General features: G+C 64.4%; 38 protein-coding genes and 3 pseudogenes. 30 read left to right on the top strand and 11 right to left on the bottom strand.

What is annotated here, in order from left to right:
• From BFF94_RS35385 to urtE, 5 genes are all read left to right on the top strand, one after another.
• A partial coding sequence (locus BFF94_RS35385; RefSeq protein ID WP_219140398.1) for a transporter substrate-binding protein occupies positions 1-453 on the top strand: 453 nt, incomplete at its 5' end.
• 64 nt (positions 454-517) lie between these two features.
• Positions 518-2,131 (top strand): urea ABC transporter permease subunit UrtB, encoded by a 1,614-nt coding sequence (urtB, locus tag BFF94_RS35380; protein ID WP_128844073.1) that lies wholly within the window; start codon positions 518-520, stop codon positions 2,129-2,131.
• 3 nt (positions 2,132-2,134) lie between these two features.
• Positions 2,135-3,310: an urea ABC transporter permease subunit UrtC gene (gene urtC / locus BFF94_RS35375; protein WP_128844076.1), complete on the top strand. Its 1,176-nt coding sequence runs from the start codon at positions 2,135-2,137 to the stop codon at positions 3,308-3,310.
• Positions 3,310-4,155, top strand: a complete 846-nt coding sequence (gene urtD / locus BFF94_RS35370) for an urea ABC transporter ATP-binding protein UrtD (RefSeq protein ID WP_128844079.1) — start codon at positions 3,310-3,312, stop codon at positions 4,153-4,155. Before urtC ends, urtD begins: the two co-directional genes overlap by 1 nt.
• A 24-nt stretch (positions 4,156-4,179) precedes the next feature.
• The gene (gene urtE / locus BFF94_RS35365) at positions 4,180-4,872 is read left to right on the top strand and encodes an urea ABC transporter ATP-binding subunit UrtE (RefSeq protein ID WP_128844082.1); all 693 of its coding nucleotides are present in this window, start codon (positions 4,180-4,182) and stop codon (positions 4,870-4,872) included.
• Between the two features lie 78 nt (positions 4,873-4,950).
• Here urtE and BFF94_RS35360 read toward each other — a convergent pair whose 3' ends face one another.
• Positions 4,951-5,283 (bottom strand): DMT family transporter, encoded by a 333-nt coding sequence (locus BFF94_RS35360; RefSeq protein ID WP_128844084.1) that lies wholly within the window; start codon positions 5,281-5,283, stop codon positions 4,951-4,953.
• 34 nt (positions 5,284-5,317) lie between these two features.
• Positions 5,318-6,430, bottom strand: a complete 1,113-nt coding sequence (locus BFF94_RS35355; protein ID WP_128844087.1) for a type III PLP-dependent enzyme domain-containing protein — start codon at positions 6,428-6,430, stop codon at positions 5,318-5,320.
• 669 nt (positions 6,431-7,099) lie between these two features.
• Between BFF94_RS35355 and BFF94_RS35350 the strand changes: the two genes are divergently transcribed.
• The 17 genes and pseudogenes from BFF94_RS35350 to BFF94_RS35270 form a co-directional block, all read left to right on the top strand.
• Complete coding sequence (locus tag BFF94_RS35350) at positions 7,100-8,152, top strand: DUF6001 family protein (RefSeq protein ID WP_128844089.1); 1,053 nt, start codon at positions 7,100-7,102, stop codon at positions 8,150-8,152.
• 10 nt (positions 8,153-8,162) lie between these two features.
• A complete protein-coding gene (locus BFF94_RS35345) occupies positions 8,163-8,723 on the top strand; it encodes a DUF6031 family protein (RefSeq protein ID WP_128844092.1) in 561 nt (186 codons plus the stop codon).
• Positions 8,720-9,979, top strand: coding sequence for an aspartate aminotransferase family protein (locus tag BFF94_RS35340; RefSeq protein WP_128844095.1), 1,260 nt, complete (start codon positions 8,720-8,722; stop codon positions 9,977-9,979). Before BFF94_RS35345 ends, BFF94_RS35340 begins: the two co-directional genes overlap by 4 nt.
• An 11-nt stretch (positions 9,980-9,990) precedes the next feature.
• The gene (locus BFF94_RS35335) at positions 9,991-10,455 is read left to right on the top strand and encodes a type II toxin-antitoxin system RatA family toxin (RefSeq protein WP_128844097.1); all 465 of its coding nucleotides are present in this window, start codon (positions 9,991-9,993) and stop codon (positions 10,453-10,455) included.
• Between the two features lies 1 nt (position 10,456).
• Positions 10,457-11,554 carry an SDR family oxidoreductase gene (locus tag BFF94_RS35330; RefSeq protein WP_219140397.1) on the top strand — a complete coding sequence of 366 codons (1,098 nt, stop codon included), beginning with the start codon at positions 10,457-10,459 and terminating at the stop codon, positions 11,552-11,554.
• A gap of 38 nt (positions 11,555-11,592) precedes the next feature.
• Positions 11,593-12,591 (top strand): fatty acid desaturase family protein, encoded by a 999-nt coding sequence (locus BFF94_RS35325; protein WP_128844102.1) that lies wholly within the window; start codon positions 11,593-11,595, stop codon positions 12,589-12,591.
• A gap of 18 nt (positions 12,592-12,609) precedes the next feature.
• Positions 12,610-13,128 carry a dCTP deaminase gene (locus BFF94_RS35320; RefSeq protein ID WP_128844104.1) on the top strand — a complete coding sequence of 173 codons (519 nt, stop codon included), beginning with the start codon at positions 12,610-12,612 and terminating at the stop codon, positions 13,126-13,128.
• The gene (locus BFF94_RS35315; RefSeq protein ID WP_128844107.1) at positions 13,125-13,724 is read left to right on the top strand and encodes a dCTP deaminase; all 600 of its coding nucleotides are present in this window, start codon (positions 13,125-13,127) and stop codon (positions 13,722-13,724) included. The genes BFF94_RS35320 and BFF94_RS35315 overlap by 4 nt, the downstream gene beginning before the upstream one ends.
• A gap of 38 nt (positions 13,725-13,762) precedes the next feature.
• On the top strand, positions 13,763-15,625 hold the full coding sequence (locus BFF94_RS35310; protein ID WP_128844109.1) for a PEP/pyruvate-binding domain-containing protein: 1,863 nt from the start codon (positions 13,763-13,765) through the stop codon (positions 15,623-15,625).
• Positions 15,626-15,640: 15 nt separating this feature from the next.
• Positions 15,641-16,819, top strand: coding sequence for a hypothetical protein (locus tag BFF94_RS35305; protein ID WP_128844112.1), 1,179 nt, complete (start codon positions 15,641-15,643; stop codon positions 16,817-16,819).
• A gap of 19 nt (positions 16,820-16,838) precedes the next feature.
• Positions 16,839-17,945, top strand: coding sequence for a hypothetical protein (locus BFF94_RS35300; RefSeq protein ID WP_128844115.1), 1,107 nt, complete (start codon positions 16,839-16,841; stop codon positions 17,943-17,945).
• Positions 17,946-17,953: 8 nt separating this feature from the next.
• Positions 17,954-19,015: a hypothetical protein gene (locus tag BFF94_RS35295; RefSeq protein WP_128844118.1), complete on the top strand. Its 1,062-nt coding sequence runs from the start codon at positions 17,954-17,956 to the stop codon at positions 19,013-19,015.
• Between the two features lie 88 nt (positions 19,016-19,103).
• Positions 19,104-19,616, top strand: a complete 513-nt coding sequence (locus BFF94_RS35290; RefSeq protein ID WP_201260410.1) for a nucleoside/nucleotide kinase family protein — start codon at positions 19,104-19,106, stop codon at positions 19,614-19,616.
• Between the two features lie 20 nt (positions 19,617-19,636).
• A complete protein-coding gene (locus BFF94_RS35285; protein ID WP_201260411.1) occupies positions 19,637-21,262 on the top strand; it encodes a hypothetical protein in 1,626 nt (541 codons plus the stop codon).
• 49 nt (positions 21,263-21,311) lie between these two features.
• A complete protein-coding gene (locus BFF94_RS35280) occupies positions 21,312-22,094 on the top strand; it encodes a TIGR01458 family HAD-type hydrolase (protein ID WP_128844126.1) in 783 nt (260 codons plus the stop codon).
• Positions 22,095-22,125: 31 nt separating this feature from the next.
• Positions 22,126-22,923, top strand: a complete 798-nt coding sequence (locus BFF94_RS35275; protein ID WP_128844129.1) for a phosphodiesterase — start codon at positions 22,126-22,128, stop codon at positions 22,921-22,923.
• Between the two features lie 248 nt (positions 22,924-23,171).
• A pseudogene (locus tag BFF94_RS35270) lies at positions 23,172-24,416 on the top strand (DUF4158 domain-containing protein); the annotation flags it as partial.
• A gap of 74 nt (positions 24,417-24,490) precedes the next feature.
• Here BFF94_RS35270 and BFF94_RS38270 read toward each other — a convergent pair.
• The 7 genes and pseudogenes from BFF94_RS38270 to glnT all read right to left on the bottom strand — a co-directional run bounded on the left by BFF94_RS38270 (position 24,491) and on the right by glnT (position 30,828).
• Positions 24,491-24,583: an NIPSNAP family protein gene (locus BFF94_RS38270; RefSeq protein WP_281426436.1), complete on the bottom strand. Its 93-nt coding sequence runs from the start codon at positions 24,581-24,583 to the stop codon at positions 24,491-24,493.
• Positions 24,584-24,598: 15 nt separating this feature from the next.
• Positions 24,599-24,796, bottom strand: a pseudogene (locus tag BFF94_RS35260) (aldehyde dehydrogenase family protein); the annotation flags it as partial.
• Positions 24,797-24,867: 71 nt separating this feature from the next.
• Positions 24,868-26,268, bottom strand: coding sequence for an ammonium transporter (locus BFF94_RS35255; protein WP_372454368.1), 1,401 nt, complete (start codon positions 26,266-26,268; stop codon positions 24,868-24,870).
• Positions 26,269-26,454: 186 nt separating this feature from the next.
• Positions 26,455-27,816 (bottom strand): FMN-binding glutamate synthase family protein, encoded by a 1,362-nt coding sequence (locus BFF94_RS35250; RefSeq protein WP_128844132.1) that lies wholly within the window; start codon positions 27,814-27,816, stop codon positions 26,455-26,457.
• Between the two features lie 25 nt (positions 27,817-27,841).
• A complete protein-coding gene (locus tag BFF94_RS35245; RefSeq protein WP_128844135.1) occupies positions 27,842-28,531 on the bottom strand; it encodes a GltB/FmdC/FwdC-like GXGXG domain-containing protein in 690 nt (229 codons plus the stop codon).
• A complete protein-coding gene (locus tag BFF94_RS35240) occupies positions 28,519-29,427 on the bottom strand; it encodes a class II glutamine amidotransferase (RefSeq protein WP_128844138.1) in 909 nt (302 codons plus the stop codon). The genes BFF94_RS35245 and BFF94_RS35240 overlap by 13 nt, the downstream gene beginning before the upstream one ends.
• A gap of 12 nt (positions 29,428-29,439) precedes the next feature.
• Entirely contained in the window at positions 29,440-30,828 is a 1,389-nt protein-coding gene (glnT, locus tag BFF94_RS35235; RefSeq protein ID WP_219140396.1) for a type III glutamate--ammonia ligase, read from the bottom strand.
• A 249-nt stretch (positions 30,829-31,077) separates the two neighbouring features.
• Between glnT and BFF94_RS35230 the strand changes: the two genes are divergently transcribed.
• A complete protein-coding gene (locus BFF94_RS35230) occupies positions 31,078-31,680 on the top strand; it encodes a helix-turn-helix domain-containing protein (RefSeq protein ID WP_124502114.1) in 603 nt (200 codons plus the stop codon).
• Positions 31,681-31,892: 212 nt separating this feature from the next.
• Here BFF94_RS35230 and hutG read toward each other — a convergent pair whose 3' ends face one another.
• Entirely contained in the window at positions 31,893-32,702 is an 810-nt protein-coding gene (gene hutG / locus BFF94_RS35225; RefSeq protein ID WP_128844142.1) for an N-formylglutamate deformylase, read from the bottom strand.
• Positions 32,703-32,719: 17 nt separating this feature from the next.
• Entirely contained in the window at positions 32,720-33,685 is a 966-nt protein-coding gene (locus BFF94_RS35220; protein ID WP_128844163.1) for a LysR family transcriptional regulator, read from the bottom strand.
• 181 nt (positions 33,686-33,866) lie between these two features.
• Here BFF94_RS35220 and BFF94_RS35215 point away from each other — a divergent pair, with 181 nt between their 5' ends.
• From BFF94_RS35215 to BFF94_RS35185, 7 genes and pseudogenes are all read left to right on the top strand, one after another.
• Complete coding sequence (locus tag BFF94_RS35215) at positions 33,867-35,051, top strand: NAD(P)/FAD-dependent oxidoreductase (RefSeq protein WP_128844145.1); 1,185 nt, start codon at positions 33,867-33,869, stop codon at positions 35,049-35,051.
• A 27-nt stretch (positions 35,052-35,078) separates the two neighbouring features.
• The gene (locus BFF94_RS35210) at positions 35,079-35,858 is read left to right on the top strand and encodes an electron transfer flavoprotein subunit beta/FixA family protein (protein ID WP_128844147.1); all 780 of its coding nucleotides are present in this window, start codon (positions 35,079-35,081) and stop codon (positions 35,856-35,858) included.
• Positions 35,855-36,799, top strand: a complete 945-nt coding sequence (locus BFF94_RS35205) for an electron transfer flavoprotein subunit alpha/FixB family protein (protein WP_128844149.1) — start codon at positions 35,855-35,857, stop codon at positions 36,797-36,799. The genes BFF94_RS35210 and BFF94_RS35205 overlap by 4 nt, the downstream gene beginning before the upstream one ends.
• A complete protein-coding gene (locus BFF94_RS35200) occupies positions 36,796-37,461 on the top strand; it encodes a HutD/Ves family protein (RefSeq protein ID WP_128844151.1) in 666 nt (221 codons plus the stop codon). The genes BFF94_RS35205 and BFF94_RS35200 overlap by 4 nt, the downstream gene beginning before the upstream one ends.
• Positions 37,462-37,482: 21 nt before the next feature.
• The gene (locus BFF94_RS35195) at positions 37,483-39,156 is read left to right on the top strand and encodes an electron transfer flavoprotein-ubiquinone oxidoreductase (protein WP_219140395.1); all 1,674 of its coding nucleotides are present in this window, start codon (positions 37,483-37,485) and stop codon (positions 39,154-39,156) included.
• A gap of 212 nt (positions 39,157-39,368) precedes the next feature.
• Positions 39,369-40,280, top strand: a pseudogene (locus tag BFF94_RS35190) (APC family permease); the annotation flags it as partial.
• A gap of 81 nt (positions 40,281-40,361) precedes the next feature.
• Positions 40,362-41,503, top strand: a protein-coding gene (locus BFF94_RS35185) for an IS3 family transposase (protein WP_128849842.1) whose coding sequence is annotated in 2 segments (ribosomal slippage) — positions 40,362-40,614 and positions 40,614-41,503 — 1,143 coding nt in all. Because the reading frame shifts where the segments join, the coding sequence is not laid out codon by codon here.
• Positions 41,504-41,569: the final 66 nt, after the last annotated feature.

Here is a 41,569-nt window from a genome sequence, read left to right as displayed (position 1 = left end):
GCGTGGAATTACTTCATGTCGGTGAAGAACCCGACGAACACGAAATTCAAGGACCAGTTCGCCGCGTGGGTGAAGGCGAACAACCTGCCGGGCGGCGCGAAGCGCGTGACCAACGACCCGATGGAAGCGACCTACGTGGGCATCCATATGTGGAAGCAAGCGGTCGAGAAAGCGAAGAGCACCGACGTCGACAAGGTGCGCGTCGCGATGATCGGCCAGACCGTCGCCGCGCCGTCGGGCTTCACGCTCGCGATGGACGGCAACCATCACCTGCACAAGCCGGTGATGATCGGCGAGATCCGCGGTGACGGGCAGTTCAACGTCGTGTGGAAGACGAAGACCGCGGTGCGCGCGCAGCCTTGGAGCCCTTACATCCAGGGTAATGCGGGCAAGCCCGATGTGGTCAGCTCGATCGGCGACTTCCTGCGCCGCCGTCGCGCAGCGATGGCCTAAATCGATGTATCGAGGTCCGATGCACTCTTCGGACCTCGCCAACCGTGGAATTCCGGATCTATTCATGACTCTGCGCCCATTCATGCGAATGCTGCTAGCTTGCGCGGCATTGGCAATTGGCAGTCCCGCCGCGTTCGCCATTGATGCCGCCGATACGGTCGCGCTGGCCGGCGACGACTTCGACGCGAAACTTGCGGCGATCGATCACCTCGCCGCGGCCAGTGACAACTCCTCGGTCGCCCTACTGCATGCACTCGCCGACGGCACCACGCTCGCCACCGACGACGGAAAGCTGCTGCTGCAGGCCGACGACGGCAGCACCAAGGACTCCCTGTCGGGCGCCGCCATCAAGCCCGGCGACGCGCAGCCCGTCACGCTCAACAACCTCCTGCGCAGCAAGATCGCCAACGCACTGTCTGGCCTCGATCTGGCCTCGCCCGACCTCGCCACGCGCACGGCCGCCGTCGATGCGCTGCTGAAGAACCCCGATGCGTCGCTCAAGCCGCTGATTGACAAGGCGCGCGCGAAGGAAAGCGATGCGACGCTCAAGCGCCGGCTCGACGCGCTGTGGGCGATTGCCGCGCTGCACGATGCTGATCCGGCGAAGCGTCTCGAAGCGGTGCAGGTCGTCGCCGCGCGTCACGACCTCGACATGATCGAGCAGTTGCGTCCGCTCGTCGCAATGAACGCCGACGGCAGCTACGCAGAACCCGACGCGCGCGTGCGCGGCGCCGCGCAGCAAGGGCTCGATGCGCTGCACGCGTTGCAGCGCCGCGGCGAGATCGCGGGCACGCTGTTCGCGGGCCTTTCGCTCGGCAGTGTGCTGCTTCTTGCCGCGCTCGGCCTGGCCATCACCTACGGCCTAATCGGCGTGATCAACATGGCGCATGGCGAATTCCTAATGATCGGCGCGTACGCGACCTACGTCGTACAGACGCTCATGCAGCGTTTCGCGCCGGCCGCGTTCGACTGGTATCCGCTCATCGCGGTGCCCGCGTCGTTCGCGGCGGCGGCGCTCGTCGGCATCGTGCTCGAGCGGCTCGTGCTGCGGCATCTGTACGGTCGTCCGCTCGAGACGCTGCTTGCGACGTTCGGCGTCAGCCTGATCCTGATCCAGGCGACGCGGACGGTGTTCGGCGCGCAGAACGTGCAAGTTGTGAATCCGTCGTGGATGAGCGGCGGCGTGGCCGTGATGCAGAACCTGATTCTGCCGTATAACCGGCTCGTGATCCTCGCGTTCGCGCTCGCGGTGGTCGGCATCGCATGGGCCGTGCTGACGAAGACGCGGCTCGGCCTGTTCGTGCGCGCGGTCACGCAGAACCGGCGGATGGCCGCATGCGTCGGCGTGAAGACCGCGCGCGTCGACGCGTATGCGTTCGCGTTCGGCGCCGGCATCGCGGGCCTCGGCGGTTGCGCGCTGTCGCAGATCGGCAACGTCGGCCCCGACCTCGGCCAGAACTACATCATCGATTCCTTCATGGCGGTGGTGCTGGGCGGCGTCGGCCAGATCGCCGGCACGGTGGTGGGCGGCTTCGGCCTGGGCCTCGTAAGCAAGGCGATCGAACCGTTCTGGGGCGCCGTGCTCGCCAAGATCGCGGTGCTGGTGATGATCGTCCTCTTCATCCAGAAGCGTCCACAGGGCATGTTCGCCCTGAAGGGCCGCAGCGCGGAGGCCTGAACCATGACCTTGATCGCCTCCTCCCTCTCGATAGCGCCGGCCACGGTGCCCGTGCCCGCAGCCGGTACACCCGACTTCGCGCTGGGCCTGCCGCCGCGCGCCGCGTTGCTGTCGCGCAGGGCATGGTTCGCCCTGCTCGCGCTGTGCCTGGCGATCGGCATCGGCGTGCCGCTCACGGCGCTGGTAGTGCCCGAGTCAAGCGCCTTCCACCTGTCCGCTTATGCGATGACAATCGCCGGCAAGTTCATGTGCTACGCGATCGGCGGGCTCGCGCTCGACCTCGTATGGGGCTACTGCGGGATCCTGAGCCTTGGCCACGGCCTGTTTTTCGCGCTCGGAGGCTACGCGATCGGCATGTACCTGATGCGCGAGATCGGCCACGACGGCGTTTACGGCAGCAACCTGCCCGACTTCATGGTGTTCCTGAACTGGAAGTCGCTGCCCTGGTACTGGAGCGGGTCCGACCACTTGCCGGTCGCGATCGCGCTGGTGGTGCTGGTGCCGGCCGTGGTCGCCTGGGTGTTCGGCTTCTTCACCTTCCGCTCGCGCGTGAAGGGCGTCTACCTGTCGATCATCACCCAGGCCATGACCTTCGCGGTGATGCTGCTGTTCTATCGCAACGAGAGCGGCTTCGGCGGCAACAACGGCTTCACCGACTTCAAGCGCATCGCCGGCTACACCATCACCTCGCCCGGCATGCGCACCGTGCTGCTGCTGATGAGCTTCGCCACTCTAGTGCTGGCCTTCATCGCCGCGCGCGCCCTCGTCACCTCGAAGCTGGGCCGCGTCGTCACCGCCGTGCGCGACGGAGAAACGCGCCTGATGTTCCTCGGCTACAGCCCACTCGCCTACAAGCTGTTCATCTGGACCGTGTCGGCGGTGCTGTGCGGCATCGCCGGCGCGCTCTACGTCCCGCAGGTCGGCATCATCAACCCCAGCGAAATGTCACCGGGCAACTCGATCGAGATGGCGATCTGGGTGGCGGTGGGCGGGCGCGGCACGCTGATCGGGCCGATCGTCGGCGCGTTCGCAGTGAACGGCGCGAAGAGCTTCTTCACCGCCTACTTCGCCGAATACTGGCTGTTCTTCCTTGGCCTGATCTTCGTGCTGGTGCCGCTACTGATGCCGCGCGGCATCGTCGGCCTGGTCGAATCCTTAATGAAACGTGGAGCACGTTAATGAGCGTCACCAGTGCTACTGATCGTACCGATGACTTAACCGTCAGCGGCGTTGCTTCGATGGCACGCGTGGTCGAACCCGGCGTAATCGACACCTCGCACGGCACGATCCTCTATCTGGAGGACATCGAAGTAAGCTTTGACGGCTTTCGCGCGCTGCGCAAGCTCTCGTTGTCGATCGACGCGGACGAACTGCGCTGCGTGATCGGCCCGAACGGCGCCGGCAAGACCACCATGATGGACGTCATCACCGGCAAGACCCGGCCCGATGCGGGCAAGGTGTTCCTCGGCCAGACCCTCGACCTGTCGCGCATGAGCGAGCCCGAGATCGCGCGCACCGGCATCGGCCGCAAGTTCCAAAAGCCGACCGTGTTCGAGGCGCATCCGGTGTGGGAAAACCTCGAGCTGGCGATGAAGACCGACAAGGGCTGGCTGGCCTCGCTGCGCGCGCGGCTCAACCGCTCGGCGCAGCGCCGCATCGAGGAGACGCTCGAGCTGATCAATCTCGAAGGCAGCGCCTACCGGCTCGCCGGCGAGCTCTCGCACGGCCAGAAGCAGCGGCTCGAGATCGGCATGCTGCTGATGCAGCAGCCGGCCCTGCTGCTGCTAGACGAACCCGCCGCCGGGATGACCGATCACGAGACCATGGAACTCGCGCAGCTGCTGAACACGCTGCGCGGCACCTGCTCAATGATGGTGGTCGAGCACGACATGGAATTCGTCGCCGCGCTGGCCGGCGTGACCGGCTGCGTGACCGTGATGGCCGAAGGCGCCGTGCTCACGGAAGGCACGCTCGATCAGGTCAAGCGCGATGAGGCTGTGATCGAGTCCTACCTCGGACGTTGATGGACCCTGAAGGACGCATTTGCAATGCTTAATATTGATTCCCTGAACCAGTTCTATGGTGGCAGCCATATCCTGCGCAACATCAGCCTGAGCGCCGAGGAGGGCAGGCTGACCGTGCTGCTCGGCCGCAACGGCGTGGGCAAGACCACCCTGCTGCGCTGCCTGATGGGCGTGGTCGCCGCGAAGAACGGCCAGATCGCCTGGCGCGGCAAGCCGCTCAACGCGCTTGCGCCGCATGCGCGTGTTGCCGCCGGGCTCGCCTACGTGCCGCAAGGCCGCGATATCTTTCCGCGCCTGACTGTCGAGGAGAACCTACTGGTGGGCGCAGCGAGCCGCAAGGCGCCTTCGAAGGTGCCGGACCGCATCTACGAGCTGTTCCCGGTGCTGCGCGAAATGCGCACGCGGCGCGGCGGCGACCTGTCGGGCGGCCAGCAGCAGCAGCTCGCGATCGGCCGCGCGCTGATGAGCGAGCCGCAACTGCTGATCCTCGACGAGCCGACCGAGGGCATCCAGCCCTCGATCATCCAGGACATCGGCCGCACGCTCCGGCAGCTGGTCGACGAGACGAAGATGACGGTGCTGCTGGTCGAGCAGTATTACGATTTCGCCCGCTCGATCGCCGACCATTACTGGGTCATGAGCCGCGGCGAAATCGTCGCTGGCGGCGCCGCCAGCGAAATGGAGGCAAACGGCGTGCGCGGGCTGATCACTGTGTAATTTCCGATCCCCTGTCCGCTCGCATCGACAGATGCCACGAAGCATGCTGAAAGACGCGACGGACAGGTTGGGTACTGTTCAATGACCGCGCACGGTACCAAACAGATTCACGATCGAAATGCCAACGATGATCATAAAAATACCGCCTATTGACGCAAGGTTCGGCATTTGTTGATACCGGACTGCAGCAACGATCGTTATCAGCGTAATCCCCAGACCGGACCAGGCCGACGAGATCAACGACATGGGCAAACCCTGTTGCGCATTGGCAAGGCAAGTGATCGCCACGCCATAGCCCAATACAACAAGCACAAGCGGCCAAGGTTTGCTAAAACCCTCGCTTTCCTTGAGTGCGAGCGTGGCCGTGGCTTCGGCGACAATTCCTAGCACAAGGATGAAATACGCGGACATGGCAGAACTCCGTTCGTTTGGCGCAGGCAAATACTCAGCGGCCTACGTCGACGATCTCGTCGGCATAAAAGCCATTGAATCGCGCTCGCAGCGACACCGAATATGCGCCGACCGACTGAAACTCCAACCAGTCTCCTTCGTTGATATCGGCTGGCAGCTGATAGGGAAACGCGAGCCGGTCCATGCTGTCGCAAGTCGGACCGAACAGTTGGAACGACGCTTGTTCGCTGCCTCCATACGGTTCGCCATGGCGCCACGCACGCAACGGAAACTGCAACCATTGCTGCGCGGACAACAAGCCACCGAAGATGCCTGCGCCGCAGAACACATCTGAGCCGCGCCTGAGCAGCACACGCGCAAACAGCGACATGCCCCCGTAGACGAGCGACCGCCCGGCCTCGCAGATCAGATCGAGTTGCTGCAGGGCGGACGAAGCCTCGACCCGCGCGTTGATCGACGCGAGCAACGCTGTCGTATCGCCGCGACTATTCAGATAGACGCCGGGAAAACCACCACCGACATCCAGGCTGCGGATGCGAGCCCCCACGCCGTCGATGATGCGCTCGGCGTCCTGCAGCGCAGTCAGATAGGGAGCAGGCTCGACAGCCTGCGAGCCGACATGGAACGACAGCCCGACACCCCAGCGCGTCGACGCGCCGATCGTCTCGGCGAGCGCCGCCGCGTCGCCCACGGCCGCGCCGTACTTCCCCCGCAAGTCGAACACCGCTCCGGATTCGGAGGGAGCGTAGCGGACGTACATCATGATCTCGTCGTCGGACGACGGCAGCACGTCACGAACCTTGCGCAGTTCGGTCTCGCTGTCCACCACGAACGAGCGCACCCCGTGGTTTCGATAAGCGACATCGATCGCATGGCGCGACTTTGCCGGATTCATCAGATATTGCGTCGCGCCGGGCACCGTCTGCGCAACCTGCGTGACCTCCTCCAATGAAGCGACGTCGAAGTGCGTGATGCCGCCGCGCGCGAGCGCGTCGAGCACCTCCGGCAGCGGGTTCGCCTTGACCGCGTACAGGACTCTGCCGGCGAACCGCTCGCCGAAGTGCCGAGCGTTTTGGGTGATCCACTCCCGATCGATCGTATAGAAGGTATCGGGAGCATCCGTGCTGAAGTATTTGCCGAGATTCATCGCGCTTGTCCAATGAAGTGAAATTAAATTAGCAGCAAGCTTCATGCCATTTTGAATTTTCCAAATCAACATTAAATCAAGCTAGCATCTCGCTCTTGTGCACAAGATGAAATCCCAGAATGAGTGCAAAATCTTCTTGATTGCCAACAATGCGTGCAACCTCGCACATGCTTGGTGCCATGTTTCGGATCGATACCTCATCATGGAATTTTCAATTATCGCGCCGAAGCTTTGCGGTGAGCATCGCTTCCATCGCGCAGACGAGATCGGTTAATCAAACAGGAAGTTTTGCTAACCACATGAATTTTTAACGAATTTCAGTTGTGTCGGGTGCATCCCGCCGGCCGGATCGCGCTCCTGAATGGCACCCTCCGGACGGGAACACGCGGTGAATCGCCATTGTCTGGCACATCGTTTGCTTTGAATTATTTCGATCGCGACGGACAATGCCTTATACGATTCGTCGCCAGCGCGAACCTTGAGAGATCTAAAATGAGCAAAAACAATTTTCACCGCTGCCCCAACGCGACCCAACCGTTCTTCACCTCGCCTCACCATCCCCCGACTCCCGCATCGATTGAATAAGGCGAAGTTTCTTCGCATTCAGCCGTTCGGCCCGCGTTTCGCGTTCGGCCGCTGCTAATCTATTGACCCGACGATATTCAGGTTATGGACTATTCTGCTTTTCATTCCAGAAATGCCGAGGCATTTCTTGATTCGCGAAAGTTATCGTTCGCGTCACTAGAATCCGTCGCAAAACTCCAATACAGTGAGGTGAAATGCACGCTTGTCACCAGTTCGCCGGTGCATGGCGTCGCCAATGCTGCAAGCGATATCGACCTGATCTGCATTACCACCGATGACGACGATCGCGGCGCCATGGCCTCGCAGATCTATCACGACGGACAGCACCTCGAAACCGTGGCGTTCGCAGCGGATGACGTCGAAACCGCGATGCGCGCCCTTGCCGATTACTGCGCGGCAAGCCCGTTCGACACCTTGCAGGCCTATCGGCGCTGGGATGTCACGCAGGCCGTTTCGCGCAAGTATCTGGAGCGAATCGTGAGCGGCGTGGCAACCGACCGTGGCGTGCCCTACCTGGGCTGGCACACGGCGCTCGGCGGCATGTGGGCGGTTGCCGCCTTCGATGCCTTCCGCCAATCCGCTGGCTTTGCGCTGCTCGCACTGCGTTGCGGCGAGAGACGTGGCGGCGGTGCCTATGCCGCCAACGCGCTGCTCCACCTGATGAACGCCATGCTATCCCGGCGCGGCTGGACGGTATCGAACAAGAAGTGGACCCGGCTGCGCTGGCACCGCGCGGTTGGATCTCTGCTCGCCGGTGACGACCAGGCCTGTATTGACGCCATCGACGCGCTGTGGCGCAGCTCCGGCCCGGCGTGCGCGGCTGGGCTGGACGAGGCGGACGCGGCGCGGCTGGTCGCGCTGGTCGAGCTTGCCGATGCCGATTTCGGTTTCGACAAAGCCTACGCGGCGCTGAGCCCCACGGTGCGCCAGCCGGACCGGGCACCGTTCCTCCCGGGCAGCCACGTCGTGTTGAGACAGGACGGCCGGGCCGCCCTGCTGCCGGGCTTCGAGCCGCCCACATCGCTCACGGCACAGGCACGCGATCTCGCTACGGTTTCGCCCGAGCTGGCCCGGCATCTGCTGGTGGGAGCTCGCGCGGGCGTGATCGGTTTTTCACTGACGGACTCCCTTTCCTGAGTGGATCGACATGACTGCGACGACCCATACCTCCCTGCCGATCCACTGGTTTCCGAAGCTGGCCGCCGGCCAGGTCCGCAACGGCGCGGCCCTGGCCGAAACGCTAGCATCGGTTGCCTGGCTGTTGATGACCGAACTGCAGGCCTACCTTGAGGATCTTGAGGGCGCAGCGGACACGACCGACGTGGTGGACGTGCTGCGCATCAAGATCGCGGAGTTGCTGATCGACATGGACTACCGCCTGTCCGGCGCGATCCCGCCCGACGAGTTGCACGCGTTCGCGCTTTGCGCCGAGTACGGCCTGTCCGAGGTCGCGATGCTGCCCGGCGCCGAGGCCGTTTGTCGGCTCGGCGTCGGCGACGATGCGCATGGCGCGACGAGCGACCGCCACGCGGCGGCGCTGATCGCGAAGCTGGAGGCCGCACTGGAGGCGTTTCCGGGCGAACTGTTCAACCCGCTGTTGCCGGGCACCCAGGGGCAGGTGCTTCGCACCTTGCGCGCCTGGGACAAGCTGTGTCGGCTCACGAGCCAGGACGCGTCCTTCCTCGCACCGCTGATGAGGTCGCTATGAACGCGCACGCCGATTTCGCCCGCTCCGCCGATCTCAAGCGCAAGACCTCGTTCACCGAGCGCTACGGCGCACTGTTCGGCCGCGAACAGGGACTGATGCTGCGCATGGCCGGCCTGACCGCAGCCGAGCACTCGGCCGCCGGCGCCTGGATCACGGACGACACCGGGCGTCGCTGGCTCGATTTCGGCTCGTTCGGACTGCATCTGCTCGGCCACCGTCACCCGGCGGTAGTCGAAGCGCTCGGCACGCAACTCGGCCGGCTCGGCCTGTCTAGCCGCATTCTCGCGAACGAGCAGGCAATCCGCGCGGGAGAAGCTCTGGTCGCTGGCGTCGGCCGCCCTGGCAACGGCGTGCTATTCGCGAACAGCGGCTCCGAGGCGATCGAGGCCGCGCTGAAGCTGGTGCGAATGCAAACCGGCAGGCGCAAGATCCTGGCCTTCACCCACGCGTACCACGGCCGCACCGCCGGCGCGCTCGCGATCAGCTATGGCTACCGTGGCCACGACGCATTGATGCATCGCGAGGATGCCGTGTTCGTCGACGCAGGCGATCTCGACGCCGCGCGCGCCGCACTCGAGCAAGGCGATATCGCGGCCGCGATCTGCGAGCCGGTGCAGGGCGAAGGCGGCATCCGGCCAGTGGACGCCGGCTTTCTCGCCTCCCTAGCGGCGCTGTGCCGGCGGCACGATACCTTCGTGATCCACGACGAGATTCAGTCGGGCCTGGGCCGCACGGGGGCGCTGTGCTGTGGCTCGCCGACCGACATCGTGGTGTTCGGCAAGACGCTCGGCGGCGGCCTGTTTCCGGTGGCGGCCGCTGTCTACGACACGAGCCGATTCGGCGCACCGGCTCGCGACCCGGTGGTGCATGCCTCGTCGTATGCAGGCAGTGCGCTGGCTGGCGCGGTCGTTCAAGCCGTGCTTTCCGTCGTCACCGGCCATGAATTCCTGGCCCGGGTCGGGCAGCTCGGCGCGCTGGCGCTCGGCATCCTGCGCGAGCGGCTGGCCGATTGCCCGGCCGTCGTCGATATCCGCGGCCGCGGGTTGATGCTCGGCATCGAATTCGACTCCAGCCGCCCCGTCGCGCAGACGCTGATCGAGGCGGCTCACCGCGACGTGCTGATCGCGTTCTGCCTTGGCGCGACCAACGTGCTGCGCGTGTATCCGAGCGCGCTCACCCCCCTCGACGATCTCGTGGCCGGCCTGCATCGCTTCTGCGATGCCGTCCAGGCTGCCGTCCGCGTGACCCATTCCTGACGGAGCGACGCATGCCTCAAGTTATCAACAGCGTGTTTCTCGGCCGCTTCGAACGCGCCGACGTGTGGCCGATCCTTTCCGATTTCGCTCGTTATCCCGACTTCATGCCGGACGTACTCGAGGTTCAGGTCCCGCCCGACGCAACCGGCGAAATGCACAGCACCTGGCGCGTGTTGCTCAACGGCAGCGAACTGACCTGGACCGAGGCGGACCGCCTAGTCGAGAACGAACGGATCGAATTCCGGCAGACCGACGGCGATCTCGAGATCTGGTACGGCGAATGGGTGCTCGTCGAACGAGACGATGGCCTGCACGTGGACCTGAACGTCACCTTCGACATCGGCATCCCCTCGCTCGCCGACGTGCTGCATCCGATCGGCGAACGCGCGATCCGCGCGAACAGCCAGCAGATGCTGGCCGGCATTCGCGATCGCCTCCATGCCCGGTATGCGGCCGCCCTCGATGCGCAGCGCTGAGATGGATACGCTGATCGTGACGGGCGCGAGCGGCGCGCTCGGACAACGCTTCGTGGGCGACTGGCTGCGCGCCCGCCCGGACGGCCGGGCGATCGTGCTGGTACGGTCCGACGCCGCGGCACGTGCCTGCGAATCCGTCTGGCCGCCGGCATGGCGCGGTTCGGTGAGCTTCGTTCGGGGCGACCTGCTCGACCCGGCGTCGATGCGCGACGCCGCCGCCTCGCTGGCGCCGGTCGATCACGCGGTCGCGGTCCATCTCGCGGCGGATGTCTCGTGGCACAAGTCCTTCGAGGAAATGCACGAGATGAACGTCGAGGGCACCCTGCGCTTCGCCGAGTTCGTCGAACGTGTCGCGCGCGAACGCCACTTCGTCTACGTATCGACCGCGTTCACGCGCCCGCACGACTGGGTCTATCGCAACGGCTACGAGGAAAGCAAGGCGGCCGGCGAACGGGCGCTGCGCGAGCGATTCGGATCGACGATGCCGGTCTCGGTGTTCAGTTGCAGCCTCGTCGTCGGCGACAGCATCGACGGCGCCATCGGCCGCTTCCATGGCCTGTATCCGCTGATCCGCTTTATCGCCTCGCTGGCACCGCCCTTTCTCGTCGGCAATCGCGCCGGCCTGATGGACATCGTGCCGATCGACTGGGTGGCAGGTGAGCTTGTGCAACTGGCGCGGCGCGGCGCGGCAGGAGCGGCGCCGTCGAATGTCGTCGCGGCGGCGGGAGATGCGCGTCTGTCCTACGAGCGGATCGTCAGGCTCATCGAGTCGCGCATCAACATCGCGCGTCTGGCCGCCGGCCTGCCGGCGCTCGCGCCGGTGCCGATCCTACGCATGCGGCAATGGGCGTTCCTCAAGCGTTCGCTGTCGACCTGGCGCCCGGAGGGCATTTCGACGGGCGACTTCCGCTACTTCGAGCGGCTGCTGCAGATCTATGGCGTTTATGCGGAAAGCGAGACCGTGTGCGCGCCGGAAAACACAACCTGTATCGCGCCTGCAGGCGAGGTGTTCCTGCCGCTCGCCGTCGATTACTGGCTGGCTCACGCGTCCGACGCCCAGGCCGGCCTGAAGCGTCAGGTAGCTGCTGGCATGATCTGAGTGCCGCCGCACCGTCGTATCCAATGGGAGATCCCTCGATGAACCAGTCGTCCCCAGCGGCCTCGCCAGGCGATGCCGATCCGGCCCGCCACGCGCGGCGCGGCACGCTCGCAGACGCCAGCGTGCATCTCGCCGCCGATCTGAAGGTGCTCGCGCCGTTGCAATGCGTACGGCAGATCGCGTTGCAATGGGCCGTCACTGGCGGCGCCATCGCGCTCGCGGAGCTGGCCTGCTCCCTGCCGGTCACCGTGCTCGCGCTGGTCGTCATCGCCACCCGCCAGCACGCGCTGCTGGTGCTGATGCACGACGCGTCGCATTACCTGCTCAGTCGCAACAAACGCCGCAACGATCTGCTCGCCAGCCTGCTGCTGACGTTCCCGCTCACCATCAGCACCTCGCGGTATCGCGCGCATCATCTGGCCCACCACCGCCATCTCAACACGCCGGACGATCCGGACTATGCCGATGCGTTTGCTCCGCCGACCCGTGCGCACCTCTGGCGGGCGCTGTTGCGCGACGTGACAGGCCTGTCCACGCTCCAGTCGCTGCGCAGCATGGACAGCTTCGGCGTGTTCGGCCTGTTCGGCCGGCAGGACCGGACGAGCCGTATCGAGCGGCTCCGGTTCGTCGCGTTTGCGGTGGCGGTGGCAGGCATCGCGACGCTCGCCCACGTCTGGCTCGGCATCCTGCTCTACTGGCTCGCCCCGATGGTGTTCTTCCTGCCGCCAATCCTGCGCATTCGCAGCCTGTCGGAGCATGCGGGGCTGGCCGCCCGGCCGGCGGCGAGCGATGCGCGCAGCGTCGCGCCGGGGTCACTTGAGCGCATGCTGTTCGCCCCGTGCAACATCAACTGCCACTGGGAACACCATCTGTTCCCGCAGGTTCCGAGCTACCGGCTGCGTGTGCTGTCGGAACGGCTGGCGGCGCATTTTCCCGATTCCGCCGCCGCGCGCCGCACGCACGGCTACCTGTTGGGTCGGGCATCAATGCTGGTGGAGCTGTACCCGTCACCGCCCGTCGCCTGCCGTTTCCGCTGATACGGGGAGCGTCCCGCCATGATCCTGACCGGTCCTGAAATCCATCGCATGCTCGACACCGGAGGCCTGGTAATCGAGCCGTTCGATGAGCGGCATCTCGAAGTCAATTCGTATGGCTGTCATCTTGGTTCTACCCTGCTCGAATATTGCGATCCACAAATCGATCCGCATGATGCACTGCACGTCGTCGAGCACACGATTCCCGACGAGGGATTTGTGTTGCAGCCGAACCGCTTCTACCTGGGCTCCACGGCCGAGCGGATCGGCGGTGTCGATTTCGCCAGCGAGCTCTACGCGAATCTTTCGACTGCCTTGTGCGGCATGTTCATTCAAACCAGCGCACCTCTCGGCCATACCGGCGCGGTCATTTGCTGGACGCTCGAAATCGTCGTAACCCAGCCGGTTCGTGTCTATGCCGGCACCAAAGTCGCAAAGGTGTGCTTCTGGTCCAACCTGGGCCTTTCCACGCCCTACACGGGGCGCTATCGGGGCTCCGATAACGTCGTCGCATCGAAAATCATTCAGGATCGCAAATGATATTGACCGGTACCGAGATCGAACAGCGCGTGCAGGCAGGCGACATCGTCATCCACCCGTTCCTGCCGGACAACGTGAACCCCAACAGCTACAACTTCCGCTTGCACGAACGAATGAAGGTCTATGAGGACGGTGTGATCGACGTACGCGAGGAGGCACCTACCCGTGAGATCGTGATCGGCCCGCAGGGCTACGAGCTCGAGCCGCGCAAGCTTTACCTGGCTGCGACCGTCGAAACAATGGGCAGCACGCGTTTCGTGCCAACCTATGCTGCCCGCTCGTCGATCGCACGGCTTGGCATGTTCATTAACCTATCGGCCCCGCTCGGCGACATCGGCTTCGTCGGGCGCTGGACCATCCAGCTGTTCGCGCTGAACCGGATTCGTGTCTATGCGGGCATGAACATCGGGCAGATGATGTTCTGGCGCGTGCAGGGCGAGATCAAGCTGTACACGGGCAAGTACCAGGGGGCAACCGAGGCCTTCGCGTCGCGGATCTTCCTCGATTACCGGCAGGCATCGACCACCGACGCCGTGGCCTCGCCCCCGCTCGACGTCGACGATGCCGTGCATGCCGCGCCCGGCCTGCCGGCCTGAGCCGCGTCGATACCCCCTCACTCGATCCGCCAAGCCTCATGAAAAGCAAGTACGATACTCTGAACGCGCTGCAGCAGCACCTGCCCGTACCCAGGCTGACCGCGCTGTCCGACGCCGATTTCCGGATCCTCTGGCGGGACTACGGCGAGCGCGAGGCCGCCATCGCTGAGCTGCTGCGCACGGTGCACGTCACCGCGGCGGCCTTCCTCGACCAGCACATCGCGCGCATCGCCGCGCTCGCCGATCTCGAATGGAGCGAACGCGCCGGCAGCCACTTGCTGAAGCGCCTGGACGAGGTCGGTCTCGCGGAACATGCGCGGCTCGCGGTGCGCTCGTCGGCAAGCGTGGAAGACGGCGAGCGCCACAGTTTCGCGGGCATCTTCTCGACACGGCTCGACGTCCAGGGCCTCGAGCCGCTAAAGGCGGCGATCCTCGAGGTATGGCGCTCGGGCGTCTCGCGCGCGGCGATCGTGGAGCGCGTGCGCGCCGGCAATGCCGGTATGCGGATCGGTATGACTGTGATCCTTCAGCGCATGGTCGATGCCCGCTTCGCGGGCGTCGCATTCAGCGCCGATCCCGTGACCGGGAAACCGGAGACCTGGATCGAGTTGGTCGAATCGCTGGGCGATGCGATGGTGTCGGGCGTCGAGAAAGGCCACCAGGCCCGGCTCACGGAAGACGGCTGGCGCCACGCGGCCAGTCTCGAGGCGCACCGCCCGCTGTTGATGGAAGTCGCCGCGCTCGCGCATGCGGCAGCGGATGCGATTGGCGTGCCGGCAGACATCGAATGGGCCAGCGACGGCCACCGCTTATGGCTGCTGCAGGCGCGCCCGATCACAACCGTGGCCGGCACAAGCGGCGACGCGGGGCCGCGCTTCGAATGGGTGCCGCTCTATGCATCGGACGACGAGGCGCTGGTGGGTTTCAGGCCGATGCCGGCATTCGCCCAGTATTTCCGTTCCAAGCGCAAGCCGCTCGCGGATTTCGCCGCGCAACACGAAGTTCCGGCGGGCAGGGCGGTACTGGTAAGCGCGAATCGTGCCGGCTTCGCGACCGCGCACGAGCAACGCGACGCGTTGCTCGCGGAGTTCGGCACGCCCGAGATCGTGCTCGACTTCTCGGATGGTGTGCGCCAGCAAATCCTGCCGCACGATGCCCTGCTGGGCCGGCTGGACGAATTGCTCGGCGAACACGCCACGAGCTTCGTGGTGCGGGAATTCGTGGCGGGCGAGATCGGCCTGATCACCCAGGCTTGCGAAGACGGTTCGGTCGTCTGCGAATGGTCGGCCGACGGGCTGCTCGCAATCAACCGCGGCATCGCCGCCACCTCGACCACCACGCTTTCCGGCGGTGCGGCGCCGGGCGTCGACGACGCGCAACGCCTGTTCTTCATCACGCGGGAAGCGGTTGACACGTTCGGCCCGATCCAGCTCGAATGGGTTCGCGTGAACCGGCGGCTGCATCTGATCGATTTCTCGCCGCTGGCCACGCTTGCCGTCCTCGACGATGCCGACGAGGTGCGGATCATCTCCCCGGGGTTCGCCGACGGCCTACCGGTGGTGGTCGGCACGGACAGCCACCTGGAGGACATCAGCGTGTCGGCAACGGTGTCCATCAACGCGATCCCCAGCGCCGAATCGCTCGGCCCGGCGCTGGCCCGGCTCGAGGCAAACCTGCGTGAGCACGCAGGGCAGGCGATCATCGTATCGCCCCGCCCTTACGCCGCGCTGGCCGCGCTGATCCCTCATGCGCGGGGTTTCGTGTTCGAACAGGCATCGATGCTTTGCCATCTTTCGATCCTGCTGCGCGAGCACGGCGTTCCGGCGGTCGAATCTGCCCGGCTCTACCACCTTGGCTTGTCCGGCGCCCGCGTGACATTTGCCGCCGCGCAAGCCGCCTGAGCGGACCCAATCGCCATGACCACTCCATCCGATCTCTGCTTGCTGCTGTTCGACGCGAACGCGCGCATCTCGTCGGCCCCTGCGGCGCTCGCCGCGATGGCGGAACTCGCCGCCCCGCTGGCGCGGCGCGGCAACAACGGCCTGTTCATACCGAGCGGCACGCTGGAGCTCCTCAGCCTCACGACCCCGAACCGCCGCGAACTGGCGAACCACCCCGCTCCGTTCGATTTCCAGATATTCAACACGATCCAACGGCGCCGCACGCAGGCCACGCGAACGCGGCTTCGCGAGTTGGACCCCATGCTGGCCGTCGCGCTGCCATGCGTCGAGTTCGCGTTGATACGGCGCGGCGCGAACGCAAGCGTGTACCGCTACGTGCATGAAGGCGAAGCCGGTGCGCTGTTCCTGCACTTGCTCGACCTGGCGCCGTTCGACCACCTGACATGGGCGGATGCGAGCGCCGCCGCGCGCCGGGCATGCGAGGCCGCCGTGGGGGTACGCGCGCTGCTCAGCGACGATTGCTGGTATACGCGCTGGCACCCGGAGATGGAACTCGAGCGCAAGTTCACCTCGCGGCGGATCCCGAACATGTGGCGCCTGGCAACGGCGTTCCATGCGGCAGTCGCCGACGGCCGCGTCGATGGCCTGGTACTGGAAATCGATCGAGACTTCCAGACCATGGACTACGAATCGCACATCTTCGAGGTCGGGGGCGATCCGGCAGAATCGGGCTATATCTCGTTCATCCCGCAGGCCGACGGCCTCATGGCAGTCAAGCGCAAATGGTTCGTCGAAAACGCCGAACTGCGCCGCGAGGACTTCGTCACCAATCAGGCGATTCCGTTCGCGTCGATCGGCGATCACGCGCGCGCTATGACCCCGGCCACGGTACGGCGCCTGCAACCGTTCCGTCGCACTCGGATCGACGTGAATCTGGAATCGCTCGAGACCGGCAACGGTTTCGGCGTGTATTTCGACGTCTGCCTCAGTCTCGACGGACGAGCCGGCTTTGGCCAGATCGAGGTCGAATATTGCCGCAGCCGAACCTTCAAGCCCTTGCACGACATCGAGCGCGATTTCGAACACATTTCCGGCGTGGTCGAACAATTCCTGGCACAGCACGCGCCGGGCTTTCGTCACAACCTCTATTCGAAACTCGATTTCTCACGCGAATTGAGCGCGCTCGCCGCGTAATCGCCCAGGGAGCACCGATATGCCGTCCTTGACCGCCGCCCCAGTGATCCTGCTTGGCAGTTGGAAGTTTCGCCACGATACGCCGTTCGACGACGACGACCCTCCGCTGCTCGCGATCGATGCCAGCGGCATGACGCACGGCGCGGCGACCTCGGTTGCGGACCTGCGCGGCTTGCGGCGCGTGCTGGCCCGCTGGAGCGGTGACGGGGTCAGGAAAGAGCCCGAGGCGGGCCTCGATTGCAGCAACCTGCACGAGCAGCGTATCCCGCTCGCGATAGCCGGACTGTCGGACATGCAAGCCGAGATCACCCATCTACTCACGCGCCTCGACACGCATCGTGCCACGTTCGTGCGGCCACCCCATGCGATTGCCCAGGCAGACAGAGTCAGCGCGCTTCCCGACGCTTTGCTGAAGGCCTTTCGCGCCAACCGACTCGTCGTCAACAACTGGGAATGCCGCTATGCCTTCAGCGACACAGTCTTCGAGGAGCGCTTCGAGTTCGCGGACCTCGACTCCCCGCGCGCGCTGGGCGAGGCATGGTATTGCGCGCTGGATTCGGGCCGGGCCGCGCCGTTCATCGCGCAAACCGGCGACGAGTTCCGCCTGCTCGATCACGACGTCACTGCCTGCCGCGAGATTCCGGCCGGCGAGGTCTGGGTCGAGCACTGGAGTCGCAAGCGCAAGGGGGATTTCGAACTGTCGCTCGCCCAGGTCTTTCGCGCCGATCCCACCACCCGACAGGCCGCGAGACGTGTCGAGGCGCGCATCGAGGCGCCGTTCGTCGAGTCGGTGGCGAGCGTCGTGGACCGGCCGCTGCAGGCGATCGGCAGCTATCGCCGCGTCGCCTTCTCCACCGAATGCGAATCGACGCGCAGCGGACATATCTTCACCGTCGTGTTCGAGACCTGCGTTGCACACGACTCGCCCGACGCGAGCACCGCTCGCGGCAGCATTCGCTTCCAGAAAACGCGCGGCGACCCCGATCCAGTCGAGATCGCGGACGAGCTCGCGGAACTCTCCGCGATCGTGCATCGCTTCCTGCGTTCCCGTCGTCTCGTTGCCAAACCAGCCCGGCCGATGCTTGCATTCATGCAGGCCGCCGGCGCCGACCGATCCGTCCCGTGAGGCCATCCATGCGAACCGTGCTGTTGTCGAACGAACGCTATACGCTCGAACTCTCGCCATACAGCGCCGATACGGCCCTGGTGACGCGACTGACGCAATTCCTTGCGCCGTATTTCAGTCACCCGGCATCACCCGGCGGGGCAGCCTCAGAAATCGACCTTCGGCTCGCCCTGCATGAGCCAGCCGCCTTCAAGGCAGAATGGATTGCGCGGTGTACCACCCCCTCCACCATTCGCGAGACCACAGCACCGGGCTTCACGCTGCGCGTGCGCACCGCGCGCGAGACCGGCATCCTCTATGCTTGGGACCCGGAGCTGAGGGTCGGGTATCGGATCCAGCCAGCCCGTCGCAAGGTCGACTTCTACGGCGCATCCAATGCGTTCATCCACCTGATCGAACTTGTGCGCTACTACGGCCTGCTCGTCGAGCAGTCGAAAGGCGCCGCCATCATGCATGCATCCGCGGTAGCGACGCGCGTGGGCGGCGACATCATCGCCATCGGCGGCGTCAAGGGCGCCGGCAAGACCACGACCATGCTCGACCTGGTCGCCTCCGGCGACTATCTGTACTTCTCGGGCGACAAGCTCCTGCTGGACGTGGTGGACGGCCGCATCCGGGCGCGTGGCTGGCCGGACTATCCCCACGTCGGCGTCGGCACGCTGCGCTCGCATCCCGAGCTTGCCGAACAGCTGGGACTCGCCGGGATCGCCGCTGACCCGGCCTTCGCCGATACCGACAAGCGTCTCTGCCCGCCCGAGGCGATGCGTCGGGCGCTTGCGTCGAGCGGCACTGGGACCGGCTGGCTGACGTCGGTCTGCCTGCCGGACGTGAGCGCACCGGGATCGTTTCGTATTGACTCGCTCGCGCCGGACGAGATCGCGCTCGCGCTGCGCGCACCGGGCCTCTTCGAGTGGCCGCACCGCTTCATCACCTCGACCTGGCATGGCTTGCCGGCCGCTGCGGCAAGCGTCGACTTCACCGACTCGATACCGGATAACCTCGCCGAGGCCCTCGCCGGCATCGTGTGGCAGTCCCGTCTCGGCCTTCCACGACTCTCCGTCCTCAGCTAGCACCGGGAGACACACGATGCTTATTCAGTCAGGCCTTCGTATCGCCCTCGTCGCACCGAGCGGATCGGGAAAGAGCACGACGGCCGCCTTGCTCAGGCAGGCGTTCGAGGCGGCCGGCAGACGGGTCGAGATACTCAAGCTCGCCACGCCGCTGTATGCCCTGCAGCGCGCGTTCTACGACGCGGCATGCCATGACGTGCCCGACGACGCTCAGGACCAGCATTTGCTGGAGCACATCGCGACGGAGCTGCGTCGCATCGACCATCAGAGCCTCGTTAAGAACTTTGCACGACGCCTCGATCGCTGCGAGACCGACATCGTTATCAACGACGATCTGCGCGACGACGCAACCGACTGGCCCTATCTGCGACAGCAGGGGTTCGCGATCGTCAAGATCGCCACATCGCCGGCGCTGCGCGAGATGCGCCTGCATGGCCGCAACGATGTGTCGATTGTCGAGAACAGCCCGCTCGATCGGCAAATGAGCCGGATCCGGGCCGACTACGTCGTGCCCAACAACGGTACGCTCGAGGTGCTGCGCGCGCACGTCACCGCGCTTGCCGGCTACCTGCTCGATATCGCTGCGCGGGCCGCGGCATGAGATCCTCGCGCTCGCGGCTCGTGTGGCTGTTGATCGACGGCCTGTCCTGGCGCCTCGTCCAGATGCTGGCCGAGAAGCGTCCCGACTCGACCCTGACGCGCAAGCTGCTCGACAAGCGCGCGATACCGCTGCAGCCGCTCGCGCCCAACTGTCAGACACCGCCCTCGCTGTTCTCGATCTTCAGCGGTACGGACGTCGCTCAACACCGCCTAACCGGCTACCTGCTGCCAGCCCCCTCGCCCGACGATCCGCTCGCGGTCGCGGACGGATTCGCCGTATGGCCGCGCGACATTCCGATGGTCTGGGATCGCTGGGCCGCCGGGTCAACGTGCTTCCGCCTCTGCGCGGTACCGTTCGTGCAGCCGAGCCGGCTGGGCGCATCGCTGGTGGGCCGCACCGATGTCTACAGCGGTCTCGCGGTTGCGCCGGAAACTGTCCGCGATGGCGAGCGCCTGTCGATCCCCGCGCTCGACATTGACCTGCGTACCGAGGCCTGCGACGACGGCATCACGCTGCATGATCCGCGCTCGCCCGCGCCCCCTCGGCATGTGGCGATGAATCATAGCGTCGCGCTGCCCCTTGCCGGGCACGTACCCCATGGAAACGCCTTCCGGGCAGTCGCGCTGCACGCGATGCGGATAGACGGCGAACCGACCCTGATCAGTTTCGGCTACCGCGAGGTGAACGTGCATGGCGCGCCGGCCTCATCCTGCATGCCACCTGACGGCCCGATGCTGCAAACCGCGTTCGCCGCTTGCGATCCGGGCCGCCTCTACGGCAACGGCCGGCTCGGCCGGCGCCTCGATGAGGGTGGCACCGGCGCGGCCGAGCATGCGCTCGTTTCGCTGATGCGCATCGTGCATAACAGCTTCGCGTCCGACATCGTCGCCGCAGTGCGCGCCGCGGATGCCGATTGCGTGATCGGCTACGATCCCGCAATCGATCTGCTCTCGCACCACTTGCTCAAATACATCGCCCCGTGCCGGCCGGACCAGCCTGGGGCGCAGCTCGGCGAGGCCTTGTTCGACATCGCGCTCGGCTGGATCGACGAGTTGATCGACACCTGCCTCGCCGTCTCACCCGAGCCGGTGCGTTGTATCGCGCATTCGGATCACGGCATGGCGCCCATTCACCATGACCTGTTCCCAAACGCGTTCTTCGAGCGGATCGGCTTGCTGGCCTACGACAGCGCCGGCCGACCGGACCTCGCACGCTCCGCCGCGCTGTTCCACCCCGCCGAGAACGGCCTGGTTATGCTCCATGCGGGCCGCCTCGCAGCCCAGGGATTCATTCTCGGGACACTGATCGAGGCCTGGAGGGCCGCCTTGCCCGAATCGATGCGCCCCGGCTGGCACCATTTCGAAGGCCCGGCCACCACGCCCGGTAACCTGCGGGGCATTGAAGGCTGGCTGACGCGATGCTACTGGCAAGCGCCTGCCGGTACGCGCCTGCGCTTCGCTCGCGCGACACAGTTCGTGCAACCGAGCCGCAAGGGCGGCGACCACGCGGTCTGGTCGCGCGATCCCTGGTTGCAAGGCATCCTGATCGATGCCGGCGGCGATCCGATCGGCCTTCCCGACCGGCCCTCGCTGACCCTGCCCGAAATCGTTCCGTTCGTCTGCCGGGATGGCATGTTGTCCACCTGACAGATGCCGTCCCACCCCGTGTCATACCGATAATCAAGGAATACCGGCAATGATTGATACGCTCTTATGTGACATCGACGGCACACTGCTTCACCGCGGCGCGGCCCTACCCGGTGCGGCGGCCGCATTGCGGGCCGCACGCGATGCCGGACTCGGCATCCGCCTGCTGACCAACATCACGGCGAAAACGCCGCACGAACTCGCCACGCAACTGGGCACGGAGGGCATCGAGGTCGAGGCGGACGAAATCCAGACCGCCACAACGGCATGCATCAGCTTTCTCCTGGCGAACCCGGGCAAACGCTGCCATCTCATCGTGCCAGATGGTGTCCGTGCAGCCTTCGAGCCGGTCGAAATCGACGATGTTCATCCCGATTTCGTCGTGATTGGCGATATCGGCGACGGGTTCGATTACGCGACGCTCAACCGGGCGTTCCGCATGCTTCGTGGCGGCGCCCGGCTCGTCGCACTACAGAAGAATCTGTTCTGGCTCGACGCGGAGGGCGAGCGGCTCGACTGCGGTGCCTTCGTGATCGGGCTCGAGGCCGCCGCGGGCATCCGCGCCATCGTGACAGGCAAGCCGTCCCCGGTATTCTTCGAGGCCGCACTGCGCCAGCTCGGAGCCAGCGCTCAAGGCGCTGTCGTCATCGGCGATGACATCGCGACCGATATGGCAGGAGCCCGCGCCATCGGCGCGCACGCCTTGCACGTCAGGACCGGCAAGCATCGTCCGGAGTGGCTTGAGCAGCACCGGGAATCTATCGATAGCGTGCTCGACAGCATCGCGGACCTGCCGTCGTGGCTCGACCGAGTGCGCGTGCGCTCTGCCTGACTTCTCTCCCCATCCGTCGAGGAACCTGAAAATGACGATCATTGCGCAAATTTCCGATGTACATGTTCGGCCCGCTGGCGTGCTGTACCAGGACGTCGTGGATTCGAACGCGATGCTGGCTCGAGCGGTCGCGAGCCTCAATGCGCTCGCGCCGCGCCCTGATCTCGTGCTCGTTACGGGGGACTTGACCGACGAAGGCGCGCCGGAAGAATATGCGATGCTCAGGCGCCTGCTCGCGCCGCTGGAAATACCTTTCGCCGTCATGCCCGGCAATCACGACAAGCGCGACAACTTGAGAAGCGCCTTTCCTGATCATACGTATCTGCCGGCACAAGGCCCCCTGCATTTCACCATCGACGTCGGCGCGGTACGAATCGTCGCACTCGACACGTCAGTACCGGACTTGCATCATGGCGAGCTAGATCTCGACGCACTTGCTTGGCTCGACGCAGAACTTCATGCCTGTTGCGAACGACCGACAATCGTGGCCATGCATCATCCGCCGTTCGATACTGGAATTCCGTATCTCGACATCTACGGGCTTCGCGATATCGATCGGTTTGCTGCGACACTGACGGTTCACTCACATGTCGAGCGCGTTATCGCTGGGCATGTCCATCGTTCGATGCAGACTCGACTAGGGAACGTACCGGTCCTCACCTGCCCGAGTACCGTTACACAAATCGCCTTGCAAACCCAGGCCGATGCGCAACCCGCCTCGTATCTTGAACCTCCTGCACTCTTACTTCACTGCTGGACACAAGGAAAATCGTCGATTAGTCACCTGAGCTATATCGATCAATTTGAAGGCCCATACCCGTTCGCCTGAGCCCGTACCTCGATTTATGCCCCCCCAAGTCGCTGCGATGTAAGCGATCGATGCATTCTTGAATGCGATCGATGCGGCATAGATAGCTTCGGCGATCCTCAGACTGTTTTCGAATTACTCAAACGACTCCGGCGGAATCGACCGCAAACCGGCAGCGAAAACTTCGATCTGTGTGTCACGAACACTCCAGGAACTGCCGATCTTCTTGTGCCTGCTCGGTTCTCTGTTAAAGGACCGAGGCCAAATCAATGACCAAGATTCATGAATCCGCATACCCGGTACTCCCGGCGGAACTAGAGGAAACGGAATTGCGGACGGTCTACACGCTCAGCGCCGCGGAGATCCGGTTCGTCTTTGGTCAGTTCCGGCAGGCGCCGACGCGCGCGCTGATCCTCGCGCAACTGAAGCTGCTACAGCGTCTCGGGTACATGCCGGTGATCTCGGACGTGCCGCCGGCCATCATCGAACATGTGTGTGCCGTGCTCGGCGTTCGTCCGCTGCCGCGCGCGACCCTTGCGCGCTACGACCGCTCCGGCAGCAAATCCCGGCACCAGAAAATTCTCCGCGCGTTCGTCCGGATTTTTCCCGTCGACAGCGCAGTCCACGCATGGCTGACCGAACTAGCCGCCAATGCGGCCCGAACCAAGGCGGAATTACCCGACATCGTCAATGTGATGTTGGAAGAGTTGCTTCGGCGCCGCTACGAACTGCCGCCGCGTGCGATGCTCACTCGGATTGCTGGCCACGCCCGCAGTCAGCTCCATGAATCAGTTTATCGCGCCTTCGTCGACTCGCTCGACGACACATCGAAGGAGCGTGTCGACGCGCTGTTTCTGGCCCGGCGCGACCGAACGCGGTGGGACGAACTCAAGCGCGAGCCGAAGCGACCCGGGCCGCGTGAAATTGCGAGTTTTCTCGAGCACATTCAGGCCATGAACGCGTTGGCCAACGGCTTGCCGCCTGTGCCGAACATGCTCTCGGTTCCGAAGCGCATGCAGTTCGTCACTGAGGCACGTGCGCTCGACGTGAACGAAATGCGGGCGCTCACGCCCGCCAAGCGCTACACGCTCGCGCTGCTGTTCATGCTCGCGCAACGCCAGAAAGCACTCGACGACGTCGCCGAGATTTTCATCAAGACCGTGCGCAACCTCGAGCACACCGCCAAGCTTCGACCTCAGCAGTACCAGCTCGCGCATGCCGACCAGTTGCAGTCGCTCGTCAGCCAGTTTCGCGATATCCTGAACGTGCTGCAGGATGACGAAACGCCTGCGGCCATGCGCATCGCGCAGATGCGTGCCGCATTAAACAACGACCCCGATGCGGTGCTGATCCGGTGCAACGAGCATATCGCCCAAGGCGGCAATCACATCTTTCCGTTCCTGCTTGCGCCGTACAAAAACCTGCGGTCGTTGTTGTTCCACTGCGTCGAGCACCTGTCTCTGAAGTCCAGCTTACAGGACGATGCATTGCTTCGGGCGCTCGGGTGGATCCAGCCAATCTGACTCTCGTCTCAAACTCCATAGAACGGGGAACGAGATAACAACGTCGGGCCGGTGAAGCGTACTGCTCATGCGAGCGGCGAGAATGGCGCGGGTTTCATCGTCTTGTTTTCCATCTCATCCACCAGTGCCTGGATCTTCGGCGCGAACGCCTGCCACACCGGGTCGCCGGTCCGTCAGCGCATCACGAACGGATACGCGATCGGCTCGTCCGACGTGCGTATCCACACCGATTTCGGCCGCGTATAGTCGAGCGCCGTGTCGAAGCCGCCCTCGCTGCCGAGCCCGGGAAACCTGTAACCGCCGAACGACACGATCGGCGACACCGTGCGGTACGTGTTGACCCACACGATGCCCGCGCGCAGCGCGCGTGAGCCAGGGGGAGATGCAGCATGCCGGGTCGCGGCGCACTGCCGGAACGGAGCGCGTTGCCGCCACGCCGTGTTCAGGAATGGTAAGCCGTCTCTCCGTGCGAGCTCACGTCGAGCCCTTCGCGTTCGCCCTCGTGGTCGACGCGCAGGCCAATCGTCATATCGACCAGCTTGAACGCCACCACCGACACGACCGCCGACCAGACGAGCGACGTTCCGACGCCCCAGCACTGCGCGATCAGTTGATCGGCGATGTGATAGTCGGCTACCTTGTTCGCGACGTAGTCGTAGACGCCCGTGCCGCCGAGCGACGGCGCCGCGAACACACCGGTCAGCAGCGCGCCGGTGATCCCGCCGATGCAGTGCACGCCGAACACGTCGAGCGAATCGTCGACGCTGATCAAGCGCTTTAGTCCATTCACGCCCCAATAGCACGCGATTCCGGCGATCAAGCCCATAGCGATCGCCCCCATCGGGCCGACATAGCCGCACGCGGGCGTGATGACGACCAGCCCCGCGACGGCGCCGGACACCGCGCCGAGCATGGATGGCTTCTTCTTCGCCGCCCACTCGACGAAGGTCCACGAGACGGTGGCCGCGCACGTCGCCAGCAAGGTCGTGGCGAACGCGAGGGCTGCCGCGCCGCTAGCCTCGAGTGCGGAGCCGACGTTGAAGCCGAACCAGCCGACCCACAGCAGCGACCCGCCGATCATCGTCATCGTCAGGCTGTGTGGCGCCATCGTCTCGCGGCCGAATCCGACGCGCTTGCCGATCATGATTGCCCCGACGAGCGCGGCGATGCCCGCGTTGATATGCACGACGGTGCCGCCCGCAAAATCGATCGCTCCCTTCTGGAACAGGAAGCCCGCCGTCGCGGTAGCCTTGTCGCCTGCGGCCGCACTCGTATAAGCGTCGGGACCGGGCCAGTACCAAACCATGTGAGCGACGGGCAGATACGAGAACGTGAACCACAGAACCATGAACGCCAGCACCGCAGAGAACTTCGCGCGTTCGGCGATCCCGCCGACGATCAATGCGGGCGTGATCGCCGCGAAGGTCAGCTGGAACGACACATAGATGAACTCAGGGATCACTACGCCCTTGCTGAACGTCGCCGCGGTCGAATCCGGCGTGATGCCAACGAGAAACGCCTTCGAGAGTCCTCCGAAGAATGCATTGCCCTCCGTGAACGCGATGCTGTAACCGTATACCGCCCACAGTACTCCGAGCAGGCAGAACACCACGAGTGTCTGCATCAGGATCGACAGCATGTTCTTCGCTCGCACCATGCCACCGTAGAAAAGGCCAAGACCTGGCGCCGCCATCATCACGACGAGCAGCGTCGCGACGATCATCCACGCGGTGTCGCCCTTGTTCGGCACCGGCACTGCGGCTGCCACTTTGTCATCCGCGAACACGGGCAGTGCAAGCAGCCCAAGCCAAGCCCATAGAATCCAGCCAATCATCTTTTTCATGTGTCGTTTCCTCGAACAAAGACGTGCACCGCACCGCGACGCACGCGCGAACTGATGACGAACCAGCAATATCGGAATGAATGCGACACGCCGCGGGTTCACCGCGTGAGTCACATCGCCTGAACCGGTCGATGACGGAACGCCACGCCGACACGGCGCCGCGTCACGCGCACAGTCACGCCAGAATCACTCGCGCCCGCCCGGAATCCACGACGTGCCGGCAAGCGGCACCCGAGCCATTCCGGCCGCCTCGACTGTCAGCGCAACGAGATCTTCACGCTCGAGGTGGTGTACGTTCTGCTTGCCGCATGCGCGCGCGATGGTCGTCAGTTCCATGTTCAGCGTCTTCAGGTAGTTCCGCACGCGACGCGCGCCCTCTTCCGGTTCGAGACGCTTTTCCAGGACTGCGTCCTGCGTCGTCACGCCGACCGGGCACTTGCCGGTGTGGCAGTGGTGACAGAAACCCGGCGACGTATGGAGTGCCGCGTAATCGGCCACGGCCGAATGCAGCATGCCGTCCTGGAAGTAGGATTCGCTGTTGCAACCGAGTGCCATCAGGACCCCCTGGCCGATCGCGACGGCATCCGCGCCAAGTGCGAGTGCCTTCGCGACATCCGCCCCCGTGCGGATACCACCCGATACGATCAGTTGAACCTGCCCCTTCATGTTCAGGTCCTCGAGCGCATCGACGGCTTGACGAACCGCCGCCAGCGTCGGGATGCCGACGTTCTCGATGAAGCAGGTCTGGGTCGCTGCCGTGCCGCCCTGCATGCCATCGACCACGACGACATCCGCACCCGCATGCACCGCGAGCTTCACGTCGTTGAATGTGCGTGTTGCCCCGACTTTCACGTAGATCGGCTTTTCCCAGTCGGTGATCTCGCGCAGTTCCTGGATCTTGATCGCGAGATCGTCCGGGCCGGTCCAGTCCGGATGGCGGCTTGCCGAGCGCTGGTCGACGCCAGCCGGCAGCGTGCGCATCGAGGCCACACGTGGATTGACCTTCTGCCCGAGCAGCATGCCGCCACCGCCCGGTTTAGCGCCTTGCCCGATCACTACCTCGATCGCATCGGCACGACGCACGTCGTCTGGATTGAAACCGTAGCGCGACGGCAGGCACTGGTAGACGAGCGTCTTCGACGAACTGCGTTCTTCCTGCGTCATCCCGCCGTCACCGGTCGTCGTCGACGTACCGACCTCCGTGGCTGCACGGCCGAGCGCTTCCTTGACGTTCGCCGAGAGCGCGCCGAAGCTCATCCCCGCCACGGTGATCGGGATGTCGAGCACAACGGGCTTCTTTGCGAAGCGCGTGCCAAGCACGGTCTGCGACGTGCACTTCTCGCGATAACCTTCGAGCGGATAGCGCGACAGCGACGCGCCGAGGAACAGCAGATCGTCGAAATGCGGCACGCGACGCTTTGCGCCGAGACCACGGATCTCGTATAACCCGCGTTGTGCGGCCGCGTGGATGTAATCGATCGTCTTGCGGTCGTAGCCGTACGACTCTTCCTGCTGCAAGCGGGCGAAATGAATGGGTTTGACTTCCATGGCGTTTTCTCGATCGAGCGTGGATTCAATATTCCTGGTTCGCGTCGGCGTTCCAGTGGTAGAGCGTGCGGGCCGAAGCGATGCGCTTGAACGCGCGCGGATCGTGGTCGAGCCCGGCCGCGTCGAGCAGCGCCGCGACGGCGCTGACGTCGGCGTCGGCCATCGGCTCGAACTGCGCGTCCGCGCCGAGCGACTTCACGTCGCCCTTCACGTAGAGCACGGCTTCATACAACGAATCGCCGAGCGCATCGCCTGCGTCGCCGCAAATCACCATCCGGCCGGCCTGGGCCATGAATGCGGAGAAGCTGCCGACCGAACCGCCGACGACGATGTCGCCGCCCTTCAGCGAGATACCGCAACGCAACCCGGCATCGCCGTCGATCACAAGCAGCCCGCCGTGCGCGGATGCGCCCGCGCCGTTCGACGCGAAGCCCTTCACGTGCACTTTGCCGCTCATCATGTTTTCCGCGACACCCGTACCAGCACTGCCCTCGATGACGATCGTCGCGCGCTTGTTCATGCCGCCGGCGTAATAGCCGGCGTGGCCGTCAATCGTCACGGTCACGTCGGCATCGACGCCGACCGCGATGTTGTGCGCGCCGTTCGGCGACGCCAAAACGACTGCCTGGCCGTCTAGCACGTCCGCGCTGCCATGCAGGTACTGATTGACGTCCCGGACGGTTACGCTGCCCAGGTCGAATGTCATGCGTTCCATACGTACATCTCCTCGGGTGCGGGTTCGAATACCTTGGCGTTCTTGATGTCGGGCAGATGCGCAAGCGAGCGGAACTCCGACGCGATCGCGACGTAGTCGTCGTTCTCGGCGACGACGGCCGGCTTGCACGCGAACGGGTCGCGAATCAGCGCCAGCTCGGTCGGCGTACCCATCAGGAACGTGTAGAAGCCGTCGAGCTCCTCGAAGCCCTTCTGCAGCGCAACGGGAAGCGTGTCGCCCTCGCGCAGCCGCCATTCGAGGAAGCGGCACGCCGCCTCGGTATCGTTGTCGGTATCGAAGTGAATGCCCTTCGGCTCAAGTTTCCGGCGCACGCCGTAGGGGTTCGACAGCGAGCCGTTGTGGACCAGGCAGAAATCCTCGCCGGCCGTAAACGGATGTGCGCGATCCGGCGTCACGGCGGACTCCGTCGCCATCCGCGTATGGCCGACAAGGTGCGAACCCTTGAGGCCGCCGAACGCGTAACGCGCGGCGATATCTGCAGGCAACCCGATGTCCTTGTACAGGTCGATCGAGCGTCCGGCCGACAGCACGTATACGTGCGGGTAATGCTCGCTCAGCCAGTGCCGGATCGTATCGGCCTGCGCGTGGGCGGTCAGGACCGCGTGGTTCCCCTTTGCATCGACGCACGCCGCCGCGTCAACGGACACCTTCAGCCGGTCAAGCAGCACATCCCACGGGAAATGCTCACCTTCATCCGTAAAGCCCGAGTACAAGCTCAGCTTGCGCTGGTTTGGCTCGACCACGTCGCCGAACACCGCGAGACCGGCCGAGTCCGGGCCCCGTTCGGTCATGCCGATCAGCATCGGTACCATCAGCTCGCCGAGCCGGTCGCGCAATGCCGGCGTCTTGACAAGCAATCCTACGATTCCACACATGTTGTCTGCTCCTCAAAAAAATTCGACGTACTGCTTGATTTCCCAGTCCGATACGTGGCGCATGTATTCCAGCCACTCCATCCGCTTGAGCTTGAGGAATTCGTTGACCACCGGTCCGAGCGCATCGCAGATCGTCCGATCGGCTTCGAGCGCGTCGAGCGCCTCGCCGAGGTTCTGCGGCAGCACGCCGATGCCGTGTTCGCGGAGCTTCTGCGCAGGCCACTCATACAGGTTCTCGTTCGCTGGCGCGCCCGGCGACAGGTCACGGTCGATACCGTCGAGCCCGGCGGCGATCACGGCTGCCGTCGCGAGATACGGATTGCATGCACCGTCCGGCAGACGCAGCTCGATCCGGCCGCCTGGCATGCGCACCATCGTCGATCGATTGTTGTCGCCATAGCTGATGTAGGCCGGCGCCCATGTCGCGCCGGTCAGAGAGCGCCCGACGACGAGACGCTTGTACGAGTTGACCGTCGGATTGCAGAGCGCAGTCAGCGCAGGCGCGTGCGCGAGCAGGCCCGCCGTGAACTGGTAACCGAGTGCGGACAGACCCATGCCGAGCGCATCGCTGTCGTCGGCAAACAGGTTGCGCTTGCCGTCGCCGATCGACATGTGCATGTGCATGCCGTTGCCAGGGCGGTTTGCAAACGGCTTCGGCATGAACGAACAGATCATTCCGAGTTCGTTCGCGATTTCCGACGCGGCCATCTTGAAGAACACGTAGTGATCGCACGACGTCAGGCAATCGGTGTACGTGTAGTTGATCTCGAACTGGCCATTCGCATCCTCGTGATCGATCTGGTAAACGTCGATGCCGACCGCGCGCAGAGATTCGGTGAGCTTTTCCAGGAACACGCGGGTGCGGGACAGCCCCTTGTAGTCGTAGCAGGGCTTCGCCAGCGTATCGCTCGAGTCGCAGGGCTCGAGCGCACCCGACACCGAACGCTTCAACAGCGAAAATTCGGGCTCGAGGCCGGTAAAAAGCGTCCATCCGCGCTCGGTCACGCGGGCAACCTGCTTCTTCAGCGTCACCCGCGAATCGAACACCCAAGGTGCGCCATCCACATGACCGTCGCAAGCGATCCGTGCGAGTCCGGACTGCCACGGCACCGGCGTCAGCGTCGCAAGATCGCCGACCGCCATGTAGTCCGGCCCATTCGGCTCGATACCGACACCCGAGATCGCGAAGCCCGCAAAGCCCGCCCCCGCGGTCAGCACGCTGTTCAGATGCGCGACCGGCACCGACTTCGCCTTGGCCACGCCGTGAATGTCGACGAATTGCGCGAGCACGTACTTGACGCCGTGTTGCCCGAGGTATGTCTGCGCTTCGGCTACCGAATCGAAGCGGGGTACGCTTCCGAGCGCGTTGACCGGCAACTGGCTCGTATCGTTCAGGTTCATCGTCTCTCCTTGCAACTGCTTCGTTCACTGATTTGAGGAATCCGCCCGACTGACGAGCGACCCAACTGCGCGACATGAGCAAGCACCGCGTCCGGTACGCTGCAACCACGCCGTCAACATGCGGAGAGATTTATTGTTATGAAACAATAATTCCCCATATGAAACTCACGGTGCGCATGCCGGCGTTGCATGCCTTGCCGGCGCACACGCCGCAATCTGCTAACCTTGCCCCTTTTGCCGAGGTCGACGATGCATACCGCTGACGACAGCAAGACACCGCTCGAACGCTATCTCGGGTCGACCATTCGCGAGCTTCGCCAGCGCCATGGCCTGACCATCGCCCAGGTCGCCGAACAGGCCGGCATCAGCCGCGGCATGCTGTCGAAGATCGAAAACGCACAAACCTCGACCGGCCTCGACGTACTCCACCGGATTGCCCAGGCGCTCGGCGTCTCCATGGCCGTCCTGTTCCGTAACTTCGACGTCCCGCAAGGCGGCGCCCAGCTCGTGAAGAAGGGCGCCGGCATGGAAGTGGTCCGCAAAGGGACGAAAAGCGGCCACACCTACCATCTGCTCGCCTACGACCAGGGTCCTCGCAAAACTTTCGAGCCGTTCCTGATCACGATGGAGGACCAGGCGGAGCGCTTTCCCGTGTTCGAGCATCCCGGCACCGAATTCATCCACATGCTCAAAGGCGTGATCGAATACCGGCACGGTCAACAGACCTACATCCTGCATCCCGGCGACACCCTGACGTTCCGCGGCGACGTACCGCACGGCCCCGAACGCCTGATCAAGACCCCGATCCAGTTCCTGTCGATCTTCGTCTACGGACAACCTGCCGACGAATAAGCATCCCGTCACGAGAGATAACGCAAGCCTCGTGCCAGGTTTATCTATAGGAATCAAAGATTCCCATGGATAAACACTCCGGGCGACATGGCACCTGTATGTCATCCGGTGCGCGCCGGCCTCTTGCGTGTTCCGGGTGCGGTTCCACGCCACTTTCGGTGCAGCGTCGCACTGATACGGGAACCGCGGTTACGAAGATGTATCAGTGATCCTTATGCTGCGACTGTCGGCAGCGCCACCAACGCATCCAGTGCCGCGCCGATCATCCGGCGCACCGTGGGCTGCACGAGCGACGCGCGCGCGGGATCGTATGCAAACGGGAAAGCTTCGTTCATGTACGTCGACTGGCACATCTCCAGCTGGATCGCGTGCACGCCGTGCGACGGCCTGCCGAACGAGCGGGTAATGAAGCCGCCCTTGAAGCGGCCATTGGCAACCGACGTGAACGGGCTTGCCGCGGCCTCGCGTTCGACCGCAGCTTGTACGGACGGCGCGACAGTCCGTCCTTCCTGCGTGCCGAGGTTCAGGTCGGGTAGCTTGCCGTCGAACAACCGCGGCAGCGTGCTAGCGATCGAGTGCGCTTCCCAGAGGAGCACGTTCCCGTGGTGCTCGCGCAGTCTCGCCAACTCGGCAGCCAGTGCCGTGTGGTAGGGCTGCCAGTACGTGCCGACCCGGCGGCCCTTCTCCGCCGCGTCCGGTTCGGATCCTTCTCGATAGACCGGCTCGCCTCGAAACGTTTCGGTTGGACACAGGCCCGTCGTCGTCTGGCCGGGGTACAGGCTCTCGTCATCCGGCGGACGGTTGAGGTCGACCACGTAACGCGAGACCGTCGCGCCGAGCACCGTCGCGCCGAGCGTCGTCGCGAACGCATACAGGCGATCGAGGTGCCAGTCCGTGTCGGCAAGCGTCAGCGCGCGGTCGGTGTACACATCGCGCAACGGCGTAGGTATCGCCGTTCCGAGGTGGGGAATCGAAATCAGCAGCGGCGCATCGCCGCGTTGCAGCGTGTATAGGTCACTCATCGAGGACTCCGTACTAATCAAAGCAATGCATCTTCGGGCAACTGCGGCACGGCGCGCGCGAGCGCAGGCCGGATCGAATGATCGAGCACGGATCGCGTCAGCTCGACGATCTCCGTGACGAAGTCCTCCCACTCGCCCTGCCGATGCAGGAGAAAGAAATCGCGCCGGCCCAGCCGGCCGGACGGCAACGGCAGGACGGCAATGTCGCCGAGATAATGTCGCGCCTGCCACAGGCACAGCGGTGTCGAGATCGCGAAACCGAGCCGCGCGGCAACCAGGCTCAGCAGCGGATCCGTCGCATCGAATTCGAAGCGCCTCGGGCTGTCGATACCGAGGTGACGTGCGAACCGCTCCACCTGCTGACCGATCACGGACCGCGCCGTGTAACGGATCAGCGGCAGTTCGGCGGCCAGCGTCCGCCAGTCGGCCATCGGGCGACCGGCCACATGCGCGCGCGCGACGACCGCGACAAACGCTTCCGAGAACAACGGCACCTCGACGATGCGCGCATCGCTGACCGTGGTTTGCGTGCACACGGCGACGTCGATTTCCCGGTCATGCAATTGCTTGCTCAAGCCCGGCGTGATCCCGGACCACATCGAAATCTGCCTCGACGCGCCGGACACCGCGCGGATCAGTTCCGGACCGACCGTCGCCGCGAACGAATCGACGCAGCCGAGCCTCACCGGCAGGCGCCCCGCGTCCGACGCGTCGCCGACGCGCGCGCTGACCATTTGCGCATGCTCGAGCAGCGGGCCTGCCAGCTCGAGCAGGGCCCGGCCGGCGATATTGGGGCGCGGTGGGCGGCTCTCGCGATCGAACAGCACCGTCCCCTGCTCTCGCTCCAGTGCCGAAATAGCCTGGCTGATCGCGCTCTGGCTCACGCCGATGCGTCTGGACGCACCGGTCATCGAACCGGTCTCGCACACGGCGACGAATGCCTGCAGGGCACGCAGGTCGATTGGCGATGGGGTGCGTCGCATAAAGGCTCCAGATGCCGAGGAGGAGGACCATTCCGCCAATACGCGACGAATCGTGCGCCGGTTCGGTTCACCCGGGTGCTGAATGAGCACTTCCGGGCACGTTGCATAAGTTTGCCTAATACAAAATTCGACAGCATCACGGCTCCCTAGAATCGGCTCGTCGTCTACCCAGAGGGAAACCATGAGCCATTTCGACTTCATCGTGATCGGTGCCGGCGTGATCGGCACGTCGGTCGCGCATCATCTTGCATCGCTCGGCGCCCGTAACGTCCTCGTCATTGAACGCGGCATGATCGGCGCAGGCACCACGTCGCAATCGTCCGGCCTGCTGCGCACGCATTACTCGGTCCGCCAGAACGTCGAGCTGGCGCGCTCGTCGTGGTGGGCATTCAACAACTTCGCCGAATACGTCGGCGACGACGAGGCATCCAGCGGGCTCGTCAAATGCGGCTACATGATCTGCGCGCCGGATGGGGAGAAACTCGAGCCACTGCGCGCGTCGCTCGACGTGCAGCGGGCGATGGACATCGACGTCCAGCTGCTCGATCGGGACGAGGCACGCGCACGCCTGCCGATCGCGCAGTTCGACGACGCGGCGCTGATCGGCTTCGAACCGGAAGCCGGCTTCGCCGATGCTTACCTCGTCGCGACGAGTTTCGCGAAATCGGCACGCCGACGTGGCGTAAAAATTCTCGAGGGCACGACCGTCACGGGCGTCATCCGCGAAGGCCGCCGCATCGTCGGCGTCGACACGAGCGCGGGCCGCTTCACGTGCGGCACACTGATCAGCACGCAGAACATCTGGACGCCGGAACTGTCCGGCTGGATCGACGTACCGCTGCCCGTCACGCCTGAGCGGCATACCGTGCTGGCACTCGAATGCGACGCAAGGTATTCGTTCCAGATGCCCGCGTTCAAGGACCTCGGCTCGCCCGGCATGCTGTATTACCGCAGCTATGGCGGCAGCCAGATGCTGGTCTCCGAGGGCGTCGTTGGCGAAACGCTGAATGCGCCCGAAACCGAACAGGGCGACATCTCTCTCGATTACGTCGCCGAAGTCGGCGCGCAGGTCGCCGAACGTTTTCCCGCCTACGAGACGGCCGGGCTCGCATCGTCGTGGACCGGCGTCTACGACGTGACCCCCGACTGGAATCCCGTGCTCGGCAATGTCGGTGACATCGAGGGGCTCGTGGTCGGCTTCGGCTTCTCGGGCCACGGCTTCAAGCTGTCGCCCGGCATCGGCAAGCTGCTCGCGCAGCATGCGCTCGGACACCCGACCGACGTGTCGCTCGCCCCTTACGCGCTCGAACGCTTCGCGACCGGCGCATTGCTCACCGGCAAGTACGGCCTCGGCGCCGTGTCCTGATCCACACTCTTCCGACGAGACAATCCCATGCCCCTGAAGATACTGGTGCCCGTCAAGCGCGTCGTCGATCCGAACGTGCGCGTGCGGGTCGGCTCCGCCGGTTCGATCGAGACGACCGGCGTCAAGATGTCCATCAACCCGTTCGACGAATGCGCGCTCGAAATGGCGCTGCGCCTGCGCGAAGCCGGTCACGCCGCGCAGGTGAGCGTCGTCACGTGCGGCCTGCCCGCCTGCCAGGACGTGCTGCGCACCGGTCTGGCCATGGGCGCCGACGACGCGATCCTGATCGACACCGGCGACGCCGCCGCGTCGCTCGACTCGCTGGGCGTCGCACGGCTGCTGCACGCCTACATCGGCACGTCGCCGTACGACCTCGTGCTCTGCGGCAAGCAGGCGATCGACGACGACACCGGCGGCGTCGCGCCGATGCTGGCCGGCCTGCTCGGCTGGCCGCAGGGACTCGAAGCAACCGCGCTCGCGCCTGAAGACGACGGCTGGCGCGTCACTTGCGGCGACGACAGTGGCACCGCGACCTGGCTGCTGTCCGGACGCGCCGTCGTGAGCGCCGACCTGCGCCTCGCCGAACCGCGACGCGTGACGCTGCCCAGCAGCGTCAAGGCAAAGCAGAAACCGCTTGCCGTCGTTCATGCCGCTCAATTCGCGGTCGATCTCGCGCCGTCGTCACGTGCATTGCAACTCGACGAGCCGACCGTGCAGCGCGCAGGTCATCGCGTTGCCGATATCGACGCGATGATAGCCGCGCTCGCCGCACACAACGTCTTTGCCCATACAGGAGTCTCCACATGAGAACGCTCGTTGTCGCCGAAGCCGCGGCCGACCATGCGCTGCCGGACGCGGTCCGGCGCGTCGTGACCGCAGCAACGGCACGCCGGCATCCGGTCGACGTGCTGGTGTTCGATCCCGCGGCCGCCGCGGAAGCCGCGCTGATCGACGGCGTCGACCAGGTGCTCCGGCCCGATCTGCCGGACGCTGCCGGTGCCGTCACGCCGGAAAGTCTCGCCGCGTTGCTGGCCGGACTGGCACCGCGCTACACGCTGATCGTGGCCGCTCATCGCACGCTCGGCCGGAATGCGTTGCCGCGCGCCGCGGCACTCGCCGGCGCGGCTTTCATCGCGGACGTGACCGGCATCGCGGACGACGAGCGCTTCGTTCGCGGCCTGTACGCGGGAAGCATCGTCGCGACCGTCGAAAGCACGCGCGCGACCACCTTTGCGACCGTGCGCGCATCGTCGTTCGCGGCGGCAGGCGCGCGAGCCGAACCGGCACCGATCGATGCCGTGGATGCGCCGCCCGCATTCGCCGCGACGACGCTCGTCGCACGCAACGGCGCTCAGGCGGCCGGCATCGATCTCGCGAATGCGACGATCGTCGTATCGGGTGGACGCGGGCTCGCGTCCGGCGAGAACATGGCGCGGCTCGGCACGCTCGCCTCGCGCTTCGGCGCAGCCCTCGGCGCATCGCGCGCTGCGGTCGACGCCGGCTATGCACCCAACGCGATTCAGGTCGGGCAAACCGGCAAGACCGTCGCGCCCGACGCCTATCTTGCATTCGGAATCTCGGGTGCCATTCAGCACCTGGCCGGCATGAAGGATTCGAAGTGGATCGTCGCCGTCAACAAGGATCCGGATGCACCCATCTTCTCGTTTGCGGATGTTGGCTTCGTGGGTGATCTGTTCGACGTGATGGCCGCGATCGAACGTCACGTCGATGCCGGGAGAAGCGCATGACGGGCGCCGATTCCGGGGAAGACATCGTCCCGCGCGTGCCTGCGCCACTTTCCCTCGATGGGGGTGCGCCATCTGCGGCGCACGACTCGTCCGTCCGGTTCATCGATTGCACGCAAGTCGCGCCCGAAGCTTGGGCAAACGGCGCCGGCATCACGCGAACGATTGCAAGCCGCATCAACCAGGAAGGCGCCATCGACTGGCGGATCAGTCTCGCGACACTCGACAGGCCCGCCCGCTTCTCGCGATTTCCGGGCGTCGACCGGATCCTCGTCCCGGTCGACAACTCGAGTGTCGAACTCCACGCGCAGGACGGGCATCTTGTCGCCCACCCACTCGTGCCTGCACACTTCCCCGGCGATTTGCAGGTATGGACCACCGATATCGTTCGACCCACGCACGTGCTCAACGTGATGACACGCCGCGTCACCTGCCGACCTACCGTGACCGTGGCGACGCATTCGCGTCGCGTCACGACGGCGTCCACGCATCTGCTGATTTGCGCGTCCAGCCAATGGCGCTTCAGCAGCACCGCGCTCAACACCCAGACGCTGCTGCCGATGCAGGGACTGTGGCTTGACGGCCGCAGCGAGGAACTCGATCTGAGCTCCGTCGCACTCGATGCCCGCCTGATCTCGATTGCACTTGAGCCGGTTGAATACTAATACCTAACCCTCTATCCATTCATGTCTCACGTTTCCCTTATCGAACACTACGGCCCGCGCGAATCGATGGAATACGACGTCGTGATCGTCGGCGGCGGCCCCGCCGGGCTGTCGGCGGCGATCCGGCTCAAGCAGCTGGCCGCCGAGAAAGGCACCGAAATCGGCGTGTGCGTGCTCGAGAAGGGTTCCGAGATCGGCGCGCACATCCTGTCGGGCGCGGTGATGGATCCGCGCGCGATCACCGAACTGTTCCCCGACTGGAAGGAGCAAGGCGCGCCGCTCACCGTCGAGGTGACGGAAGACCGCTTCCTGTTCCTGTCCGAGCAGAGCGCGGTCACGACGCCGAACTGGGCGCTGCCCGAGAACTTCAAGAACCACGGCAACTACGTGATCTCGCTGGGCAACGTCACGCGCTGGCTGGGCACGCAGGCGGAAGCCTTGGGCGTCGAGATCTTCCCGGGCTTCCCGGCCGCCGAGATCCTGTACAACGACGACGGCTCCGTGAAGGGCGTCGCGACCGGCAACATGGGCGTGGGCAAGGACGGCGAGCCGACCGAGAACTTCCAGCTCGGCATGGAACTGCACGCGAAGTACACGCTGTTCGCCGAAGGCTGCCGCGGCCATCTGGGCCGCCAGCTGATCTCGAAATTCAAGCTCGACGCGAACGCGGATCCGCAGGCGTACGGGATCGGCATCAAGGAACTGTGGGAAATCGATCCGGCCAAGCACAAGCCGGGCCTGGTGATCCACACGGCCGGCTGGCCGCTGAAGTCGGATACATACGGCGGCTCGTTCCTGTATCACATGGACAACAACCAGGTGATGGTCGGCTTCGTGGTGGGCCTCGGCTACACGAACCCGTACCTGTCGCCGTTCGAGGAATTCCAGCGCTACAAGACGCACCCGTCGATCCGCGCGTTCCTGGAAGGCGGCAAGCGCGTGTCGTACGGCGCGCGCGCGATCACGGCCGGCGGGCTGCTGTCGCTGCCGAAGACGGTGTTCCCGGGCGGCGCGCTGATCGGCGACGACGCGGGTTTCCTGAACGCGTCGCGGATCAAGGGCAGCCATGCGGCGATCAAGACCGGCATGCTGGCCGCGGACGCCGCGTTCGACGCGGTGCAGGCCGGCCGCCAGTCGGACGAGCTCAACGCCTATCCGGACGCGTTCAAGCAATCGTGGCTGTACACGGAGCTGTACCGCGCGCGCAACTTCAAGCAGTGGATGGCCAAGGGGCTGTACCTGGGCACGCTGATGGTCGGACTCGAGCAGAAGGTGATGGGCGGCAACGTGCCGTGGACGCTGCACCACAAGCACGCGGACCACGAGATGCTGAAGCCGGCGTCGCAGTGCGAGCCGATCGTGTACCCGAAGCCGGACGGCAAGCTGACGTTCGACCGGCTGTCGTCGGTGTTCGTGTCGAACACGAACCACGAGGAGAACCAGCCGGCGCACCTGACGCTGAAGGATGCGAACGTGCCGGTGAACGTGAACCTGCGCACGTACGCGGGCCCGGAGGGGCGGTTCTGCCCGGCGGCGGTGTACGAATTCGTGAAGAACGACGACGGCAGCGACCGGCTGGTGATCAACGCGCAGAACTGCGTGCACTGCAAGACCTGCGACATCAAGGACCCGACGCAGAACATCGTGTGGGTTACGCCGGAAGGCGGCGGCGGGCCTAACTACTCGGGGATTTAGTTCCGGCAACTATGTCCAGCGGAAAACGCAAAAAAACATGTCAGGTTCGACTGACATGCCTTTTTGCTTAACAGCCCTACGATCCTGCACGAATAGCATAAGCAAACCCACGCTACCTCCGAAGGAGTACATCTTCATGACAGTTGCTCCGGCTTTATTGACCGCAGATCGTCCAGAAGCGCGAGCCGATTCGCGTATCGTCGGAGACAAACATGAGTTCAATCAACGAGGGAGTACAGGGAAGTCTCTCTGGACTCCAGACAGAAACGGCCGGTCTGCATCGAAAAATCGGCTGGACAGGGGCATTCTGGGTCGCCAGCGGCGTTCCCGCGCTAGTACTTTTCTCGATAGGCTCGATCGCCGCCACGGTCGGCAAGCCATCGTGGATCGTCTGGATGCTGTCGATAGGTTTCGGCTTCATCCAGGCATTCTCGTATGCGGAAATTGCGGGCCTCTTTCCGCATAAATCGGGAGGGGCATCCGTATACGGTGCAATCGCGTGGGTGCGTTACAGCAAGCTGCTCGCGCCACTGTCCGTATGGTGCAACTGGTTCGCGTGGTCGCCCGTTCTCGCCATCGGTTCAGGCATGGGCGCGGGCTACGTTCTCAACATGCTGTTCCAGCCAACCGCTGCGATCAACACGTGGCAAATCACACTTCTTGATCTCGGCTGGCTTGCAAGTGGCCTGACACTCCGCATTAACGCGACCTTCATCATCGGCGCGATCATTCTGCTGGCCGCATTCGCGATCCAGCACCGCGGCATCCTGCACGCCGCGAAACTACAGATGATCCTGGCGATCGCGGCCCTGTTGCCGCTACTGATCGTCGGCGTCTATCCGATCCTCAGCGGCGATCTGCCGAAAGCGCATCTGTTGCCGCTCTACCCGCTCGCGAAGGACGCGGCGGGCCACGTGATCGACGGCACATGGAGCGCCGCCGGGCTGCAACTGATGGCCGGAGGCCTGTTCATCGCGGCATGGTCGACGTACGGGTTCGAAACAGCAGTGTGCTACACGCGCGAGTTCCGCGACCCTCGTCGCGATACCGTCAAGGCGATCCTCTACTCCGGCCTGTTGTGCCTGGTGTTCTTCACGATGGTGCCGCTCGCGTTCCAGGGCGCATGACCCTGACCCAAGAAATAGTCCGGTTCAAAAGTATAGAAATTCGGCATGATGTGTCCAAGCGGACACGAAGGCCATGCCATGAAGACGAGCAAGTTTACGGAAGAGCAGATCGCATTTGCGCTGAAGCAAGCCGAGCTGGGTACGAAGGTCGAAGAGATCTGCCGCAAGCTCGGAATTAGCGAGGCGACTTTCTACAATTGGAAGAAGAAATTCGGAGGGTTGGGACCTTCTGAGTTGCGCCGGTTGCGCCAGCTCGAAGAGGAAAACGCGAAGCTGAAGCGACTTGTGGCGGACCTGAGCCTGGACAAGGCCATGCTGCAGGACGTACTCGCAAAAAAGCTCTGAAGCCTGCCCGTCGGCGCATGTTGATCGATGAATTGCGCGATCGCTATCGGACCAGTCTGACGAAGACCTGCGCGTTGTTTGGCATGTCTCGTTCGCTGTATCGGTATCAGTCAGTCGCGCGCGATTCGTCGGCACTGCTCATGCGTATCAAGGAGATCACCGCCACGCGCGTGCACTACGGGTACCGACGCGTTCACGTGGTCCTGCGACGGGAAGGCTGGCGAGATAATTGCAAGCGCGTCTACAGGCTGTATCGCGCGGAAGGCCTGTCGCTGCGGCATAAGCGGCCGCGGCGCAACAAGTCGGCACGACTACGGCAGCCCAAGCATATCGTGACTACGATCAACGAAATCTGGAGCATGGATTTCGTTGCAGATGCACTGTTCGACGGGAGACGTCTTCGGACACTGACCGTCGTCGACAACTACACACGGGAATGCCTGGCCATCGAGGTCGGGCAAAGTCTGAAGGGGGAGCATGTGGTCGAAGCGCTGACGCGCATCACTGCCATGCGCGGGCATCCTGGCACGATCAAGGTCGACAATGGCAGCGAGTTCATCTCGAAGGCAATGGATCGCTGGGCCTATGAACATGGCGTTGAACTGGATTTCAGCCGACCGGGCACGCCCACTGACAACGCCAAGGTCGAAAGCTTCAACGGGCGCTTCCGGCAGGAGTGTCTGAACGCGCATTGGTTCTTGTCATTGGCCGATGCGCAGAGCAAAATCGACGACTGGCGCACGTACTATAACGAGGTTCGTCCCCACTCCGCATTGCAGTGGATGACGCCCGCCGAATTCGCCCATCAGGCAAGGGAATCCGCCTTGCCTGACAACTCAACCAAGCCGGAAATCTCCACTTCCGACCGGGACTAATTCTGGTTCAGGGTCACAAGCCGGAAATCTCCACTTCCGACCGGGACTAATTCTGGTTCAGGGTCA

Origin of the sequence: Burkholderia catarinensis, from assembly GCF_001883705.2 — a bacterium.
Lineage (GTDB): Bacteria > Pseudomonadota > Gammaproteobacteria > Burkholderiales > Burkholderiaceae > Burkholderia > Burkholderia catarinensis.
This window is presented reverse-complemented; position numbering and strand designations above follow the sequence as displayed.

What these genes read in the sequence shown, in the direction of transcription:
- urtB (WP_128844073.1), top strand. Translation starts at nt 518, where the DNA reads ATGACTCTGCGCCCATTCATGCGAATGCTGCTAGCTTGCGCGGCATTG.
- hutG (WP_128844142.1), bottom strand. Translation starts at nt 32,702, where the DNA reads ATGAGTGACCTATACACGCTGCAACGCGGCGATGCGCCGCTGCTGATT.
- urtE (WP_128844082.1), top strand. Translation starts at nt 4,180, where the DNA reads ATGCTTAATATTGATTCCCTGAACCAGTTCTATGGTGGCAGCCATATC.
- BFF94_RS35205 (WP_128844149.1), top strand. Translation starts at nt 35,855, where the DNA reads ATGAGAACGCTCGTTGTCGCCGAAGCCGCGGCCGACCATGCGCTGCCG.
- BFF94_RS35220 (WP_128844163.1), bottom strand. Translation starts at nt 33,685, where the DNA reads ATGCGACGCACCCCATCGCCAATCGACCTGCGTGCCCTGCAGGCATTC.
- BFF94_RS35335 (WP_128844097.1), top strand. Translation starts at nt 9,991, where the DNA reads ATGCCTCAAGTTATCAACAGCGTGTTTCTCGGCCGCTTCGAACGCGCC.
- BFF94_RS35275 (WP_128844129.1), top strand. Translation starts at nt 22,126, where the DNA reads ATGACGATCATTGCGCAAATTTCCGATGTACATGTTCGGCCCGCTGGC.
- BFF94_RS35330 (WP_219140397.1), top strand. Translation starts at nt 10,457, where the DNA reads ATGGATACGCTGATCGTGACGGGCGCGAGCGGCGCGCTCGGACAACGC.
- BFF94_RS35245 (WP_128844135.1), bottom strand. Translation starts at nt 28,531, where the DNA reads ATGGAACGCATGACATTCGACCTGGGCAGCGTAACCGTCCGGGACGTC.
- BFF94_RS35300 (WP_128844115.1), top strand. Translation starts at nt 16,839, where the DNA reads ATGCCGTCCTTGACCGCCGCCCCAGTGATCCTGCTTGGCAGTTGGAAG.
- BFF94_RS35210 (WP_128844147.1), top strand. Translation starts at nt 35,079, where the DNA reads ATGCCCCTGAAGATACTGGTGCCCGTCAAGCGCGTCGTCGATCCGAAC.
- BFF94_RS35310 (WP_128844109.1), top strand. Translation starts at nt 13,763, where the DNA reads ATGAAAAGCAAGTACGATACTCTGAACGCGCTGCAGCAGCACCTGCCC.
- BFF94_RS35195 (WP_219140395.1), top strand. Translation starts at nt 37,483, where the DNA reads ATGTCTCACGTTTCCCTTATCGAACACTACGGCCCGCGCGAATCGATG.
- BFF94_RS35350 (WP_128844089.1), top strand. Translation starts at nt 7,100, where the DNA reads ATGGACTATTCTGCTTTTCATTCCAGAAATGCCGAGGCATTTCTTGAT.
- BFF94_RS35305 (WP_128844112.1), top strand. Translation starts at nt 15,641, where the DNA reads ATGACCACTCCATCCGATCTCTGCTTGCTGCTGTTCGACGCGAACGCG.
- BFF94_RS35250 (WP_128844132.1), bottom strand. Translation starts at nt 27,816, where the DNA reads ATGGAAGTCAAACCCATTCATTTCGCCCGCTTGCAGCAGGAAGAGTCG.
- BFF94_RS35355 (WP_128844087.1), bottom strand. Translation starts at nt 6,430, where the DNA reads ATGAATCTCGGCAAATACTTCAGCACGGATGCTCCCGATACCTTCTAT.
- BFF94_RS35360 (WP_128844084.1), bottom strand. Translation starts at nt 5,283, where the DNA reads ATGTCCGCGTATTTCATCCTTGTGCTAGGAATTGTCGCCGAAGCCACG.
- BFF94_RS35320 (WP_128844104.1), top strand. Translation starts at nt 12,610, where the DNA reads ATGATCCTGACCGGTCCTGAAATCCATCGCATGCTCGACACCGGAGGC.
- BFF94_RS35345 (WP_128844092.1), top strand. Translation starts at nt 8,163, where the DNA reads ATGACTGCGACGACCCATACCTCCCTGCCGATCCACTGGTTTCCGAAG.
- BFF94_RS35325 (WP_128844102.1), top strand. Translation starts at nt 11,593, where the DNA reads ATGAACCAGTCGTCCCCAGCGGCCTCGCCAGGCGATGCCGATCCGGCC.
- urtD (WP_128844079.1), top strand. Translation starts at nt 3,310, where the DNA reads ATGAGCGTCACCAGTGCTACTGATCGTACCGATGACTTAACCGTCAGC.
- glnT (WP_219140396.1), bottom strand. Translation starts at nt 30,828, where the DNA reads ATGAACCTGAACGATACGAGCCAGTTGCCGGTCAACGCGCTCGGAAGC.
- BFF94_RS35255 (WP_372454368.1), bottom strand. Translation starts at nt 26,268, where the DNA reads ATGAAAAAGATGATTGGCTGGATTCTATGGGCTTGGCTTGGGCTGCTT.
- BFF94_RS35230 (WP_124502114.1), top strand. Translation starts at nt 31,078, where the DNA reads ATGCATACCGCTGACGACAGCAAGACACCGCTCGAACGCTATCTCGGG.
- BFF94_RS35340 (WP_128844095.1), top strand. Translation starts at nt 8,720, where the DNA reads ATGAACGCGCACGCCGATTTCGCCCGCTCCGCCGATCTCAAGCGCAAG.
- BFF94_RS35240 (WP_128844138.1), bottom strand. Translation starts at nt 29,427, where the DNA reads ATGTGTGGAATCGTAGGATTGCTTGTCAAGACGCCGGCATTGCGCGAC.
- BFF94_RS35280 (WP_128844126.1), top strand. Translation starts at nt 21,312, where the DNA reads ATGATTGATACGCTCTTATGTGACATCGACGGCACACTGCTTCACCGC.
- BFF94_RS35215 (WP_128844145.1), top strand. Translation starts at nt 33,867, where the DNA reads ATGAGCCATTTCGACTTCATCGTGATCGGTGCCGGCGTGATCGGCACG.
- BFF94_RS35315 (WP_128844107.1), top strand. Translation starts at nt 13,125, where the DNA reads ATGATATTGACCGGTACCGAGATCGAACAGCGCGTGCAGGCAGGCGAC.
- BFF94_RS35295 (WP_128844118.1), top strand. Translation starts at nt 17,954, where the DNA reads ATGCGAACCGTGCTGTTGTCGAACGAACGCTATACGCTCGAACTCTCG.
- BFF94_RS35200 (WP_128844151.1), top strand. Translation starts at nt 36,796, where the DNA reads ATGACGGGCGCCGATTCCGGGGAAGACATCGTCCCGCGCGTGCCTGCG.
- urtC (WP_128844076.1), top strand. Translation starts at nt 2,135, where the DNA reads ATGACCTTGATCGCCTCCTCCCTCTCGATAGCGCCGGCCACGGTGCCC.